The following is a 57,034-nucleotide window of genomic DNA, read 5'->3' on the forward strand; positions in this document are numbered from 1 at the left end:
GCGCTGATCGCGCCGCCTTCCGGTCGGGCCTTCGCCCCTCCCTCTCGGCAACGCGATCAGCGCAAATGAAGTGTCCGGGGTGTGTCAGTTTTGAATCGCTGCCCAACAAAAATCTGTATCAGTTTTGAATCGCCGTTGACAGCCTGCGCCGCACTGGTGGCCTCGCTCAAGAAAAAGGAGTCCAGCCATGCGTAAGCGCGGAAATATACGCACCATCCGCCCAGCCACGCCGCCCATGCTGGTCAGCCGCGGCCTCCAGAACGATTCGCTCGAAACCCGCGAACGCATGTTCGTCGAGGCCTTCGCCGGCGGCTGGGCGACGACCGAGCATTTCGACCAGCTCGCCGACATGCGCGATTGCCTGCTGCTCGCCGCCGCCAGCAAAGGCGATGCGGAAACCATCGGCATGTGCCGCGCCGCCGGCATCGTCCTGATGAACGTGCGCGACCGCTACGCCGCCACCCAGCGCATGGGCGTCACCGGCGAAGAGCTGCAAGCCCTGCGCCTCTTCGCCACGACCTACCGCGACTTCTGGCTGCGCCAGTCCGTCGGCGCCTACGAATCCGCCTGCGACGCCTTGAGCCGGGCACGTGCGATGAATCAGCTGGAAGTTGAGGTGCGGAGATGAGCCCATCACGCACCATCACAGAAGAGATCGTCTGGCATCGCGCCGACATCGCCATGCCGGACTCCGACGAAACCGTGCTCGTCCGAATCGACGACGAAGAGGAGGAGCCGGTCTGGCTGGGCTACCACGACGGCGACCGCTGGCTCAACGTCGACGGCTACCCGATCAACGCAGTCATCTGCTGGGCCAAGATGCCAGAAGGGCCGGTGATGCTATGAACACGCTCGCCATCGCCATCAATCAATGCACGCGGCCATCGTGGTGGGGAAAAATCACGGCACAAAGGCCCGCTGTTGCTGAACCGAAGAGGACGACAAAACAGGTCGCGGAGAAGAAAAAAGCCATCCTCAAGGCCATCCGCAGCGCCTCGCAGCCCTGCAGCGCCCGCTGGATCGCCGAAGAAACGGGCTTCACCCCTCGCAGCGTCGCCCATCTGCTGGAAAAGCTGGAGCTGCGCGGCGAGATCGAGCGCCACAGAGACGCTTCGCCCGTCCCGAATAGGCCTTATGTTTTTTGGAGAATCGCATGAAACTGCAAATCAATCTCAAAGGAAGTTGGCGAGACGTTCTGTCCTTTGATGCGAACCGCCAGGTGGATGTACGAGAAAGTGCCGCTGCCCTTCTCAAATCCTCCGGAGCAAAAGAAAAGATGAGAATTTCAACCGATGACAACGTGCGCATCGCCTACTGCTGCGCCCCTGATTATCAATGGAGGGTTGCATGAAAAAAGCCATCACCATCGCGCTGCTGACAACATTGGCCACGCTGGCCAGTGCCACAGAGCGCAGTTCTTCCCAGCGCGCGGCATTTGTCCGCGAGAACCACTGCCCCGCCACCGGCAAGCCTCGCGGCCCGTGCCCGGGCCATGTGGTTGACCACGTCGTTCCTCTGTGCGCCGGCGGCGACGATGCGCCGAGCAATATGCAGTGGCAGACAGTCGAGGATGCGAAGCAGAAGGATAAGGACGAGTGGCGCACGTGCCGCGTGCTGCGCGCCTCACGGGCGAGCGGAAGTCAGTAGCCACATGAACCCCTACGCCTCGATCAAAGGCCGCGCCACGGCGCCGGCAACAGCTGCCAAGGCCACCACGCCGGCACGGGCGCTTTCTGATGCCGAGATCGAGCGCGTTGCCGAGAACCGCGCCTTTGTCCGCGAAAACATGCCCGAGCTCGTCGATTTCATCCGCGATCTGCACGCAAACGGATTGATCGACGGCTGGCGGGCGGTAACGAATTGCACCATGAACGAAAGGGAATCATGACTACCATCAAACGAACCATCCGGCGCGCCGAGCTCAAAAAGCTCGTGCCGCTGTCGGACACGACCATTTACCGGATGGAGCTGGAGGGGAAATTCCCTTCCCGCTTCGCCCTCACCCCGCGCTGTGTCGTCTGGGACTATGAAGAGGTGCAAACGTGGCTGCGAGGCAGGAAGGCGGAATGCAATCCAGCGGAACAAAAGCCGGACGTGAGGAAGAGGAAGGTGCGGCCGGTATGTTCGGATATGGGGGGGGCGATGAAAAGACGTTTCAGGCTCGAAGCTGGATTAGACACCGGCATCACGCTGGATATCGACACAGACAAGATCACTCAGGACGTTGCTGAGCAGATAAACGGCTTCTGGATGGGGGCGAAACATGTCCTCAATGCATCTGATGGAGACGTCATTCAAGCCGTCGCCAGACGCGCAGCAGGCTGTTTGCTCATGTATCTGATGAATGGATATCACGGCGTCGGATCTGTTCGAGAGCTCAGCGAACAGGAGGGCTGGCCACCATATGATGAAATTGGAATCACGGTCGTTGATTTTGACATCCCATCGATGGAAGCAGACGAATTCGATGTCAGAGAAGAGGTCGTCTGACAAAGCATAGGCACGATGACGGGACCTCCCGCCATCGCCCATTTCAAGCGGCGCGGCCGATCGGCACGACCTTGGCCCCGGCAATCCAGCCATCGACCATGTTGGCCCAGTCCTGCAGCATCTCGCGCCGCTGCTCCGCATATTCGGCCTTGTTGTAAACGGCCCTCACCCCGCGCTGTTCATGCGCGAGGCACTTTTCGATCCAGTCGGTGTTGTAGCCGGCCTCGTGCAGCAGCGTCGAGGCCGTCCGGCGCAGGTCGTGCACGCAGAAGTCATCCAGCGGTAGATCTTCTTTTTTTGCGATTGCCACGGCGGCATCGATCACACGATTTAATGTGGCGTTGCTCATGGGCTTGTCGGCGTCGTAGCGCGACGGGAGGATGTAGTTGGATCCGCCAGCGCACGTTTTCAGTGCCACCAGGATGTCCAGCGCTTGCTGCGGGAGGTAGACGACATGCGGCCGGCGCAGCTTCATCCGATCTTTCGGTATCGTCCAGGTCGCTGCGGTGAAGTCGATTTCGCTCCATGTGGCCAGCAGCAGCTCGCCCTTGCGCACCATGGTCAGCAGAGTGAGCTTGATGGCCAGCCGGATGGTGGGCAGCGTGGCCACGCGATCGAGGAGCCGGAAGAAGAGGCCGATCTCATCAGGCGTCAGGGCGCGATCCTTGGGTTTGAAGGTGGCGATCGAGGACGGTTTGATTCCGCTGGCTGGGTTGGCGTACTTTGCTCCGCGGGCAATCGCCCAGGAGTAGATATTCATGACGATCTCGCGCATATGCACGGCCGTTGCCGGGGCGCCGCGCTGGACGATCTTGTCGCACAGTGCGCGGAGGTCTTCTTCGGTGAATTCGTGCGGCAGACGGCGGCCATAGTCGGGGAGCAGATCGCGCCGGATGATGCTCTCGCGCATGTCTCGCGTGCTGTCGGCCATCTCGTAGATGGCCAGCCAATCCTCGCACAGTTCGGAGATCCGTTTCTCTTCCTGCATCTTGCGCTTGATGCGCTGCTTCTCGCTGGCCGGCGAGACACCCGCCGCCACCTTCTTGCGCGCCTCCATCAGCAATTCGCGCGCCTCGGCCAACGATATCCCATCAGGACCGTACTGGCCAATCACCAGCGTCTCGCGCCGGCCATTCAGACGGTAGTCGTAACGGAACGAAATCGCCCCGCTCTTCAGTACCGTCACGTACATACCGTCACGGTCAGCCACTTTGTACGGCTTTTCAGCCGGTTTCAGGCTTTTCAGCTTCATGTCCGACAGCATTTCTCGCTCCTTTCAGCACTCTTGATACCGTCAGCCGACAATCACGCTGAAACCCGCATGAACACAGGGATTCGCCTCAAAAAATACCGTCAGCCGCCAATATCAGCGACGGAACCGCGATCAAGACACCCACCACCCCCGCAGCGCATGCCGTCACCCGTACCGTCGTTTTGATCCGCATTAAAACAATAGGTTTGCAAAGCTACAAAAGCAAAACCCCCAGCAATGCCGGGGGTTCTGAGGTTATTTCGAATTGGTATGAAATGCAAAAAACCTATGCCAAATCACTCCCACTCGATCGTGGCGGGCGGCTTACCCGAAATGTCGTAGACCACGCGGTTAATTCCACGCACCTCGTTGATGATTCGGTTGGACACTTTCCCCAGCAGGCTGTAAGGAAGCTCAGCCCAGTGGGCGGTCATGAAATCTTGCGTCTGTACGGCACGCAATGCGACAACGTATTCGTACGTGCGACCATCCCCCATCACACCAACGCTTTTCACCGGCAGGAATACGGCGAAAGCCTGACTCGTCTTGTCGTACCAATCTGCCGCACGCAATTCATCGATGAAGATTGCGTCAGCACGACGGAGCAGATCGGCAAACTCGTGCTTGACCTCGCCAAGTATTCTCACGCCCAAGCCAGGCCCGGGGAATGGATGCCGATAAACCATATCGTGCGGCAGCCCCAGCGCGATACCAAGCTCGCGCACTTCATCCTTGAAGAGTTCGCGCAGCGGTTCGAGCAGTTTGAGGTTAAGGGTTTCCGGTAGCCCGCCCACGTTGTGGTGGCTCTTGATCGTATGCGCCTTCTTCGTCTTTGAGCCAGCCGATTCAATCACATCCGGATAGATCGTTCCTTGTGCCAGCCATTTTGCATTCGGCAGCTTGCCCGCCTCGGCCTGAAAGACCTCGACAAACTCGCGTCCGATAATCTTGCGCTTAGCCTCGGGGTCACTGACCCCCTTGAGATGTCCCATGAACTGTTCGGCCGCATCCACATGGATGACTTTGACACCGAGATTGCGCGCGAATGTCTGCATGACCTGCTCAGCTTCATTCAAGCGCAGAAGCCCGTTATCAACGAACACGCAGGTCAGCTGATCTCCGATCGCGCGGTGCAACAATGCGGCGACGACCGACGAATCAACACCACCGGAAAGCCCGAGAATCACCTCTTCCTTGCCGACCTGTGCCCTGACTTTCTCAATGGCCTCATTGACGTAATCAGGCATGTTCCAGTCATGACCGCACCCGCAAATCTCATGCACGAAACGCGCAAAGATTTCCTTGCCCTTGATTGTATGGGTGACTTCCGGATGGAACTGGACAGCATAGAAGCGCCGCGTTTCGTCGGCCATGGCGGCGATCGGACAGGAGTCGTTGTTGGCGATCACCTTGAAACCGGGCGGCAACTCGGTGACCTTGTCACCGTGACTCATCCAGACATCCAGAAAGCTCTTGGCACTGTTGTCCGTCCGATCCTGTATGCCCTTGAACAGTTCGGAATCACCTTGGGCGCAAATTTCCGCATAGCCAAATTCTCGCTTGCCAGAACTTTCGACCTTGCCGCCTAACTGTTGCGCCATGGTTTGCATGCCATAGCAGATACCGAGAACCGGAACACCCAACTCGAAAACAACCTGTGGAGCACGCCATTCAGCCGCTTCATAAACCGAGTTCGGACCACCGGAGAGGATGATGCCTTGCGGTTTGAATTGGCGAATGAATTCTTCGCTCACATCAAAGGGATGCAACTCGCAATACACCTGCTGCTCGCGCACGCGTCGGGCAATGAGCTGAGTGACCTGCGAACCGAAATCAAGGATGAGGATTTTTTGGTGTGCCATTTTGAAGCCTTGAAAGAACAAGGGCGGCTACGCGAGCCGCCCCGAAATAAGCGCGAATACTTACTCTACGTGATAGTTCGGCGCTTCTTTAGTGATCTGAACATCATGCACATGCGACTCACGCATGCCCGCCGCGGTAATCTCGACGAAGGTCGCACGCTCATGCATTTCGTCAATGGTCGCGCAGCCGAGATACCCCATGGAAGAGCGGAGCCCACCCATCAGCTGATGAATCACGGCCAGCACCGAGCCCTTGTAAGGCACACGTCCCTCAATGCCCTCCGGCACCAACTTATCGACATTGGACGAAGAATCCTGGAAATAGCGATCGGCCGCCCCGGCAGCCATGGCTCCGATCGATCCCATTCCGCGATACGACTTGTACGAACGCCCCTGGTAGAGTTCGACATCACCGGGAGCTTCCTCGGTCCCAGCGAACAAACCACCGAGCATGACCGCATTTGCACCGGCCGCGATCGCTTTACAGATGTCTCCCGAAAAGCGGATCCCGCCATCGGCAATCATCGGCACCCCCGTCCCCTTGAGGGCATCGGATACCATCTGGATTGCTGTAATTTGCGGCACACCGACACCGGCAACGATGCGGGTCGTACAAATAGACCCAGGACCAATTCCGACCTTGACCGCATCAGCGCCACAGTCAACCAGCGCCCGGGCCGCGTCAGCCGTCGCGATGTTGCCGCCGATCACCTCAATGTGCGGGAAGTTTTTCTTGACCCACTTGACCCGGTCGAGCACCCCTTGCGAATGCCCATGCGCCGTATCGACCACGATCACGTCGACGCCAGCTTCTGCCAAAAGCTCAGCCCGCTCTTCCGTACCCGCACCAACGCCGATGGCAGCGCCAACGCAAAGACGACCGGATGCATCCTTGCATGCCAGCGGATGCTCGGTGGTCTTGATAATGTCCTTGACGGTAATCAGGCCGCGCAATTCGAAAGCATCGTTAACCACGAGAACGCGCTCGAGACGGTGTTTATGAATAAGGGCCTTACCTTCTTCGACCGTTGCCCCTTCTCTCACCGTAACCAAGCGATCACGCGGCGTCATGATGCTGCGAACCGGCTGATCGAGATTCGTCTCGAACCGAAGATCACGGTTGGTGACGATACCAACGACAGCACGCCCTTCAACGACCGGGAAGCCGGAAATCTTGTGCATCTGCGTCAGTTCAAGAACCTCACGCACCGACATCGTGGGCGGAACGGTAATCGGGTCTTTCAGAATCCCGGATTCAAAACGCTTAACTTTTGCCACCTCGGTCGCCTGCGCCTTGGGCGTGAGGTTTTTATGCACGATACCAATCCCGCCTTCTTGCGCCAGGGCAATGGCAAGACGGCCTTCGGTAACCGTATCCATTGCAGCCGACGCCAATGGCATGTTAAGAACAATATTGCGTGTCAGACGAGTACGAAGACTGACATCGCGCGGCAAAACAGTTGAATGGGCTGGAACGAGGAGAACGTCATCAAACGTGAGCGCTTTTTGAGCTAAACGCATGGCCTATAATCCGAGGTCACAAAAGTCTATTATACAGCACACCTTTAAAGACTGGACTCCCGATGAAACACATTGCGCTGATTATCATGGCCCTCTCAGCATCAATGGCGGCCAGCGCCCAGATTTATCAATGGAAGGACGAGAAGGGAAAAACTGTCATCTCCGACATTCCACCATCCGGGCGCGTAACTAGCCAACAGACGCATCAAAACAACGCCAACCCGTCGCCAGCCTCACCAAGCACGTCGAAAACACTTGCCGAAAAAGAACTCGAATTCCGCAAGCGCCAGCAAGAAGTCAAGGACAAGGCGGTTAAAAATCAGAAGGAAGAAGCAGAGAACTCCGCAAAAAAAGAGAATTGCGAAAACGCCCGTCGGCAATTGCAGGCACTTGAATCCGGCGAACGCATTGTCCTGCGCGACGACAAAGGCGAACGGTATTTCATGGAGGATGCGCAACGGGAACAGGAGATTGCAAAGTTACACCACTACACGCGATCCAATTGCAGATAACCTGCCCTCCCCTCGGCTAACAACCCTTATATTCGCCAGCGCCCTTTTTCATTGCCTTACCTTCAGCGGCTCGCTGCTTGCGCACTACTTTGGGATCGGCAATGAGCGGACGATAAATTTCCACACGATCGCGATCGCGCAAGACAACATCCAGTTTGACGAGCTTTGAAAAAACCCCGACTTTGTTCCCGTCCAAATCGATCTCGGGAAATTTCGTTCGGATGCCAGAATTCTCAATGGCGTCGCGTACCGTCGCTCCCGCTGGCAGTTCAACCCGGAGAAGTTCCTGCCTGTCGGGCAAAGCATAGACCACTTCAACCCTGATCAGGTCAGACATCCGGTTCACCATAAACCTCGTCTGCACGCTTCACAAAGGCATCGACAAACGTATTGGTAATCTGACCAAAGACGGGACCGATGATCTTCTCGAAAAGTTTGCTGGAAAACTCATAGGTCAGCCGGAAGTCGATTTTGCAGGCCGCCTCGCTCAATGGTTTGAAAAGCCAGATACCCTCCAGAGAACGGAACGGCCCATCAACCAGTTTCAAGCCCATGCGGACCGGAAATTCCTTCTCGTTTTCAGTGGTGAAATGTGACTTAACGCTGAGATAACTGATGTGCAGCGTTGCGACTGTCTTGCCGGCATCACGAAAATCGACCTTGGTCTGACTGCACCATGGCAAAAAAGCGGGATAGCTCTCGACATCATCGACGAGATTGAACATTTCCTGCGCAGAATGTCCGATCAGGACTGATTTTTCCACCATGGCCATTTCCAGCCGTGCCTCGTGAATACTGTAGAATTCTGGATTCTAGCACTCTCGCGCACCAATCTTTGAGCACAGCCCATGAGCATCATCACCAACAAAAAAGCGTTTCACGACTACTTCATTGAAGAAAAGTTCGAAGCCGGAATTGCGCTGGAAGGCTGGGAGGTGAAAGCTATCCGAGCCGGCAGGGCCAACATCAAAGAGTCCTACGTCGTCGTCCGCAATGGCGAGGTCTTTCTTTTCGGAATGCACATTACCCCGCTGTCCGAAGCTTCTACACATGTAAAACCGGACCCGGTTCGTACGCGCAAGCTTCTCCTCCATGCCAACCAGATCAGTAAGCTGATCGGACAGGTCGAACGCGCCGGATATACGCTGCTTCCCCTTGACCTCCATTACCAGCGAGGCCGTATCAAAGCCGAAATTGGCTTGGCAAAAGGCAAGAAGCTTCACGACAAAAGAGATGCCGAGAAAGAGCGCGACTGGAACCGGGAAAAAGCCCGATTGATGCGGGTAAAAGTCTGATCAAAAAATCCGTCCGCACAGATCACCGACCACCGTTTCTATTTGATGGAGCGGAGCATCTCCTGCAAATAGATGACCGGAATCGCAAAGCTGATTCCCGACGGCTGGCTCAGTGCGGCTTCCTTCGTCCCCTTGACGAACACCATATTGATGATGCCGACCACCTCGCCATTCTCCTGATCGAGAAGCGGCCCGCCGCTATTTCCTGGATAGGCGGTCCCGTCCAGCTGATAAACATCGAATGATCCGGTTTTAAGCCGGCTCACCACTCGCTCGTTCAGTTGCCGTGCATTCGCGCTGGGCATCACGATCGGCGTAATGGCCGAAATGATGCCGCGATGCGTAACTGGCGATGCTCCCAGTACCGTTCCGATGGGAAAACCGATAAACACGACCGCCTGCCCCTCTCTGACGACAGCTTTTTCTTGAAGCCGGAGGGCTGGCAGCGGAGGTCCCTCGATACGCAGCAGCGCGATATCGTGCTGTTTGTCGATAGCCACCATTCGGGCCTGTCGCAACTGCGTGCCCCTGTTGCTCACCGGCACATGAATGGCCACTACTTCGCCGTCCTGTTCGTCTGTCGCCTCCGGCACAACGTGGGCGTTGGTCGCAATCAACGATCCGTTGCCAACGACAAATCCCGCCCCCCGCAATACGAATGGCGGACTCCGCATCTTCGCCAACGTACCAACCGCCACAATCGACGGCTTGACCTGTTGAATCAGTTCCGGCAACGCCGCAAACGCGGCTCCGGTCGCCAAGCAAAGGCAGAACAAAATAGCCAGAAATTCAAGACGTCGTTGAAACATTTCGCACTCCTGGAATGCCCGGCCGCACCTTCTTCGTGTTGCGGATACTTGGCAATTCGGGCGACGGGGGGGTGACCTCGGGATCAAAGGGATGCTCGTTCCGTTTGAAGAGATCGAGAATCCTGCGAACGTAGCTCTGCGTCTCCGCATACGGCGGGATACCGCGATAACGGTTAACGGCTCCCTCCCCAGCGTTATACGCCGCCGCCACAAGCGCAACATCGCCTTCAAAGTAGGCCAGCAACCACCGCAGATACGACAGCCCGCCGCGAATATTCTGTTCTGGGTCGAAGGGCTTCCTGACGTTGAAGCGTACAGAGGTATCGGGTATGAGCTGCATCAACCCTTGGGCATTCTTGGGCGACACAGCCGTTGGATTGAAATTGGATTCGGCACGGATGACAGCCATGACCAAGCGCGGACTGACGCCATATTCCGGCGATAGATCGCGGACGAGCGACTGAATCTTCTGTTGCAAGGGATTGTCCGGCGGAATCATCACATCACTTTCGCGATCATCGAGAACCGGATTCATGCATTCGGGCACCGGTGCCACCTTTTCGCCGACAAACCGCAGCATTTTCCGGGAAGGTTCATGGCCTTGATCAGCGGCCAGCTTGAAGAAATAAGCCGCCAGTTCGTCGCTACGCGGCAGGCCACGGCCATTGGCGTACATCCAGCCCAGACTGTACTGCGCCTCCGGATCCCCATGACGAGCCCCGTCGCAATAGAGCTTTGCGGCGTGTAACGGGTCCTTGCGAACGCCCTCGCCATGTTCGTAAGCACGCGCTTCGTTTCTCAAGGCGGCCAGATCGCTCGCGCTCGGCGCATTCGCTTCCGCAGCTGACACGAAATTTGTCACGAACATGGAACACAGGAAGAACGCGGCACGGATGCAAGGCTTTCGGCCCTTCGGATGCTTGTTTGCGGAGTTCATCCTACCCTCCTATCCTCGCCGCCCAGACCGGAAAATCGGGCGATGTACCACGGCATGGCGATACGAATCCCCTCCTCGATGCGATGCGTCGGTTCATATCCAAGCAGGCGACGCGCCTTCGATATGTCGGCCTGTGAATGGCGAACGTCCCCGGCCCGGAAGTCACGATAGTCTGGTTGCGACGGCGGTAAATCCGTCCGCAACGCACACAATGCGTCTTGCAGCAATTCGTAGAGCTGGTTCAACGACGTCCGGTCGTTGAACGCCACGTTGTACACCTGATTGACGGCCTCCGGCGGGACAACCGTGGCGGCCAGCAGATTCGCCTGCACGACATTGGCGATAAAGCAGAAATCGCGACTCGTTTCCCCATCGCCATTGATAAAGACGTCTTCCCCCAGCAGCATCGCCCTGACCCAGCGCGGGATCACTGCCGCATACGCCCCCTCCGGGTCCTGGCGCGGGCCGAACACGTTGAAATAGCGCAAGCCGATGGATTGGAGCCCGTAACATCGGCCGAACACATCCGCGTACAGCTCGTTGACCAGTTTGGTCACAGCATAGGGAGACAAAGGGTGACCGATGTGGTCTTCCATTTTCGGCAAGCCGGGATGGTCACCGTAAGTTGAACTGGACGCGGCATAGACGAAGCGCGACACCTTGGCATCGCGTGCCGCCACCAGCATATTCAGGAAGCCGTCGACGTTCGAGGCATTTGTCGATACCGGGTCGGCCAGCGAGCGCGGCACCGACCCGAGCGCCGCCTGGTGCAGCACGTAATCAACCCCTTCGCACGCCTGCCGACAGCTCTCGCCATCCCGGATATCGGCTTCAAAAAAACGGAATCGCTGCCATTGAACCGGCGAGACGAGCGACTGAACCTCGTCAAGGTTGCGGCGATAACCGGTGGAGAAGTTGTCCAGCCCGAGCACCTGCTGATCCAGCCGAAGCAGCGCTTCGATCAAATGGGAGCCGATGAAGCCGGCGCACCCCGTCACCAACCAGCGAGCGGGTTGAGCCGGCAAGCGCTGCGTCAGTTGTTCAAAGGCGGAATTATTCATAGACGCCACACCGTTATCCCATGCGAAGTCAATTCGGCCGCATCGAAGAGGCATTTCACGTCGGCCATCACGCCGTCTGTTTCCAGCTTATCGACGTAGTCCTGCACCGGGCGCTCCTTGAACTGTCGGTGCGCGACGGCCGCGATAATCGCGGCGGATTTCGGCAAATCCTCCCATGCCGTCAGTTCGACGCCGTATTCGTGCCATGCCTCCTGCGCATCGGCCACCGGTTCATGGACGTAGACCTCCACCCCATAGGCGCGCAACTCATGAATCACGTCGATCACCCGCGAATTGCGCAAATCCGGGCAGTTCTCCTTGAACGTCAGACCGAGCACGATGACGCGGGCGCCCTTGACCTTCCAGCCGTTCAGCACGAGTTTTTTGACCGTCTGCTCGACGATGAACTTCCCCATGCCGTCGTTGATGCGGCGACCGGCCAGAATCACGTCGGGGTGATAGCCGAGGATCTCCGCCTTGTACGTCAGATAGTAGGGATCGACGCCGATGCAGTGCCCACCGACGAGTCCGGGCCGGAACGGCAGGAAGTTCCACTTCGTCGCGGCGGCTTTCAGAACCTCAAGCGTATCGATGCCGATGCGGTCGAAGATGATGGCCAACTCGTTCATCAAGGCAATATTGAGGTCGCGCTGGGTGTTCTCGATCACCTTCGCCGCCTCGGCGACCTTGATGCTGGACGCGGCATACACCCCGGCCGTAATTACACTGGCGTACATTTCCCGCACCAAGTCGAGCGTCGCCGGCGTATCGCCCGACACGACCTTGACGATCCGGGTCAACGTGCGCTCCTTGTCGGCCGGATTGATGCGCTCGGGCGAGTAGCCGACAAAAAAGTCATTTTTCCACTTCAGCCCCGAGTGCTTTTCGATGATCGGGATGCAGATTTCTTCGGTCGCGCCCGGATAAACCGTTGATTCATAAACGACCGTCGCCCCGCGCTTGATGTACTTGCCGACCGACTCGGACGAGGTGAGCAACGGCCGGAAATCCGGCTGGTGGGCGCGATCGACCGGCGTCGGGACGGCGACGATGATGAAATCCGCTTCCGCCAACACGACCGGATCGCAACCGACCTGCAGATGCACGGCAGCGCGAAAGTCTTCGCTGCTCACTTCGCCGGTCGGGTCGAAATATCTCTTGAAGTTGGCAACCTTCTCGGCCGAAAGGTCAAAACCCAGCGTCCGGTATTTCTTGCCGAACTCAACGGCCAGCGGCAACCCGACGTACCCCAGTCCAACAACAGCTACAGTCGTCATGTCCCCCTCCTTCAATGCGCCTGAACGCCGGACGGTGCTTACAACCCTTTCAGCAGTTGCCCGACTTCGGCCTGCGCAGCGAACTTGTCGCCGAGCTTGGCCAGTTCGTCAAGTTCCTTTCTTGCTTCTTCCTTCTTGCCGCTCTTGATCAGCGCCTTCGCCAGATTCAGGCGAATCGCCGCGTTATTCGGCGCGAGGCCAGACGCCTTTTTCAGCAGGTCGAGTCCCCGCCCGGTTTCCCCATTGGCGACAAGGTACGCCCCAAGCGTATCGAGAATGTTCGGGTTGTCCGGCATGAGCTTGTACGCCCGCTCCGCGTATTCAATCCCTTTCGGATCCTTGAGCTGCAGCGACACCCAGGCAAGATTGTTGAGGACCGCCGGATTGTTCGGCTGCGCCGCGACCATTGCCTGGAAATGCTTGCTCGCGTTGATGAAATCCTTGCGCGCCATGGCGGACTCCGCTAGATACGCTCTGAACTGGAGGTCGCGCGGATGATCCTTTGTCCAGCCATCAGCAAACTTTTCCGCTTCGGCCGCATTGCCTGCATTCCCGCCCGCCATCAAGGCCGCGTGAAGTTTGATCGCGACCGCCACCTCGGCCCGTTGCCCGAGCCCTTTGCGATACGAGGCGGTCGCATCCGGCCAGGCCTTCTTCAGCGCATGCAGGTCGCCTTCCAGCACATAACCGACAGCTTCCTTCGGGCGCTGCTTCTGCACTTCCCGGGCACGCGCCAACGCTTCATTGGTCCGTCCGGCGTCAAAATCGAGCATGATGATGCCGCGCTGCGCCGGAACGTAATCCGGTTTGACCGTCAGCGCCTTCTTCAGGCTCTGCATGGCGGCATCCTTGTTCTTTTGCAGCAGGTAGACCTCGGCCATCTTGACGTGCGGCTGCGCGGCATTTGGCATCAGAGCGGCCAGCTTTCCGTAATGCACCAGGGCCAGGTCGTAATCGCCGGCCGCTTGCTGGGCGCGGCCTGCCGCATCCAGTATTTCCGGCCGCTCGGGCAGAGTGGCAAGCGCCTGTTGGGCAGCCGCGACAGCTTTTTTGGTGTCCTTGGCGCTCAGGTAGAGTCCGATCAGTGCGACATGAGGCACCGGCTCCGTCGGGTTGGCGGTAATCGCCTTGCTGATCAGGCCGGCCACCTCGTCGGTCTTGCCGCCTTCCCGCATCTTCAGCTCCGCCAAAGCGAGCAAGGCTTGGGCATTTTTCGGATCCTTCGCCAACACGCCTTCAAAGCGCTTTTTCGCTTCTTCGGGCTTCTTGTCGCGCAGATCAAACCGGGCCAGATTTGCCGCGGCCGGATAGTAGGCGGGATTCTTGACCAGCGCCTGTTCGAAGCTCTTGCGGGCGCCGGCCACGTCGTCTTTTCCTAGCAACGCGGTGGCCCGGAGGCTGTGCGGCAACGGACTGTCGGGCTGTTTTTTCTCCAAGTTCGCAATCGACTTGAGCGCCTGATCGAATTTGCGTTGCTTCAGTTGCGAAGCAATCAGCGCCATGTCGGCCGCGATACCGGAATCTCCGGCGGCGATCTGCTCCAGTTCCCGATAAGCCGTCTCGGTTTCGCCTTTGGCGAGATGCGACAGCGCGACCGAGGTCCGTTTCGTCTTGTTTTCCGGGTCGAGCCGGGCCGCCTTCTCAAAATAGCCGCTGGCCTTCTCGGCTTCGCCGTTCTGCATGAACACATCGCCGGCCAGCGCCAGCATGTCCGAATTGTTTTCGATCTTGTCGAGGACGGGCCGAAGAACACCGAGCGCCTTGTCCGGCTGATTGCTCCGCAGGTAAGTCGCAATCAGAATCCGCCGCGCCATGCCGAGTTCCGGCGTCTTGGGCAGAGCCGACAACAGATACGTCTCGGCAGTCACATATGACTTCAGTTCGAATTCGATGGCGCCTGCCAACTGGATGCCAAGCGGGCTGTCGGGAACAATCTTCAGATGCTGTTGAATGTTCTCCTTGGCGACCTCGTAATTCTTTTGTTGATAGGCCAGCGATGCATTCAGGTAAGTCGTCTGCGGGTGTCCCGGAGCGACCCTGTTCATCTCTTCCAACTGTTTGCCGGCCGCCTCAAGATTGCGCGACTCCATGTGGACGGCAACGATCGCCGACAGCGCTGGGAAATAGTCGGGCTTGGCCTCAAGCGCTTTCCGGTAGGCATTGATCGCGTCCGCCTCCTTGCCCTGCGCGTTGAGGATGTCCCCTTTCAACTGCCAGGCTTCGTGAAGCCTGGGCACCTTGGCCAGCACCGCGTCGACCATGGCCAGTGCTTCCGGCAGATCGCGGCTGGCGGCCTTGAGCTTCGCCTGGCCGACGATAGCCGGGCCATAATCCGGCACAGCTTTCAAAGCCGCCTCGAAGGCGGCCTTCGCTGCATCGCCTTTGCCTTGAGCGAGATAGGCTTGGCCGACGACCGTCTGCAATTCGGCATTGCCTTCCGGCGCGGTCAGCACAACGCTGGCGTAACTGTCGGTGACTTTTTGCGCCTGCCCCAGCATCAATTGCGTCCGCGCCACGAGCGGAGTGAGTTGATCAGCCGGATAGTTGAGGTCGGCGGCCTTGCGCAGTTCGACCTCGGCCGCCGTCGGGTTGCCGCTCTCCAACAGGGTTTTGCCGAGCAGGAAGCGGGCCTCCGGCAGATTCGGGTCCGACTGCAGGGCATTTTTCAACTGGATGACCGCCGCCTTGTGATCGCTCTTGGCCATGTAGTCCTTGGCCGAAGCCAGCATCGCTTCTGGCTTTTCGCCACTGCACGCAAACAGAAAAAGGCTGGATAGCAACGCTGACAGAACCATCCGCGGCTTCGATTGTGGGGTCGTCATGTGAATCCCTCGCTGAAAAGTTGGGCTCCGGAATTTCCGTTATCCGCCTATTTGATCCCGAAGCGGTGCATCAGGTCGTAAAGCGTCGGCCGGCTGATGCCAAGAATTTCCGCTGCCTTGAGGATGTTGCCGTCGGCCCGTCCCAACGCGCTGATGACCGCTCTTTTTTCGGCGTCCTCGCGTGATTGCCGCAAATCGATCCGTGATTCCTCTTTCGCATCGGGAAGAGTCAAGCCAATGTCGTCGCGCGTGATTTGATTCCCATCGGCCATGATGACCGCGCGCTTGATGCAGTTTTCCAGCTCCCGCACATTGCCCGGCCACGGGTACGCCTCGACGGCCCGCAACGCATCCTCGCGCAAGGTCATCGCTCCGCGCTTTTGTTCCTCGGCAAAGCGTCTGACGAACGCATGCGCCAGCAGCGCCGCATCGCCGGGTCGCGCCCGCAACGGCGGCAAGGTGACGGTAATCTCGGCCAGGCGGTAGTAAAGATCCTCGCGGAATTGCCCCTGGCGGATAAGCGCCTTCAAATCCTGATGCGTCGCGCAGACGATGCGTACATCGACGTCAATTTCCTGACGGCCGCCAATTCGCTCGATCGTTCGCTCCTGCAGGAAACGCAACAGTTTGGCCTGCAAGGAATGCGGCAAATCGCCGATTTCGTCGAGCATCAGCGTGCCGCGATTGGCCGTTTCGATCTTGCCCGGCGTGGTTTTGACGGCTCCGGTGAACGCACCTTTTTCATAACCGAACAGTTCGCTTTCGAGAAGATTTTCCGGAATCGCCGCGCAATTGATGGCAACGAAACGTTCTTTCCGACGCCCTGATGCCGTGTGAATCCCGCGCGCGATCAGTTCCTTGCCGGTGCCGCTTTCGCCGAGAACGAGGATGGTCGCATCGCTTCCGGCAACCTTCTCGGCCATCCGGCAGGTGCGCAGCATTTCCGGATCGCGGGTCAGCAAACCGGAAAAAACATCCGGCTGCTGCATCAACTGCAGCCGCTTGTTCTCCTGCTGAAGATCGAAGAGCGAATAGGCGCGGGCAATCATCAACGCCAGCATGTCGATTTCAAAGGGCTTGGCGAAAAAGTCATAGGCGCCGAGCGCCACCGCCCGCAGTGCATTGCTGCGATCGTTCTGGCCGGTCAGGACGATGATTTTGGTGTCGGGTTCGATCGCCAGAATTTCCTCGATCAACCGGAAGCCTTCCGAAACCGAATCGGGGTCGGGCGGCAGACCGAGGTCCATGGTGACAACGGGCGGTTGGTAGCGGCGCACCATCGCCAGCGCACTCTCGCGGTCATCGGCCGTCAGCGCTTCGTATTGGTCAAACGCCCAGCGCAGCTGCTTTTGCAGCGCCGGATCGTCTTCCACAATCAACAAAGGTCGCAGTCTTTCCGAACTCATTGCCGCTCTCCCTCGCTCCGCGCGTCTGAATTCATTTCAGTTCCTTTATCGACATAAGGCAACCACAATGTGACACGCGTTCCGGCGTCGACCTCACTTTCGACCGTTACTTTGCCGCCGATTTCCTGAATGTACTGAAAACTCTCGTAGGCGCCGATGCCCATGCCGGAGGCTTTCGTCGTCTGAAACGGCTTGAACAGCCGCTCGCGGATGAATTCGGGGCTCATGCCGTGCCCCGTGTCGCCGACCTCGACCACGGCAAATTCCGGCTGCCGCTGCAGACTGACCCACACACGCCCGCCGTGTTCCGTCGCATCCAGTGCGTTCTGCACAACGTGGCCGATAACGCGCTCCACCCTGTCCTCGTGCCCCTTGGCAACGACCTTGCCGTCACACAGCCGGGTTTCAACGACGCGCCCCTGCCCCGCCCTGGCGCTCTGGATACGCCGGATGGCGTCGCCAAGATCGACGCCGCGCGGACCTTCGATCGGCGTCGCCCCTTCGCGCAGTTGCATCATCAATTGGCGCATGCGATCCACCGAGTGCTCAACGGTCATCAGCATGTCCTTCTGGAACTCCGGGTTGTCACGATGGCGTTCCGCATTCTTCAGCATCAACGAAAGTTGCGCGACGATGTTTTTCAGATCATGGACGACAAACGCGGACATCCGGTTGAAGGCGTCGAACTTCCTCGCTTCGAGCAGCGCCTCGGTCGCCTGCATCTGGCCGAGGAAGGCGCCGGCCTGGCGTCCCGCCGTCTTGAGCAGGTCTATGACCTCCCAATTGATGTCGAGCTGTGTCCTCGCCGTCGCCAGAATGACGAAGCCGATCATCCCGTCGCCCGACGCAAGCGGCACCAGCAACCACGCGTTCGGAATCCGGCTCAGCCATTCCGGAAGGTGAAGGCCAGCATAGCGCCCAGGCTGTGCGCGATATTCCTCAAGGTCAATCACCCAGTTGCGCTCCGACAAGAATGTCGTCAACGAACTTGTCACCTCCTCCGTATCCATCGCTGGCGGCATGTTCCAGGCCGCTGCCTGCGCATGAAAGCGGCCCGACGGATCCTTCAACCAAAGCGCGCCGGCCGGACTTTCGACCATCTCGGCCAGTCCCTTGATCACGTGTTCGCCCATCGTCGAAAACTCGTCTTGCGACGACAGAACGCTCGTAAAGCGCAGCCACTCATCGCGATAGTCATAGCGATAACGGAAAAAGTGCTTGCCAATGAAAACGCGCAACCTCGCCCGCACCGAGGCCGACAACGCCAGGATGCCGAGCAGCAGCAACGAAGCAAACAGCAGGGCCAACTGGAAGGCGCGCCCCCACTCCCCGCCAAAGTAACGGACGTAATAGCCGGCCGCAGCAACGAACAACAGGTAGATACCGACTGCAACCAGGCTCGCCGACTGCAGCGCGGCGCGTTGGGACAACACGACACGGTTCTTCCAGTCGTGGCTCCGCAGCGTCGACAGAACGACCAGCGGCACCACCAGCGCGTGAACGAAGCCGCGAATCGCGAACGCGTCGGCATCGATGCGGTTGAACAACAGCGCGTCGGAATACAGATAAAGATCAAACAGCACCGCGCCGCCCAGCCCGATGCACAGCGGCTTGATGTTCCAGCGGGAATCGGGAACAGCATTGCGAAAAAGTTGCTCGACGAGAAGCAGGGCAAAAACGGTGGTGCCCAGCGAGATAAGCAACACCAGCCGATGCGGCGAGAAAGGCAGCGACGGCGCAAGAGGAATCAGGAACTGCGCGAGCAAGCCAACCGCCAGCAACGCCACCGCGGTCGTCCGGAACAGGCGCAACCGGCGAGCCATCTCGCGGTCGTCCGGTGACTCCGGACCCAGCAGAATAATGAGGAAGAAATACCAGGCGCCGAAGCGCAACAGGTCGCCCAACAGATTTCCGGCCAGAAACACCGACAGCCCCGTCAGCGCATAGGCCATCCCGGCAATCCCCCAGAGGGCGCTCAGCAGCATGGCAACACAGAGGTAACGTCGACGCCGCCCCGCCTGCCAACCGGCCGCGAGGTAAAGCGCGAAAACGCCGTACACACCGCCGGCGAGGCCGTAACTCCAAGCTGTTATCAGTTCTCTACTGGCATCCAATCTCCGCTCTCCCTCTTGTTATGCCGGAGCGGCAAGCGTTTTAATCCTTTATTGCGCTCCCTTGCCGGTGAGCACCACACCAACAGTCTCGAAGAGAATCACGATGTCCAGGAACAGGGTATGGTTTTTGACGTAGTACAGGTCGTACTGAAGTTTCTGGAGCGAATCGTCGACCGACGCGCCGTAGTGGTAGCTCACCTGCGCCCAACCGGTTACGCCCGGCTTCACGCTGTGGCGAACCGCATAGAACGGAATTTCCCGGGTCAGCCGATCGACAAAGTAAGGACGCTCGGGCCGCGGCCCGACCAGACTCATGTCACCCGCCAGCACGGTGAATAGCTGCGGCAACTCGTCGATGCGGAGCCGTCTGATGATCCGTCCGACCCGCGTCACCCGGTTGTCGTTGGCCGCCGCCCATTTCGGCGTGCCGTCACTCTCGGCATCCTTCCGCATGCTGCGGAATTTGATGACATTGAACGTACGCCCGTTGCGCCCGACGCGTTCCTGCCGATAGAAAACGGGGAAGCCGTCTTCGAGAATGATGAGCAGTGTCGTCAGCAACATCACCGGTGTTGCCAGCAACAGCAAGATCGAGGCGGCAACGATATCGAAGACCCGTTTGATCAATGTCCGCCCCCAGCCCTGGCGGAAACCGTCGCCGAAGATCAGCCAGCCGGCTTTTAACGAATCGAGCCGGATCTGCCCCAGCGCACGCTCGAAATAGGACGCCAGATCCAGCACGCGCACGCCGGACATCTTGCAATCCAGCAATTCGCGCAACGGCATCACCCCGCCTCGCCGCTCAAGCACGGCGACGATGATTTCATCGACGTTCAACGCCGCCACGGTATCCGACAGCGGCTTCTCGCGCGGGAGGATACGCTGCCCCGGGATCGTCATTCCGGCGTCGTTCGGTGTTGGATAAAAACCGACGATTTCGATGTCCGGATCGGTGTCGAGAAGCACGTCGCCGACCTGACTGGCCTCCTTGCCTGCGCCAAAGACCAACACCCGCCGCGTAAGCGCCTTGGCGTTATGCCGACGCAACGAATAAGCGCGGTGCAGCAAGGTCAGGAACAGCGCGAACAAGGCGGACAACACCAGAATCCGCTGGTTGTCGTCAGCATTGGATAACAACGAGAAAACGCCGTAGGCAAAGGGAATCGACAAGTACAGCGACAGCACGGCGCGCGACCTGATCTGCTCGGCCGACGAGCCTCGTCGCCGGTTGTACAGTCCGAGCCAGGCGTTGAAAAGGACCATCGCCAGCGCAAAGGCGACCGCGAAAACGACGAGGTTCTCGACCTCAACCTTCTCACTTTGGCCCCACAAAAGGACCGGCGAGATCACGCAAACGACCGTGAAAACCAAGTCGAACACCATTCGGAGTATTGTTTTCCAATAAACCCAATGGCTAAATACCCGGATCACGATGCACCTCCCCTCTTTTCCCTCCCGTTGAAATAAGGCCCGAGAGAGTCTGCGCAACAAAAATGAACGTGACAGCAGCCAATCGTTACGCGTTCAGAAGAACATGCCTCTTATTGATTGAACAAAACCTATGTCAAGAAAGCAAGCTTTCAGTTCCCTATCCGGTACCTTTTCAAGCTTATGTCCGTGCGGAAAATCCGCCGATTACCTGAAATGCTGCGGCCGATTTCATGGCGGCGAGCGGGTTGAGGTCGCGCCCGACGCCGAAACGCTGATGCGCTCCCGCTACACGGCCTACACACTCGGACTGGAGCCTTACCTGCTTGCGACCTGGCATCCGGACACACGACCGGAGTCGCTCCAGTTGTCGGAAGACAAGGCAACACGTTGGCTCGGACTGGAGATCAAGCGTCATGAGATGACCGGAGAAAACAGCGCCATCGTCGAATTCGTGGCGCGCTACAAGATTGCCGGACGCGCTCATCGGCTTCATGAAACCAGCCGGTTTGTCCGGGAAGATGGCCGCTGGTACTACGTCGATGGTGAATTTCCGGCAAAGGACGGTTCAAAGTGACGACAACACCGAAGGAAGAACTGCCGATTCTTTACCGGGACGAATACCTGATTGCCGTTCACAAGCCTTCCGGGCTGCTTGTCCATCGAACCTTCCTTGACCGCCACGAAACGCGTTTCGCCGTCCAGCTACTGCGCGACCAGATCGGGCAGCACGTCCATCCGACGCACCGGCTCGACCGCGGCACCTCCGGCATCCTGCTCTTCGCCCTCGATCGCGATGTCTGCAGCGCCGTCGGCAAACAGTTTGAAGCGCAAAACGTCGACAAAACCTACCTCGCGATCGTGCGCGGCTATCCCGATGAAGCCGGCCGCATCGACCATCCACTGACCCGCCAGTTCGACGACTACGAATTCCGCAAGAGCGCCGGAACAGCAGAAGCCCAGGAGGCCGTCACCACGTTCAGACGGCTCGCCACCGTCGAACTACCGTACCCCGTCGACCGTTACCCGACAAGCCGTTATGCCCTGCTCGAACTCAAGCCGGAAACCGGACGAAAGCACCAACTGCGCCGTCACCTCAAGCACATATCGCATCCGATCATCGGCGACGCGACCTACGGCAAGGGGCGGCACAACCGGCTGTTTCAGGAACTGTTCGGCTGCCATCGCCTGCTCCTCGCCTGCACCGAACTGCGCCTGACGCATCCGGTCAGCGGCGATGCGCTGCGGATCACGTGCCCGTTGGCGGAAGAGTTCCGGAGTGTGCTGGTCAGGCTCGGCTGGGATCGGGTCGTTTAATCCGGGTTCCCGGCTTCCCAGACGGGCAGAATCCCCGGTTCGCCGGCAGGGCAGACAAATGACGCGTCAACGCCGACGCGCCCGACCCAGACCAGTTGTTCGCCGCACCAAAGCAGCGGCAACCGGGCGCGTTCCCAAGGCGGAATGGCTGACTCCTGCAATAGGTTTCGTAACGTGCGCCGCGGACGCCTTGCATCTGCCTGAAGGCGCTCGCCGCCGCAACGGCGCTTGAGCCAAACCTCACCGGCAAGCAGGTGGCTGCGCGCAATGCCTTCGCCGATCACAGACTCGAAGCGCACCTGGCCACCAGCCCAAGGCAACGCGTACTCGCCATTCCAGCGAAGATCGGAGAGATCACTGTCGCTGACGTGGCCAACGACATACAACTCGCCGCGATAGGCATGCAACGCCCCGTCCGCCGTCGACACGCAAATTTCCGAACGGCCGGAAACGGTGGCCAACTGCCGCCGCGCTTCTTCGATCCAGCGCGTATCCGGCGCACGGAATCCGACCGCCAGCCACTCGAAACGCAACAGGTTGCGCGCCCGCGCCGGCGAAAGCGCGTTGAAGCCGGCCAGCCCGATCCTGCCCGACGGCATCGCCACCGCAGCACAATCTTCCGCCGCCAGTTCGTCCAGCAATTCCGCGCCCTCGGCGAAATGGCTCGCTGCCCGCGCCAATGAACGCTTGGCGCCGGGAAACTTCGCCTCCATCAACGGCACCACCTCATGGCGCAAAAAATTGCGCCGGAAGTGCGTCTCACGATTGCTTTCGTCCTCGATCCAGCGCAAGCCGTGTTCCGCAGCATAAGCCTCGATCGCACTTCGCGAAACCTCCAGCAACGGCCGAACCAGATGCGGCCCGCCAGATTGCGGTCGCTCGGCAAGCATTCCGGCCGCCCCGGCGATGCCGGCTCCGCGTAGCAGATTCAGCAAAACCGTTTCGGCCTGATCATCCTGGTGGTGCGCGAGCGCCAGCCAGTCGGCATCAACCGCGGCAAAAACCGCGTGCCGCAACCGTCGGGCGGCTCCTTCCAGACCTTCGCCGCTCGCGCGCGGCACATCAACTCTCTCGATGTGGAGCGGGACGCCGAGCGTGCGGCAAATCGATGAACAAAAATCAGCCCAAGCGTCGGCGTTTGGACTGATGCCGTGATGGACGTGAATCGCGGAGAGAAGAATGTTCGAAGACGAGCTTGCCGGCCGCCGAGAGTTCAACAACCGGTGCAAGGCGTGCAGAAGAACCACCGAGTCGCCGCCTCCTGACAAGGCGACACAAACGCGATCACAGAGCTTCAAGCGATTATTGAAGAATACGGCCAGCGCGGCCTCGACCGGATTTACCACGTTGGCAGACGCAAACAAACGATCAGCGCGACACTCAACGGCTGGCTTGCTCTTTGGTGCGGCCATAGGCCATCAGACGGGTAAAACGCGCTTCCAGAAGCTCTTCAAGCGACAGGCTGCTCAGGTGCTTGAGCGCATCCTGCAGCGCCTTCTTGAGATTGTTGGCCATCGCCGCCGGATCGCGGTGCGCGCCACCGACCGGTTCGTTCACGACCTTGTCGACCAACCCCAGTGTTTTCAGTCGGGAGGCCGTAATGCCCATGATCTCGGCCGCATCGCTCGCCTTGTCGGCGCTTTTCCAGAGGATGGACGCGCAACCTTCGGGCGAAATGACGGAATAGGTCGAATACTGCAGCATCTGCACTACGTCGCCGATGCCAATCGCCAGCGCGCCGCCCGAGCCACCCTCGCCGATGACCGTCACGATGATCGGTGTTTTCAGCCCGGCCATTTCGTACAGGTTACGGCCGATCGCCTCGGACTGCCCGCGCTCCTCGGCGTCGATGCCTGGATAGGCGCCCGGCGTATCGATGAACGTAAAGATCGGAATGGCAAATTTTTCGGCCAGCTTCATCAGGCGCAGCGCCTTGCGATAACCCTCCGGACGCGGCATGCCGAAATTGCGATAGAGCTTTTCCTTGGTGTCGCTGCCCTTTTGATGGCCGATGACCATTACCGGTTGCCCATTAAACCGCGCCAAGCCACCGACGATCGCATGGTCATCGGCAAAGGTACGATCCCCGTGCAACTCTTCGAAATCGGTAAAAATCAGCTTGATGTAATCGAGCGTATACGGCCGCTGCGGATGACGAGCCACCTGCGCAATCTGCCATGGCGACAGTTTGGCGTAGATTTCCTTGGTCAGGTTCTGGCCCTTTTTCTCGAGACGGGCGATTTCCTCGGAAATATCAACCGCCGAATCTTCCTGGGCAAAACGCAGGGTTTCGATCTTGCCTTCAAGATCGGCGATGGGTTGTTCAAAATCGAGAAAGCTGGTTTTCATCAGACGTCGGCCGGATTTGAAACCGGGCCATTCTACTCCAAAGCCACCGGCCGGGATCGAACGCGCCCCCGGCACGATGGATTCCCCTACGCTCTGGCCGGAGCCCTCTGGTGCGTAACCAACCAGATTCCCGAACACACCAACAGCAGCGCCGCCATGTTGCGCCATTCGAGAACCGTTTCGCCGAGAAAAATCGCCGACAAAATGGCGCCGAAAATCGGCACCAGAAAGTTGAAGATGCTCACCATGCCGACCGGGTTGTATTTGAGCAGCACGCTCCACAGTGTGTAGGCGAAGGACGAATTCAGCACGAGATAACCGAGCAGCAAGGCCGATTCGACGGTTACATTACCTAGCCGTCCGCCCATCGCGTAACCCACAACCAGCAGCACGGCGCCTCCGATCGTCAGCTGATGCCCGGTCATCAGGCGCGAATCCATGTTTTGCGAGACTTGCTTGCCATAGACCATTCCCGCCGCCATGAAGAACGCGGACAGAACGACGGCGCCTTCGCCAATCAGCGTGAAGTGGAAATCGAGCAGATTGTGATTGAAATTCACCACCAGAACCCCGGCAAAACCGATCAGGCATCCCAGGCTCTTGCTCCACGACAGGCGATCGTTGCGATAAATGAAGTGGGCCAACAAAACGCCGAAGAACGAGACGGTCCCGTTCAGCACCGAACTTTTCACCCCGGTGGTGTGCGCCAGCCCAAGGTAGAAGAAAACGAACATCACCGATGTCTGGAGCAGGCCGAGTTTCGTTACCTCAAGCCAGTTCCTGGAGGTGAGCCGGAAGATATTCTCGCCCGAAGCAATCGCCACGAACTCCAGCACCAGGCCGGCCAGCATGCTGCGCCAGCCGGCAAAAACCAGCTTGCCGGCCATATCGTCCGGCATGAGCCCGAGCATGGCAAAACCGCTTTTGATGGCGGGGTACGAACTTCCCCACAAGAGGCACGTGAATATGGCCAGCAGAAAAACGACTTTCCGGTTCGAAAAAAACGGATGCGCGTCCAAAGACCTTCTCCCAAAGTTGGTTGTTCTTGTGATGAGGGATTATCCGCTGATCGATGGCCATATCAATTGCATTAAATTGTCGTAATTGATAAGTTTTTCTTATCAACAAGGGGAGCGCATGGATTTTCGCCAATTTCGTTATTTCGTCACGACGGCCGAAGAGCTGCATTTCGCCCGCGCCGCAGAACGGCTGGGCATCGCGCAACCGGCATTGAGTCAGCAAATCAAGGTACTGGAGAACCAGCTCGGAGCGAGGCTTTTTTATCGCGCGAAGCGCCGTATCGAATTGACCGATACCGGGGCGGCGTTTCTGGAGGAAGCGCGGGCCACGCTCGAACGCGCCGAAAAGGCCGTGCGGGTTGCCCGCGATACGGCACGCGGCGAAGCCGGGAGCATCGATATCGGAATTGTCGGGTCGGTCATGTACGAGCCGCGTTTCCCGCATCTGCTGAAGAATTACCGCAAAGCCCATCCCAACGTCCAGCTTTCGCTGCACGAGATGCCGATCCTCGCCCAGATCGAGGCCGTCCAGTCGCAGCATCTCGACATCGGCATCATCCGCGAACCGATTCCGCCCGGCATGCCTGAGGAACTGGAACTCTTCACCTTGTCCACGCAACGCCTTGTCGCCGTCCTGCCGCTCGACCACCGGCTGGCAATTCAAGACAGCGTGGAACTCGCTCAGTTGGCCGATGATCCGTTTCTCGCCTTTCTCGATCCGAGTGGCGTCGGCATGGGGCAGGCTTTACTCGACCTTTGTCGACATGCCGGCTTCGAGCCGAAGATCACACAGAAGGTCGCAGAAATTGCGACGCTCATCAGTCTCGTCGCGGCCGGATTTGGCGTGAGTCTGGTGGCGGATATCGTTCGCCATCTCCAGCTCCCCGGCGTTTGCTATTTGCCGCTCGCGGACATCGAGGCGCGTTCGAATCTGATCGTCGTCCAGCGGCGTTTTGAACGATCCGCTACCGTTCGCGGCTTGCTTGAGGAAATACGCGGCGCATCCCCATCCTCTTCACCCGATTGAGGACAACAAAAAAGCGGCCAAAGCCGCTTTTTTGCCGAAAGACCGTTGGGTCTTACTTGCCGACGATTTCCTTGGTGTCGCGAGCGATCACCAGTTCTTCGTTGGTCGGCACGATCATGACCTTGATCGGCGAATCGGGCGTCGAGATAACGGCTTCCTTGCCGCGCACGTTGTTAGCCGCAGCGTCGAGCTTGATGCCCAGAGCGCTGAGCTTTTCAACGACGGAACCGCGGAAGTCGATACCGTTTTCACCGATACCGCCGGTGAAGATGATCGCATCGACGCGGCCCAGTTCAACGGCATAGGCACCGATGTACTGGAGCGAGCGGTGACGCAGCACGTCGATCGCCAGTTTGGCGCGGGCGTTGCCTTCCTTGGCGGCGGTTTCGACGTCGCGCATGTCGGAGCTAACGCCGGAAATACCGAGCAGGCCCGACTTCTTGTTGAGCGCGTTGTCGATGTCGGCGAAGGACATGCCGTTGTTTTCGGCCATGTACTTGATGATGCCAGCGTCGATGTCGCCCGAACGGGTGCCCATCACGATGCCTTCGAGCGGGGTCATGCCCATGCTGGTGTCGTACGACTTGCCGCCCTTGATGGCGGTGAAGGACGAACCGTTGCCCATGTGGCAGGTGATGCAGTTGAACTGATCCTTGGCGATGCCGAGGATTTCGGCAGCGCGCTCGGACACGAAGCGGTGCGACGTGCCGTGGAAACCATAGCGGCGAACGTGGTTCTGCTCATACCACTCGTACGGCAGCGCGTAGATGTACGACTCGGGCGGCATGGATGCGTGGAACGCAGTATCGAACACGCCCACGTTCGGAACGCCCGGCAGCGCGTGCATCATGGCCTTGATACCGGTGATGTTCGGCGGGTTGTGCAGCGGAGCGAGCGGGATGCATTCTTCGAGCGCGGCGAGCACGGCGTCGTTGATCAGAACCGAACCGGAGAACTTCTCGGCACCGTGAACAACGCGGTGGCCAACAGCCGTAATGTCGGCGAGCGACTTGATAACGCCGACCTTCGCATCGACCAGCTTGTCCAGCACCATCTTGATCGCGACTTCGTGGTTGGCGATCGCGGTCGTTTCCTTGATCTTCTCGCCATTGGCCGGTTCGTAGGCAATGATCGAGTCGTCCATGCCGATGCGCTCGACCAGACCGACGGCGACGCGGTGTTCGTTGGACATGTCAAGCAACTGGTACTTGAACGAAGAGCTGCCGCAGTTCAAAACAAAAACAAACATGATTTATCCCTTAGTGTTATCAACACGAATCAACGTGAAAAGCCCGGTCGATGACTGTCCGAAAAGCCTATGGACAAGGTTCGCACCAGCGAACTCTTGTCCGGGCGACATCCACGCAAATGCCGCCGACACCTTTGTCGCGAACAGAAGCCGGCAAATTACGCCAGACCATGACCAGCCAACCGGCGATTTTAACAGAAGCAGTTCGCAAACGCTGCTTCAGACCGTCGATTTAGTCATTGTCAGAAAGCTCCGGAAAGGTCGAAAAATTCTCGGAGATTCTCGAAAGCGGCTGCAAAACCGTGATTTAACAGCGTTTTCCAACAGCCACGCCGCGCCACGCAAGAAAACTACATTTAGTCAAGCCGTTGCGCATCACCACTACATGTAGTAGCTTTATCACCTACCGAGGGGAAACAGCCAGAAACCTTGGCGTACGTTTTCCCCCTGTCGCCTACGCAGCGAGTCAAAAAACAGCTAACGCCCCACGACACCGCCGAACAACAACTTTTCACGATTACGAAAGAGGCAAACCATGAGTGAGAATGGTCAGAACGCTCAGCAACTATCCTTGGCCGCCATTGCCGAAATGCCGGAATTCGCGCCCCTGCCCGAACAGGAAATCTCCGTCGAGGTTCTTGTCGAGAAATATGCCAAGGGTGCCGAAACCAGCGTTCATGACGTTCGCCGTCGGGTAGCTCATGCGCTTGCCGCTATCGAAGATGAAAAGCATCGCACCAAGTGGGAAGAGCGCTTTTTGTGGGCACAGGAAAACGGTTTCATTCCGGCCGGCCGCATCAATTCCGCCGCCGGGACGACGCTTGCCGCTACCCTGATCAACTGTTTCGTGCAGCCGGTCGGTGATTCGATCGTTGAAATCGTCGATGGCCGGCCGGGCATTTACACCGCGCTGGCCGAAGCGGCCGAAACCATGCGGCGCGGCGGCGGTGTCGGTTACGATTTTTCCTCGATCCGTCCGCACGGCGCGCAAGTCCGCGGCACCCAGTCGCGTGCCTCCGGCCCCGTCTCCTACATGCGCGTTTTCGACCGCTCCTGCGAGACGGTCGAATCGGCCGGCGCCCGCCGCGGTGCGCAAATGGGCGTGCTGCGCTGCGACCACCCGGACATCGAACTGTTCATCCACGCCAAGGATCATGGCGACCTGACCAACTTCAACGTGTCGATCGCCGTCACCGACGACTTCATGAAAGCCGTTGAAAGCGACAGCGACGTCGAACTGGTACACCGCGCCGAACCCAATACCGACATCAAAGCCGAAGGCGCTTATCAGCGTGACGACGGCCTCTGGGTCTACCGCAAGGTGCGCGCACGCGACCTGTGGGACCAGGTGATGAAATCCACCTACGACCACGCCGAGCCGGGCATCCTCTTCCTCGACCGCATGAACAAGGACAACAACCTTTATTATTGCGAAGTCATCGAAGCTACCAACCCGTGCGCCGAACAGCCGCTGCCGCCCTATGGTTGCTGCTGCCTCGGCTCGATCAATCTAACCCTGTTCGTCAGAAATCCATTCACCAACCAGGCTGAATTCGATTTCGACGCTTTCGGCGAAGTGGTCAGGGTTTCCGGCCGCATGCTCGACAACGTGCTCGACGTCACCGCCTGGCCGCTTGAGCGCCAGAAAGAAGAAGCCGCCAACAAGCGTCGTGTCGGCCTTGGCTTTACCGGCCTCGGCGACACGCTGTGCATGCTCGGCCTGCGTTATGACCGTCCGGAGGCTTCGGCGATGGCGGCCCGCATCTCCGAATACATGCGCGATACGGCCTATCTGGCATCGGTCGAACTCGGCAAGGAACGCGGCGCCTTCCCGCTGTTCAACGCCGAGATGTACCTCTCCGGCGGCAACTTCGCCTCGCGCCTGCCGGCCGATATCAAGGCCGAAATCCGCAAGCACGGCCTGCGCAACTCGCACCTGCTCTCGATCGCGCCGACCGGCACCATCTCGCTGGCCTTCGCCGACAACGCATCGAACGGTATCGAACCACCGTTCTCCTGGACGTACAACCGCAAGAAGCGCATGGCCGACGGCACGATCAAGGAATACGCCGTCGAGGATTACGCCTGGCGCCTTTACAAGCACATGGGCGGCGATGTCGAAGACCTACCCGATTACTTCGTGACGGCACTGGAAATTTCCGCCGAAGCGCACAAGAACATGGTTGCAGCCGTCGCGCCGTACATCGACACCTCGATCTCGAAGACGGTCAACGTGCCGGCCGATTACCCCTATGAAGACTTCCAGGGACTCTACATGAGCGCCTGGAAGGCCGGCCTCAAGGGCCTCGCCACCTATCGCCCGAACAGCGTGTTGGGAGCGGTGCTCTCGGTTGAATCGACCAAGCAGGCTGAAGAAAAGAAACAGCCGCAGGACTTCGTCAGCGGTGACGCCAACCGTCGCCTGTCGATCAAATCGCTGCCGGCACCGGTGCTGTCCAGCCTGCGCTGGCCAGGCCGTCCGAGCCTGCCGGAAGGCAACATGGCGTGGACCTACATGATCGACCACGGCCAAGGCAAGTTCGCCCTCTTCGTCGGCCACGTCGAACAGGAAGGCCGCGCCTGGCCGTTCGAAGCCTGGGTCAATGGCCCAGCCCAGCCGCGAGGCCTCGGCGCCGTCGCCAAGACGCTGTCGATGGACATGCGCGCCAACGACCACGGCTGGCTCAAGCTCAAGCTCGAATCGCTGGCCAAGACGCCGGACGGCGACGGCTTCGATATGCCCTTCCCGCCGCATGGCGAACACAAACGCATGCCGTCGCTCGTTTCCGCCATGGCTCGCCTGATTCAGTACCGCGTCGAACAGCTCGGCGCGTTCAAGAACGAAGGCGATGCCACGCCGGTACTCGACGCCCTGTTCAGCCTCAAGGAACCGAAGACCGGCACCGACGGCACGCTGTCCTGGACCGTCGACATCTTCAACCCGGCCACCGACGAAGACTTCGTCCTCGGCCTCAAGGAAATCACCCTGCCCGACGGCGTCACCCGCCCCTACTCGGTGTGGCTCTCCGGCAACTACCCGCGTGCCCTCGATGGCCTCACCAAGCTGCTCTCGCTCGACATGCGCGTCCTCGACCCGGCCTGGATCGGCATGAAGCTGCGGAAACTGCTCGATTACCCGGAACCGCTCGGCGACTTCATGGCTTTCGTCCCTGGCACCCGCAAGCAGCAGACCTACCCGTCGACCGTCGCCTACATTGCGCACCTGATCATCCACCGCTACGCCATGCTCGGCATCCTCGACGAGAACGGTTTCCCGCTGCAGCAAATGGGTATTCTGCAAGCCCCGGCGGCCGGCAGCACCGCGCCGAAACCCACGGCCGGCAAGCTGTGCGGCGAATGCGGCAACTACACGATGATCCGCAAGGACGGTTGCGATTTCTGTACCGCGTGCGGTGCAGTCGGCTCCTGCGGTTAAGCCTCCCGACATACCGTCACACGGCCCGCCACCTCAGACGTGGCGGGCTTTTTCGTTTTGAATCGTTTCAAATCCGCTATTCTTGCCCCCCATTGAACGGAGGATACGCATGAACACGAAAAGAATCGCCGTTTTCGCTGGCGACGGCATTGGCAATGAAGTGATGCCCGAAGGGCTGCGGGTGCTGGAAGCAGCCGCCCGGAAATTCGATCTTGACCTGCAGTTCACCACATTCGACTGGGCGCACTGCGACTACTACCTGCAGCACGGCAAGATGATGCCGGACGACTGGGCGGAGCAGTTGAAGGGTTTCGACGCCCTTTACTACGGTGCCGTTGGCTGGCCGGACAAGGTGCCGGACCACATTTCGCTGTGGGGATCGCTCCTCAAGTTCCGCCGCGACTTCGACCAATACGTCAATTTGCGCCCGGCCCGGCTGATGCCCGGCGTGCCCTGCCCGCTGGCGAACCGGCAGGTCGGCGATATCGATTTCCTGATCGTGCGCGAAAACACCGAAGGCGAGTATTCGTCGGTCGGCGGCCGCATGTTCGAAGGCACCGAGCGCGAAACGGTGCTGCAGGAAGCCATTTTCACCCGCAAGGGCGTGGACCGCATCCTGAAATACGCCTTCGAGCTCGCCCAGAAGCGCCCCAAGAAGCACCTGACCTCGGCGACCAAGTCGAACGGTATCGCCATCAGCATGCCGTACTGGGACGAGCGCGTCGAAGCGATGGCGAAAAACTATCCGGACGTGTTGGTGGATAAGTACCACATCGACATCCTGACCGCCCGCTTCGTGCTGAGCCCGGAGCGCTTCGACGTCGTCGTCGCCTCGAATCTCTTTGGCGACATCCTGTCCGATCTCGGCCCAGCCTGCACCGGCACCATCGGCATCGCCCCGTCGGCCAATCTCAATCCGGACCGCACCTTCCCGTCGTTGTTCGAGCCGGTGCACGGATCGGCGCCCGACATTTTCGGTCGCAACATCGCCAATCCGGTCGGGATGATCTGGTCGGGCGCGATGATGCTCGACTTCATCGGCAACGGCGATGCCACGTTTACCGCCGCGCACGACGCCATCGTCAAGGCCATCGAAACCGTACTCGTCGAAGGCCCGCGCACGCCGGACATGGGGGGCAACGCCAAAACCGGCGACGTCGGGAAGGCCGTGGTCGAGGCCCTTTGATGACTCGTTGTTCCGGCCGCGCGTAACAGTACGGTCATAGCGGTGTCTTATGGTACTGAGCCTCCCGCTGACTTGACCAGAAAGCCACCCAGCAATGAACACTCTGATCATCGCCCTCGCCGCCTTTCTTGCTTCCGGGCTGACCCTGTTTTCTGGCTTCGGCCTCGGAACGCTGTTGATGCCCGTTGTTGCCCTGTTCTTTCCGGTGGACATCGCTATCGGCATCACGGCGCTGGTGCACTTGGCGAACAACGTTTTCAAACTCGGCTTGCTCGGACGCCAGGCCAACATCGGTGTCGTGGTGCGCTTTGGCCTTCCGGCGGTGGCGGCCGCTTTCGCCGGCGCGCTTCTACTCGGCCAACTCGCTGCCCAGCCGCCATTTATCGAGTATGTGGTGGCCGGCAAAGCGCTTCAGGTCGTGCCGCTCAAGGCGAGCGTCGGGCTGCTCATCCTGTTGTTCGTCGGCCTTGAGCTGTCGCCGGCTTTCGCCGCCAAGTCGTTCGACCGCAAATACCTGCCTCTGGGCGGCTTGATCAGCGGTTTCTTCGGTGGTCTGTCCGGTCATCAGGGCGCTTTTCGCAGCATGTTCCTGATCAAGGCCGGCCTGACCAAAGAACAGTTCGTGGCAACCGGCGTCGTGCTGGCGGTGATGGTCGACGTCGCACGGATGAGCATTTATGGATGGGAAGCCGGCGCGGCCGCGCGCGAAGTGGATTGGTGGCTGGTCGGCATTGCGACGATCTCGGCTTTCCTCGGCGCCTTTATCGGCGCACGCCTGATCAGGAAGGTGACGATTCACTCGATTCAGCTCGCGGTATCTGTTTTGCTGGTCATCGTCGCGTTCGGGCTGATCAGCGGCTTGCTCTGAAAACGCGGTAACGGAACCCACCGGAGATCGTGCCATCCAATGAAGTGAATTCTTTGCCCGCGCAACACTTTCCGGGGAGACACTGATGGATGCAACCAAACCCGACACCATAATTCTCGGCATGGGGTGTTTCTGGGGCGCCGAAAAGAGGATGGCTGAACTGGCCGGGGTGATCGACGTCGAAAGCGGCTACGCCAACGGTGAAGTCGCCGGCAACTACGAGGCAGTTCTGGCCCACGAGCGGGCGTTGCGCTTCGGGCTCTCCCGCCAACGCAATCACGCCGAGGTCGTAAAAGTCACCTTTGATCCGGCGCGCGAGGATCTCGAAACGGTGCTTATCCGCTTTTGGGAAAGTCATGACCCGACGCAGGGCGACCGGCAAGGCAACGATATCGGCAGCAACTACCGGAGCGCGATCTACACCACCAGCGAAATGCAGCGGGCCATCGCGCTGAAGACCCGCGACATTTACCAGCGCGCGCTGACCCGCGCCGGGTTCGGGAAAATCACCACGGAAATCCTGCCGCTGACGGCCTACTACCGGGCCGAGGACTACCATCAGGATTACCTCTGGAAAAACCCCGACGGCTACTGCGGCCTGGGCGGCACCGGCGTTCCTTACCCGCGGACTGCCACTGGATCGCCAATCAATGAAACGCCCCGCAAGGCGCTGGATGCAACGACGCTCGACAGCGACCTCCAACTGATCGTGTTCGAAGCGCCGGGATGCCCGTCCTGCAGGCAGTTCGCGACGGAGATCGTCGATCGCTGGGAATCGGACGTACCAGTCGCCCGCACGTTGGGCAAAGAAGCTCCCGCTGGCTGGGGGCTCAAGCACCCGATTCTGGCCACGCCAACCACCGTTCTCTTCAAGCAGCGCAACGAAGTCGGACGCTTTACCGGCTATGAGGGCGACCCTCCGCGTTTCTGGCAATGGCTTGGGTCATTACTGCTCACGCCCGAGCAGTACGAAATCGCCTTCAGCCACGGCACGGAGTGCGCCTTCACCGGGCCGCACCTCAAGGAAAAGCGACCAGGCCGCTTTGTCGACCCGATCACGGGCGCGACGCTCTTTCGCAGCGACGCCAAGTTCGAGAGCGGGACCGGCTGGCCGAGCTTTTTCAGGCCGGAGGAAGGAGCGATCACGCTGCACGAGGACGAGTCCTACGGCATGCGCCGGATCGAAGTCCGCAGCGCGAGTTCGGGCATCCACCTCGGCCATGTGTTCGATGACGGTCCGGCACCGACGTTCAAGCGTTACTGCATCAATGGCAAGGTGCTGAAATTCGTCCCGGATAACGGTTAGTTGGCCGTTGCGCTTGCCGTGTCAAACGACATCGAATCCCGCGTCTTCGATAGCGGCCTTGAACTGGGGCGGCGTCACTTGATCCGGATCGAAGTCGATTTCGGCCTGGGCCGGCTCCAGAGTGACCGTGACGGCAGACACTCCGGGCAGCGCCTGCAGCACGCCGGTCAGATTCTTCACACACCCCTGGCAACTCATGCCGGCGATACCGATAACCCAATGTTGCATATAAATTCTCCTTGAAATTCAGCGCCCCGCGCCCGGCTTCCAGCGCTTGAGCAGCAGCGAATTGGACACCACCGACACCGAACTCATGGCCATGGCCGCACCGGCAAAGACCGGATTCAGCAAGCCCATCGCCGCAAGCGGGATGCCCAACAGGTTGTAAATGAAAGCCCAGAAAAGATTCTGGCGGATTTTGCCGAGCGTCGCCCTTGAGAGCGCGATGGCATCGGCAACGCCGCGCAGGTCGCCGCGCACCAGCGTAATGTCGGCCACCTCGATCGCGGCGTCGGAACCGGCGCCCATGGCAAAACTGACGTCGGCCGCGGCCAGCGCCGGCGCATCGTTGATGCCGTCGCCCACCATGGCGACGAGAGAGTCGCCCGACTTGAGGGCATTGACGGCCTCCGCCTTGCCAGCCGGAGAAATGCCGGCGCGGAATTCCTCGATGCCGGCGCGCCGTGCAATCGCCGCCGCGGTCACGGGGTTGTCGCCGGTCAGCATGACGACACGCACGCCGAGCGCTTTCAGCCGCGCCACGGCGTCCGGGGACGTCTCGCGCAGGGGATCGGCAATGGCCAGCAATCCCAGCGCCGTATTGCCTTCGGCCAGCACGACGACGGTTTTTCCTTCGCCTTGCAGCTCCGTCAGCTGTGCGGAAGGAAGTTCAGCATCGGGAAACCAGGCCGGCGCACCCAGCCGCAAGCGGCGCTCCTCGACAACGGCTTCGACACCGGCGCCCGGTATCGCCTTGAACTCCGTGACATCCGGCAAGATCAAGCCAGCGGCTTGCGCCTGCTTGAGAATGGCTTGGGCCAGCGGGTGCTCGGACCCCTGTTCCAGTGCCGCCGCCAGCCTCGATACATCGTTCGCAGACGCCGCCAGCGGGACGCTGTTGGTCACTTCCGGCTCGCCGCGCGTCAGAGTGCCTGTTTTATCGACCGCCAGAATGCGCGTCTTTTCGGCTCGCTCAAGCGCTTCGGCGTTCTTCACCAGAATTCCGGCACGGGCACCCTGCCCGGTGCCAACCATGATCGCCGTCGGCGTCGCCAGTCCAAGCGCGCACGGGCAGGCGATCACCAGCACGGCCACGGCGTTGATCAACGCCTCGCTGAACACGCCGCCGTAAAACCACCAGCCGGCGAAAGTGAATAAGGCGATGACACACACAATCGGCACGAAAATCGCCGAAATGCGGTCGGCCAGCCGCTGGACCGGTGCTTTCGACCCCTGCGCTTCAGCCACCAGGCGAATGATTCCGGCCAGCAAGGTGTGTTCACCGACGCCCGTCGCACGACAACGCAACATGCCTTGTGCGTTCGCCGTCGCCGCGAAAACGCGGTCGCCGGGATGTTTGGCAACAGGCATGCTCTCCCCGGTCAGCATGGCTTCATTGACGTTCGACGCACCGTCGAGCACCTCGCCATCGACGGGCACGCTTTCCCCCGGGCGAACGATGAAGATATCGCCGGGAATCAGCAACGCGGCGTCGATTTCGACGAGTTGCCCGTCGCGCTCGACGCGCGCCGTTTTCGGCTGCAACCGCACCAGCGCCTCGATGGCCGCCGTTGTCCTCGCCTTGGCCCGCGCCTCGAGCAGTTTGCCGAGCAGCACCAGCGTGATCACAGCGGCCGACGCCTCGAAATACACCGGCAGATGATGCAGGTTGCCAAGCACGACGAAGGCGCTGAAAAAATACGCGGCGCTCGTTCCCAGCGCGACCAGCACGTCCATGTTCGCGCCACCGCCACGGACGGCTTTCCAGCCGCCGTCGTAAAAACGCCAGCCGATCCAGAACTGCACCGGCGTCGCCAGCACGAGTTGCAGCCAGCGCGGCAAAACGTCCTGGTGCTGGCCGGCCAGCGCATCTGCACTGAACATCGTAGCCATTTGCGCGACGAGCGGCAGCGTCAGTAGCGCGGCGATCCAGAAACGTTTGACCTCAGCGCGGTAAGCGGCAAGCTTGCGCTCCTTTTCTTCCCCGCGCGCCCGGTCGTCGGCAACGCGTCCCTTGAAGCCCGCTTTCGCGATAGCCGCGAGTACGTCATCGGCGGCGACGACACCCGGCTGATAACGCACGCGCGCCCGCTCGGACGCCAGATTCACGGCAGCTTCCGCCCCCGGCAGACGATTCAGCACCTTTTCGAGCCGCGTCGAGCACGCGGCGCAGGTCATGCCTTCGATCGTCACTTCCATCGTTTGCAGCGGCACGCCGTAACCGGCTTTTTCAATGCTCGCGACGACCTGCTGCGGCGACGTTGCGGCAGAAGCAATTTCGACCCGCGCATGCTCGGTCGCCAGATTGACGCTGGCCGTCACGCCCGGCAGGCGGTTGAGGACTTTTTCGATGCGCGCCGCACAGGCCGCGCAGGTCATGCCGCTGATGGGGAGATCGAGACCGCGGTACGTTTCATTGGAAGATTGTTTCTCAGTCATGCGGAACGGTGATTTTTCAAATCACTTTCGAGTAACGGTTAAGCGCACGCCCGGCGCGCAGGCGTGCGTCGAAAACCATGGCGACGACGCGCACCAGCATGCGCCCCGGCGGCAGGACGGTAATCCGTCGCTCGCCGATGCTGATCAGGCCAGCTTCGGCCATTTCCGCCAGATCGGCCAGCTCGGCGGCGAAATACGAGCGGAAGTCGATTCCATGCGCCTTTTCAACCGCATCGAACGACAGCACGAAATGGCACATCAGCGACTGGATGATCGAACGGCGCAACACGTCGTCCGCTGTCAGTTCGATGCCGCGAAACACCGGCAGGATGTCGTTGTCGAGCCGCTCGTAGTATTCGTCGAGCGTCTTGACGTTCTGGCTGTAGGTTGGCCCGACCTTGCCGATCGAGGTGATGCCGAACGAGAGCATGTCGCAGTCGGAATGCGTCGAATAGCCCTGGAAATTGCGGTGCAACCGACCTTGGCGTTGGGCGATCGCCAGTTCGTCGTCGGGCTTGGCAAAGTGGTCCATGCCGATGAAAACGTAGCCGGCCGACGTCAGCTTGTCGATGGTCAGCGCCAGGATGTGCAATTTGGCGTCGGGCGTCGGCAGGTCGGCATCGAGAATGCGGCGCTGCGGCTTGAACAGCGTCGGCAGATGCGCATAGTTGTAGATCGACAAACGATCCGGGCTGGCCGCCAGCACGCGGTCGAGTGTGCGCTCGAAACCGGCGACCGTCTGCTTGGGCAGTCCGTAAATCAGGTCGACGCTGATCGACTTGAAACCGTTGGCGCGCGCCGCGTCCATGACGGCGAAGGTTTCTTCCTCGCTCTGCAGGCGGTTGACGGCCCGCTGCACCTGCTCGTCGAAGTCCTGAATGCCGAGGCTCATGCGGTTGAAACCCAACTCGGCCAGCAGATCGACGGTAGCGCGGTCGACCTTGCGCGGATCGACTTCGATCGAATACTCTCCACCATCGAGCAGGCGGAAATACTGGCGCGTCATCGCCATCAGCTGGCGCATCTCATCGTGCGACAGGAAAGTCGGCGTGCCGCCGCCCCAGTGGAGCTGTTCGACGGCGTTATCCTCCGGATCGAGAAAGCGCCGTTGCAGCGCCAGTTCCTTGCCGAGATATTTCAGGTACTTGGCCGACCGCCCGTGATCCTTGGTGATGATCTTGTTGCAGGCACAGTAGTAGCAGATCGTCGTGCAGAACGGCAGGTGGAAATACAGCGAGAACGGACGCCGCTCAGCCTTCGCGCCGTCACGCCGGTTCGTCAGCCAACGTTCATAAGCCTCCGGCCCGAATGCATCGGTGAACCGGTCTGCCGTCGGGTACGACGTATAACGAGGACCGTTAATGTCGAAACGCCGGATGATGCCTGGGTCAAAAACGGGATTGTCTGTGCAAGTGTCCATGGACCAAGGGATCGACGGGGATCCGGAAAGTTCAAAAGGGCGAACCACTTTATATCACATGGTCCGCCTCGGACTATCCGGCCCGAGCCGGCACAGGCATCGACAGGTAGCGCTTAGGTCCCGGTGAATTGTGGCTTCCGCTTCTCGCGGAAGGCATTGATGCCTTCCTGGTAGTCGTTGCTGTCGTACACAACACGACGCAGGCCTTGGGTACGCTCGAACAGTTCCGGCGTAATGGCGTGTGCGCCGACCAGCAGGCGCAACGACTCTTTCATGACCGAAATGCTGAGCGGCGAATTCGCAGCGATCTGCTTGGTCATGTTGAGGACAAACTCTTCGATCTCTTCCACAGGCTTGATGTAGTTGATCATGCCGAGGTTGAGTGCCTGCTGGGCCGGAACCGGCTGGGCTGTAAACAACATTTCCTTGATCACAGGCAACGGCACCATGTTAACCACCGTAACGAGGCCGCCGAGGTTATACGGAACGCCGAGCTTGGCCGGGGTGATGGCGAAGGTTGTATCGGGTGTTGCAACGAGGATATCGCACGCCATGGCGACTTCGCAGCCGCCGCCCCATACACCGCCTTCGATCAGAGCGATCACGGGCGCCGGGAATTCCTGAATGGCGCGGATCAGAATTCGCAGCGGATCATCCCAACCCAACGGATCGCGGCCGCGGTTGGGAAGCTCACTGACATCGTGCCCTGCCGACCAGACTTTGACACCAGGCTGGGCACGCAAGATCACTGCACGGACATTCTGGGACTGAAATTCGCTCAGCGCGTCGGTAATTCCTTCAATCAGCGCCTCGCTCAGGGCATTTCTTTTTTCTACGTGATTCAGCGTAATTACACCGGTCGAGCCTTTAATTTCAGTCAATACAAGGGACATTTAACTTTCCTTTTTTTACATGAACAAACAAAACAAATGAATCAGAGTTGGAACCGATACCCCACGCCAATCTCGGTCAAAATATGGCGAGGCTTTCCCGGTGTAGCTTCAATCTTCTGCCGCAAGTGACCGACATAAACCCGCAAATATTCGTGGTTCGCGGAGGCCTGCCCTCCCCACACCTGCACCAGAAGCTGCCGATGCGTCATGACCCGGCCGGGATTCGCCGCCAAAGCCTGCAACAGACGGTATTCGATCTGCGACAAGTGCAGGAGTTGGCCGCCTTTGAGAACCTCGCGCGTAACGCAATTGATGGTGAAATCACCAAACTGAATTAACGGCGTACTCTCCTGATGTTGCACTGGAGCCCGGCGCAGCTGGGCGCGAACGCGCGCCAGCAACTCGGAAACGCCAAACGGTTTAGTCAGATAGTCGTCAGCCCCGGCATCAAGGGCAGCAACAACTTGTGACTCCTGCGTACGCGCTGAAATAACCAGAATCGGAATCGAAGACCAGCCGCGGAAGTCACGAATGAATTCAAGGCCGTCCCGGTCAGGCAATCCAAGATCCAGCAAAAGCAATTGGGGTTTTTGCTGGACAGCTTCATGCATGCCACGCGCAGCGGTGCCGGCTGTAATCAACTTGTAGCTATCACATTCGAGCGCCGAGACGATGAGCTCTCGAATGTGGGGATCATCTTCAATCAGCAGCACAAGATCGGGAGCCAACATACTCACTCCTCAGGTTGAAACACGGGGGGTGATTGGATAGGCAACAGCAAATGGAAGCTACTGCCGCCACCTTCGCGGTTATTAGCAAACAGTTGGCCACGATGGGCGACCGCAATGTCCCGTGCGATCGCCAAACCTAGCCCCGCGCCGGGAATGCAGGACTCGGGATTTCCTCGCTGGAACAAGCCGAAAATATTCTCCTCCTTGCCGGGGGGCAAGCCAGGACCGCGGTCGCTGACGGTCACGTCGACAAATTCACCTTGGCGACTCGCCGTAATCCGTATCTGAGTTTGTTCGGGCGAATACTTGCAGGCGTTTTCTACGAGATTCCAAAGTGCGCGTTCGATCAGCACGGCGTCGAAACGCAAGGGCGGCAAACCGTCCTCGATCCGGAGGTCGACGTCACGGTCGCAGGTGATGTCCGCTGCCTGCTTCAGCGTTGCTCCAATAACCTCTTCGACGGGTTGCCAAACCATGTTCAGCTCAACCTTGCCCGATTGAAGCTGCGCCATATCGAGCAGATTCGAAACCAATTGCCGAATCGACAAGGCCTGTGACCGCATACTCGACAGCAACGACGCCTGCTTTTCCGCTGCAAGATTGCGCCCCATCATCAGGACATCCGCCATCCCGACCAGGGACGTTAACGGCGTCCGGATGTCGTGCGACAACGAAGACAGGATGGTAAGCCGAAGATTCTGCGCTGTACTCTTCAACTCGTTGGATCGGGCCATCTCCGCGAAATGAGCTCTTTCGAGCACAACGGCAACGAAGGAAGCGACTGTTTCGGCGAGTTCGCAATAGCTACGCGACTCAACCGCTTCAGTGGTCACCGTAAACTGCAGCACGGCCTGTACCCCGGTCGATGCGACCAACGGCAGGATGACAAAACTTTGCCCTTCCTTGAAAGAAGGCTTCGTCACCATATGCTGCTGTTCGAGACATTTACTGATCAGTGCTCCGGTAAGCGGCGAAGACTGTTGGTCGAATTGATCAGGTGTCAAGAACTCCGGTTCGATTGCGTACATGGTATTGATGAAGAACTTAAGCGTCGCCTGCTCGACATCCCCCGTCGTCTCCTGCCCCGCGAGCTCTTGTGCAACGTCGTTGAGCGCAGAAGAGCGGAAGGCCCTCTCCTCGACTGCTTCTGTGTAAGCATGCAGCTCTGCAGTCATATGGCCGACGATCAAGGCCACGATCAGCATGATCAACGCGGTCAGAAAATTCTGCCATTCGGTGATAGCCAGGGAAAAATGCGGTGGCACGAACACGAAGGCGAACGCCAGCGACCCCGCCAAACCGCAAAAAATGGCGGGGCCTCGCCCGAACTTCACGCCGACCGCTACAACGCCAAGGACATACAGCAGGGCGATGTTCGAAAGATCAAGGAGCTCGCGAAACGGACTGATGAGCAGGGAACCGGAGACGACGCCGATCGCGGTCAACACATAACCAAGAAACCGGTTATTGATTACGGCACTGGCAAATGTCATCAAACCATTTCTCGATAGAGATGTTGCAACCAAATTGACTCCTTACCAGCGTAACAACACTTTCATGAACGACTTCAAGCTGGCAAAGAAATCAATTACCTTGACAGTTGCGTACTCTAACTGGGGAAACGCCCGGTTTTGTCCATAAAGCAACAAATGCGCGGACAAAAATGCCTCGCGCCAACACCATTATCGTTATCGACCAGCGAACACACCTGCAACACGAACTGCCGTCGCCAAGTGATTATCCGCTTACGATTTCTTTAACGAAATACCGATTCACAAACCTTGAAACAGCATTTCGTTAAAGGATTCGGCCCCCTCGGGGAGGCCGAATCCTTCGTGCGTACTTTAAAACCCGATGAATCAGAGCTCGATACGCTTTACGTCACCAAGGATGAAAACGTACGAAAACACGCCAAGCAATGCAGCCGCGCCGACATACATCAGAGCGTAGAAAAATGAACCCGTCGCCGAGATGATGAAACCGATGACCAGCGGCGTGAAAATACCCGCCAGGTTAGCCATGAAGTTGAAGAGACCGCCGGTCAGCCCCATCAGTTTCTTAGGCGCAACATCGGAAATCAGCGTCCAGCCGAGACCGACCATCCCTTGTCCGAAGAAAGCAATGGAAAGGATGGCAATCACGACCATATCGCTGTCGACATAGTTGGCAGCGATAATCGTTGAGGCAAGCAGAAGGCCGGCAATGATCGGAAGCTTGCGGGAAACGTTGGCCGACCCCGTTTTTTTGAGCAGCTGATCGGAAACCCAGCCGCCGAACATGATGCCAAGCGAAGCGGCAAGGAACGGCATGACGGCGAAGAAACCGACCTTCAGCCAGCCCATGTGACGCTCGGTTGCCAGATAGGTCGGAAACCAGGTCAGGAAGAAAACAAGCACCGTGTTACCGGCGAACTGGCCGATACTGGCACCGATGATCTGCCGATACTTGAGCAGCATGCCGACCTTTGCCCAGGAAAACTTGTTCGATTCCGAGCTTTGCACTTCCAGGCCGCCACCAGCAGCGATGTAATCGAGTTCTGCCTTACTGACCTTCTTGCAATCCTTCGGCTCACGATAAATCAAACCCCAGGCGATAGCGAAGATGATACCGACGACACCGGCAATGACGAACAGCGCACGCCATCCCATCGTTCCAAGTATCCAGAAGAGCAAGGGCGAGAAGCAGGCCAGACCGAGGTATTCGCCGACCGTGTAAATGGCGGTCGCGCGGGCACGTTCTTGTTGGGGGAACCAGGTGCTGACAACGCGGCTGTTCGTCGGGAAGCACGGAGCTTCGCTCATCCCCAGCCCGAAGCGGTACAAAAGCAGCGACTTCAAACCGACCGCCGCTCCTTGCAACCCGGTAAAAAGGGACCAGAAAAACAGCGCGAAAAAATAGGTGATTTTGCTGCCAAAGCGGTCAAGGAAAATACCGCCAGGAACCTGGGCAAGAGCGTACGTCCAGGAGAATGCGGAAAAAACAAACCCCATGATTGCGGCATTGATACCGAGATCCTGAGTCATCGACGGAGCAGCAATGCCGAGGATTGTCCGATCGAGATAATTGATCATGGTCCCGGTTGCCAGAAGCGCAAGCATGCCAAAGCGCACGCGCGTTGCGCGCTGCTTGCCAGTCCTTTCCTCTACCACAGGCACTTCGTCTTCCGAAGATACCGTTGTTGCTACGCTAGTCATGTTGAAGCCCTTTGTTTCATTGTTTTATTAAAAAACCATTCCGGCATATCCACCGGAACAATCCCGGAATTCCATACATTCGGATTCCGATACCCTACACGGCAAAAATCAGACCACGCCGTCAGTTCGCTAGCCACTGCAAAGCCTTGGAACCGTGCGCGGGATACTAGAGAAACAGGTATAAAATCGCCATAAAAGTGAAACACACACACAAACCACATACAGAAACAATGTGTTATGCGCGACGCACCGTTTCCAGAATCATCGCGAACGCCCGACAAATGAGCGCCACCCGCATCACGTTTGGTGATTCGCAACACAAACGTCTATGCTGAATTTGAAATCCCCGCCACTCGCCACAAAGACAACAAAGAGGAGTCATCATGTTCAAACACCTTCTTGTTCCAACTGACGGTTCCCAGCTTTCTCAGGAGGCTGTTCGCCAAGCTGTTTCATTTGCCAACGAAGCAGGTGCGCGTATCACGTTCTTCTATGCCAAACCGGAATTTCCGGTGATTTACTACGGCGAAGGGGCCATGGTCGATCCGACGACACCGGAAAAATTCGAAGAGATGGCCGAAAGTCAGGCGCAAGAGATCCTCAGCGAGGCCGAACAAGTAGCCAGGGACGCCGGCGTTGAATGTGCCAAGCTCGCAATGACGAGCGATGTTCCTTACGAAGTCATCATCGAAGCGGCCGAGAAAAATGGCTGCGATCTGATTTTCATGGCATCGCACGGGCGGCGTGGCATCAGCGGCTTTCTGCTCGGCAGCGAAACCAACAAGGTGCTGACGCACTCGACGATTCCGGTGCTGGTTTATCGTTAGGCGGAAGATCGACGCAGGAGTGACGGCGACGAAGAGCGCCGTCACACAGGTCGTCAAACGACAGGTCTGCGCTTATCCTTGCTCCGAGGTAGCACCTTGGACACTCCGCTTGAAATAGCGCGGATTTTCAAACAGCGAGCCGATCTCGACACGCCCGATCTCAGGATTGTCAGGCACGACGTACAGAATCGGCGTCACCAATTCCTCGAATATGCCGCGCAGGCTGCGGGCGCCGGTTTTATATTCGAGAGCGATTTCAGCAATCTGCTCGAACACACGCGGGGCAATTTTCAGTTCAACGCCTTCGCCCCTCAGCATCGCAACGTACTGGCGGTAGATCGAGTTTTGCGGAACGCTCAATATCCTGACCAGCATGTCTTTACTCAGTTGGCCGAAGCTGGCGACCACTGGCAAGCGCCCCGTGAATTCGGGAATCAACCCGAATTCGAATAGATCAGTCGGTTTGACCCGGCTGTTGAGCCGCTCCAGGATGCTCTGGTTGTCGCCCTCCGAGGTGGCAATAAAGCCGAAGCTGTGGGTTTTGGACATGATTTTCTCCAACCCGACGAACGCTCCGCCACAGATAAAAAGAATATTCGTCGTGTCGATGTACCGGCCGTTCCTCAGCTTGACGGGAGTACCTTCCATGATCTTCAGCAGCGCGTGCTGCACGCTCTCGCCGGAGGTGGCCGCAAACTCGCCGCTTTTCGCCTTCAACTTGTCGATCTCGTCGATGAACACAATGCCGAGACTGGCCTTCTCGACGCTACTGTCCGCCTTGTCTACGAGACGCTCAAGAATCGCTTCGATCTCGTCATTGACATACTTTGTCTGCGCCAGCGAGGTCGCATCGGCGCTAACGAACGGCACCGACAGTAGACGCGCCAGGGTTTCGCACATCAATGTCTTGCCGGTACCGGACGGACCGATCAAAAGGACGTTGCTTTTGGCAAAAGCATCCCCCTTTTCGGCGGACAGCGATATTTTTCGGTAATGCGCATATACAGCCACCGAGAGAATTTTCTTCGCCTCGTCCTGACCAATCACGTATCGATCGAGGTGTCCGACGATGGCGCTGGGCGTCATTTCCTTGGGCAGCAAATTGTTCTCCCTTTCGGCATGGTATCCGGAGATATTCCGGGAAGATCGGTGCACTATGCACCAATGATGCGCTATGCTTCAAACCAGTTCGAATAACTGGGCCAGGGGAAACAATCATGTACGAATGGTGGCACTGGATTGTCCTCGGGTTATGCCTTTGCATCGCCGAGATGGCTATTCCATCCTTTTTCATCATCTGGTTTGGTATCGGTGCGCTGGGCGTCGGTCTCATCCTTTTGATCGTTCCCGACCTCACGCTCGCCAAGCAACTGCTGCTATGGGCGATTTTTTCCAGCATTCTGGTTGGCATCTGGTTTCGTTACCTCAAACCAAGGACGATCACATCTGTCGGCACCTCGGCCGCCAATGTCATAGGCGAGATTGGCGTGCTCGTCAGTGATCTGAGCCCCAATTCGCGCGGCCAGGTGCGCTTCCAAAAACCGGTGCTCGGTTCCGATGTATGGGAATGCTACGCCGACGAGAGCATAAAAGCCGGCGAGCGCGTTCGTATCGTCAATGTTGAAGGCAGCTTCATCAAAGTGGAGAAAACAAAATGATTGGCACAACGATTACCTCCTTTGTATTCCTGGCTTTTGTCGTCCTCACCATCGCCAAAGGCGTGCGCATCGTGCCGCAGGGCGAAGAATGGATCGTGCAGCGCCTCGGCAAATACCGCGTCACCCTGTTGCCCGGCTTGCGCTTCATCATTCCCTACTTCGATACGGTGTCTTACAAGGTCACGACCAAGGACATCATCCTCGACGTGCAGGAACAGGAAGTCATCACCCGCGACAATGCCGTCATCGTCGTCAATGCCATCGCCTTCATCAAGGTCACCGACCCGGTCAAGGCCGTCTATGGTGTCGAGGATTACGCCGAGGCCATCCGCAACATGATCATGACTACGTTGCGCTCGATCGTCGGCGAGATGGAACTCGACCATGCACTGTCCTCGCGCGACATGATCAAGGCCCGCCTGAAAGCCGGCGTCGCCGACGAAGCTCTGGATTGGGGACTGACCGTCAAATCGGTCGAGATCCAGGACATCAAGCCATCCGAATCGATGCAGCGCGCCATGGAAATGCAGGCATCGGCTGAGCGGGAACGGAAAGCCATGGTCACGCGGGCCGAAGGAGAAAAACAGTCGATGATCCTCTCCGCCGAAGCGCGACTGGAATCCGCCAAACGTGATGCCGAAGCGCAAATCATGCTGGCTGACGCATCCTCACAGGCCATCACCAAAGTCACCTCCTCCTTTGGCGAAAACGAGTTGCCGATGCTCTACCTGCTTGGCGAAAAATACATTGCCAGCATGGGCAAGCTGGCCGAATCGGACAACGCCAAGATCGTTCTGCTACCGGCTGACTTGCAGAACACCTTGCGCGGCTTGTTCCAGAAGATCCCGAAGGCCTGAGATCGGCCGGCAAACAGCAAAATCGAAAGGTAGTTGGAAAGGTAGTCCGATTGGCAGAACATGAACTCGAACGCACAAAACTGATTCAAGGTTATCTGGCTGTATTGGCAACACTGGCGATGTGGGCGTGCTTTTCGCTCGTATCGCGCCTTGGCGGCAAAAGCGCGCTGACGTTCTACGACATCATCGCGCTGCGTCTGGGCACGGCTTCGGCAATCCTTCTGCCTTTCGTTTTGCTCCTTTCCGGCGCTCAGGTCGGCAATGTCATCCGGGATGGCCGATTATGGCTCCTCGCGATCCTCGGCAACCTGATCTACTGCCTGTTCGTTTATCACGGTTTCAAGTTCGCCCCGGCCGCACACGGGGCGATTCTTCTTTCCGGACTGCAGCCCTTCCTGATCAGCTCAATCATCTGGCTGATCGACAAACGCCGCCCCAACCGCATCCGTGGAATTGGCCTGTTTTTCATCGCCGTCGGCATCACCTGCACGGCGATGCCCTACTTCTCCGATGGCTCCGCTGAATCCCTGCTCGGCGACGGTCTGATCCTCATCGCCTCGATCTCATGGGCGATCTATAGCGTATTGGCTGCGCGCTGGGGCTACCCGGCGTGGACACTCACTTGCGCCGTCGCATTATTCTCGGCAGCGCTTTACTTGCCCGTTTATCTGCTCTGGCTACCGAAACAGCTTTCCACAGTGCCGTTCGCGACGATTCTGATTCAATGCTTTTTTCAGGGCGTGGTCGCCACCATTCTGGCGATGCTGGCGTACATAAAAGCGGTGTCCATTCTTGGCCCCGAACGGCCAGCGGCCATTCTGGCGCTGGTTCCGATCGTGACCGGGTTCGTTGCCGTACCGCTTCTCGACGAGGCGCTGACCGTGTGGTTGTTGCTTGGCCTGCTGTTCGTCTCTTTCGGTTCGTTCGTGGCCTCCCGCTACGGTTCGGCACCGGTACGGAGGTAATCGCCGTACTTCAGGCGCACCAGGTTCGCATGAGCAGGAAACCGCCAACGCCCACGATCATCGTCCCAACGATGTGCAGTATGGGCCGCAAGACGCTGACCCTGTAAGGAATTCGGCCGGGGGCGCGGGACATTCTCGTTTCCTCGACCCAGTGAATGACCTCGCCAAGCGTAAAGAGGCAGGCCAGCGCAAATACGAAACCGCCGATAATGATCGTCGCCAGTTGTCCCTCACCCGTCCGGCAGGACATGGCCATCCGCAATTGCCCGCGCGTCAGCGGATCAAAACCGGCGGCAACCCAAAGGCCAGCCAAGGCAATGCATAGCAGCATGAATATCACGGCCACGTAAATCCAGAATTCACGCGTCCGTACGATCTGATTGATCGTAACAATCTGACTCTTTAATTCTTTCAGCAACTTCGAAGACATAATTAACCTTGAATGACAACAATCACGTCTAAGTTGCTATTTGAACATACAAAAAAGGCAAACACCACGTGCAGCCGTGGATCCTTTTTTGAGAGTACTTGACGAGAAAACGCGGGAAGCGTTCCACATTCCGCTTCCCGCGCTCTCAGGCTCTGCTCAGTGCTCCCAAGTTACACGGAGCAGGTTTTCTTCCGGGTTGTAATGGAAATCCAGTGCACCCTGATAAGCCCGATGCACAGCCTCACCGATTGCCCGGGCCAGATGGATGTCCGTCGTCGTCACCAGAACCCCGTCGGACACATCCTCCAGCGCCATGATGCGTTGGAGCGGATGCTTTTCCCGGGCACGTTCCTCTTCATGACGCACCAGGCTGACAATTTCAGCGCGGTGGGTATCGAAAAACTGGCCGCGCAAATTCACGAATCCAGCCGGATAACTATCATGAAGACGGTGGCAGGCCGGACATGTTTCCCGATGCGCACCTTCCGGGACGTCGCCCCAGAGCCATCGTCCATCTTTGAAGATCGCGTTGCATTGCGGACAGACGGTTGGTTCAGGCAATTTTCCCTTGGCCTTGTAAGAATCATGCACTTCCTCTTGCAGCAGACGGTCGTGCCGAATCGGGTGAAAGCCGGGCGGAATTGACGTTTTACTCATGGCTTTTCTCCTCTCAAGATCGGGGCGACGACCAACCCCCAGAAAAAGCGCTAATCAGCCATTTCTCACGAAATGACGTCAAATCATTTCTTCCGCCAACTTGCGATCGGGCGCCTCGCCCTCAACCCACTATAGACCGCCCCCCGGCAGAGAAAAAGACGCAACCGGAGAAATCGGAAAAGCCCGCCCTCCTCCCCGACGACTCCTCCGCTCCATCAGTTTGATGTTGCCACAATCCGGCCAACCTGATATAGAGCAGCCTCTTTAAACCACACCGCTTTGCACAACGGCCAGCGACATGTCAGAACACTTCATTCCGGGCAAAGATGCCTCTCTCGAATCCTCGATCCGTCGGATGCAGGACCAACTGACCAGGATCGGCTTTCACGTCGAAGAGCGTTCCTGGCTTAACCCTGTTGATGGCATCTGGTCCGTGCATGTCCGCGACCGCGACTGCCCCCTGCTGTTTACCAATGGCAAGGGCGCGTCGCGAGAGGCCGCGCTGGCCAGCGCCTTGGGTGAATTCTTCGAACGCCTTTCATGCAACTATTTCTGGAGCCATTACTACCTCGGCGAGGAATTTGCCACACATGACTTCACCCATCATCCAGACGAACGCTGGTTTCCGCTCGACGAAGAAGGCGCAGGCGATCAATGGCCGAACGAACTGCTGACGCCGGATCTGCATGACTTCTACAACCCGGAGGACAGCATCGCGGCTGGTTCGCTGGTCGAACACAACTCCGGCAACGTTGAGCGCGGCATCTGCGCACTCCCCTACACCCGGCTGAGCGATGGCGAAAAGATCTGGTTCCCGGTCAACATCATCGGCAACCTCTACGTCAGCAATGGCATGTCGGCCGGCAACAGCGAAGCCGAAGCGCGCGCGCAGGCGCTCTCCGAAATCATCGAGCGCCACGTCAAATTCCGCGTCATCAGCGAAGCGCTGTGCCTGCCGGATGTGCCTGAAGAGATCATCGCCCGCACGCCACGCATTGCCGCCGGCATCCGCGCCTTGCGCGACGCGGGATACGGCATTCTGGTCAAGGACGCGTCGCTTGGTGGACGCTACCCGGTGATGAACGTGACCCTGCTTAACCCGAAGAATCACGGGTGTTATGCCAGCTTTGGCGCGCACCCGCGCTTCGAAATCGCGCTCGAACGGGCGCTCACCGAGCTCTTGCAGGGCCGCGCCCTCGACGCGCTGGACGGTTTCCCCGAACCCGTTTTCGATCGCGAAGAAGTTGCCAGCGCGCCCAATCTGGAAATCCACTTCGTCGACTCCAGCGGCGTGTTGCACTGGAATTTCCTCGGCACCGCCCCGGATTTCGAGTTCTGCGACTGGAACTTCACCTCGACCACGGCCGAGGACTACCAGTGGCTCGTCGATCTGATCCACGACGAAGGGCACAACATCTATGTGGCCGACTACGCGCATCTCGGCATGTACGCCTGCCGGATCATCGTTCCCGGCATGTCCGAGATTTACCCCGTCGACGACCTTGAATTCGAAAACAACAGTTTCGGCAACGACGTCCGCGAAGCCCTCCTTTACCTGCACGATCTTGACGACGACGAATGCCGCGACCTGCTCGAAACGTTCAACGAATCGGGTATCGACGACCAGCGCCCGGTAGCCGCGCTGATCGGCCTCGCGCCCGATGCCGGCTCATTCTGGGAAGACCTGCGGCTCGGCGAACTCAAGACATTGTTCGCCCTTGCCATCGGCGACGAGGAAGCGACACGCGAGGGCTGTGACTGGATTCGCCACTTCGGACAGATCAACGCCGACCGGCGCCGCGTTTATCGCTGCATCGAAAGCCTGATGGGATTAAGCGAGGTCGGTGGCCACGAAACGTTCACAGACGCGCTCGAAAGCCTCTACGGCAGGACGGCACTCGATCGCGCCAAGGCACTGCTCAGCGGCAAAGAACGCTTTTTCGGCATCACCGCTCCGGGGCGCGACCTCGACGGCTGCGCCACTCACCACCAACTGCTGGCCGCCTACGCCAAAGTACATCGCCAGCATGCACGCGGAGCCTCAAAATGAAGCATATGACCTACGAAGAACATCTCGACGAAGTCGCCACCCTGCTCACCGAGATTTATACGCTGCGCGACGAAGTGGCCATCGATATAGTCATGCGCGCCCAGGAAGACGAGTATTTCAGCGGCCATGACGACGATCCGGGCATTTGCACGCAAGAGCGCGCCGAGCAGGACGCGCGCTTCATTTTCAAGAAATACAAACCGCCAAAGAAGCCGCGCAGCGGGAAAGCGGATTGATCAGAAGCGGAGAGAAAAGGCGGCAGATTCCCAAGCAAATCTGCCGTCCCTGGCATACCTAGTCGTCAGTCAACAGAAAAAGCGAACCACCAAGGCACCAGGCACACCAAGAGAGCACCAAGTTAACACCCTGTTTTCTTGGTGAATCTTTGTGCTCTTGGTGTCTTGGTGGTGAAGCATTTATTCATGGGCTTCAACATGACTGACTACTAGGCGCGGCGAGCCCCGACGACGCCATTGACCTCGTGCAAGGCCGCGAGCGTCCGCTTGAGCTGGGCGAGGTTGGCAATCTCGCCAGTGAAACGCATGTGCGCCTCTCCCTGCTTGGACTGCGTACTGACGGCGATCACGTTGATCTTCTCGCGCGTCAGCACCTCCGAAACATCGCGCAACAGGCCCTGACGGTCGTTCGCCTCGACGATGATATCGACGGCAAAAAGGCCACCGGTTTCGCCGCCCCACGCCGTTTCAATAACGCGCTCGGGCTGCATGGCTTCCATGTTGGCGAAGTTGGGGCAATCGGCGCGGTGGATCGAAACCCCCTTGCCGCGCGTCACGAAACCGACAATCGGATCGGGAGGCGCGGGTTTGCAGCAACCGGCGAGCTGGGTCAGCAGCTTGTCGACACCGACAATCAAAATTCCTTTCCCGGAATCACCACCCGACTTGGATTTTGCAACCGCCGCCTCGGCGATGATCGCCTTGTCGTCCAGCGGATGCTCTTCCGCCCCCCGCACGGCCGTCTGAATCTGCCGAACACCGACCTCGGCACGGGCAACGGCGATGAACAGATCGTCGCTCTTGGTAAACCCAAGCTTGCTGGCGATATCGTCGAGCTTGGCGCCGGTCTCGCCCATGCGCTGCAGTTCGCGGTTCACGATCGCGCGCCCCTCGGCCACGGATTGTTCGAGCGCGAGACTTGAGAACCATTGGCGAACTTTCGCGCGCGCCCGGTGCGTGAACAGGTAACCAAGCGAGGCGTTCAACCAGTCACGCGACGGACCGCCCTGTTTGGCGGCGACGATCTCGACGCGCTGCCCCGTTTCGAGCTGCGTGTTGAGCGTCACCAATGCGCCGTCCACTTTCGCCCCACGGCAACGGTGTCCCAGGTCGGTATGCACCCGGTAGGCAAAATCGACCGGGGTCGCGCCGCGCGGCAGATCGACGACCCGGCCTTGCGGCGTCATGACGTAAATCGTCTCGTCGAGGGCGGCTTCCTTGTAGTGTTTCACCCAGTCGGACGAATCGGAGACTTCGTCTTTCCAGGTCAGCAGCTGCCGCAGCCAGGCGATCTTGTCGTCGTAATTGCCGTCGCCGCCAGCATGGCTTCCTTCCTTGTAGCGCCAGTGGGCGGCGACGCCGAGTTCCGCATGCTTGTGCATTTCCCGCGTACGGATCTGCACCTCGAGCGCGCGGCCATCCGGGCAGCTCACCGCCGTATGCAATGAGCGGTAGTTATTGCCCTTGGGGTTCGAGATGTAATCGTCGAATTCCTTGGGAATCGGCGACCAGATGTTGTGAACAAGGCCTAACGCGGTGTAGCAGTCCTTGACCTCGTCGACGATGATGCGCAGGGCGCGCACGTCGTACACCTCGGAAAACTCCAGCCCTTTCTTACGCATCTTGTTCCAGATGCTGTAGATGTGTTTGGGCCGCCCGTAAATTTCCGCATGCTTGATCCCCGCCGCCTCCAGCTCGCTGCGCAGACGCGCCACGGCATTGGCGATGAATTGTTCGCGTTCGCCCCGTTTTTCGTCGAGTTGTTTCGCGATCTTCTTGTAAATATCGGGATGGATGAAATGGAACGACCGGTCTTCGAGCTCCCATTTCAGTTCCCAAACGCCAAGACGATTGGCCAGCGGCGAATAGAGTTCGAGCGTCTCGCGTGCCACCTGCACGCGCAGTTCGTCCGCGTTGTCGGCATAGTGACGCAGCGTCTGCGTCCGCGACGCCAAGCGCAGTAACACAACGCGAATATCCTCGACCATGGCAAGGAACATCTTGCGCATGATCTCGATCTGCGCCTTCATTTCCGCCGGACTATGCTCGCCCCCCTCTTGCGAATGCGCAACAAATCCGCGGGAAATCGGACGCATCAGGTTCAGGCGCGAAACCCCCTCGACGAGATGGGCGACATCGCGACCAAAACGCTTTTCAACCTGCTCAAGGCCATGTTCGGCCGAGGCCGGCACCGCAAAAAGCAGCGCCGCAAGACGGCAATCGGCATCGAGCCGCAGGCCGGCCACGATAAGCGCCATGCCCAGGCCATGATGCCAGATGCCCTCACCGCTGCCGAGATTACGGTCGCCATAGACCGATTGGGCGAATTCAGCGGCCAGACGAACGCGCGCGGCCTCGTCGGCAGAAAGCCCTTCGACCAGGGTTTGCAAGGAATGCTCTTCGCCACTATGGGCGGCTACGGAATGAACGACGGAGACCATGGGGCGAATTATAAATCAACATGGCAACGAGACTCCCGATGTCACATCGGCATCAGGGTGAACACGTATTGGCACTCAAGCAGGCCATTCGAAGAAAACACTTGGTCGCACCGGACGCCCTACGTGCTACCTTACCGCCTTTTTTTCCCGCCACTCGATTTACCGCCTTTTGCCGCGTCGGCCACGGAGATCACGACAAATGAAAAACATCACGATTGCTCACCGTATTTTGCTCATGATCGGAGCGTCGATCGTTTCACTTCTGGTGGTGGGCGCGTCGGGTCTTTACGTCGCGAACAAGGAATCCGAAAACATTACGCGCATCAAGGAAGACAGCATCGCCAGCATTACAACGCTGACTGACGTTCGCCAGTCTTTCATGGCCTTGCAGGCTGCCGTCTACGTCCACAGCATGATCTCGGACGAAACCGTGCTGATCAATATCGAAGGCACGATCAAGGGGCACACCGATGCGCTCACCAAGCAACTGCAAGCCTACGAGAAGTTGCTGTCCAACGACGAGGACCGCAAGCTCTTTGAAGGCGACCAACGGAATTTCAACGCTTACCTTGAATTCCTCCGGAACGATGCCCTCCCCAAATCAAGAAGCGGGGACAAGCAGGAAGCCTCCAACGTCATCATTACTCAAGGGGCCGCCATCGCTCACGAAGCGCTCAAAGCGATCGACGACCACGTCGAATTCAACAAGCAACTCGCTGACACGTTCGTCGCCGCCGCCCAACAAAGCGCCAGAACCGGGAAAATCGTCTCAATCTCCGTCATTGTCGGCGGCATTGCCGTGATTTCCATCCTCGGCCTGCTGATGTTGCGCAATATCCGCTCGTCGCTCAACCAGATACAGTCGATGGTCGACCGCGTCGAACGCGATCTTGACTTCACTGTTCGCGTCAACGTGACCAAACAAGACGAAATCGGACAAACGACGCGAGCCCTCAACCGCCTGCTCGATAAACTTCAGGACAATCTGAGATCAATCGCCGGCAGCGCCAAATCCGTCGCCACCGCCGCCGGCCAGATGGCGACCACGTCCACTCAGGTCGCAACCGCCTCCCATCAGCAAAGCGAAGCCGCCTCGGGCATGGCCGCCACCGTCGAGGAAATGACCGTCAGCATCAACCACGTCGCCGAACGCGCACACGAGGCAGATCGCCTATCGAACGAATCGGGCCGGCTCGCCACTACCGGCGAGCAGATCATCGGGCAGACCGCCCAAGACATCCAGAACATCTCCACCACCGTCCACGAAGCGGCCAGCCTGATTCAAGGCTTGGAACAGCACAGCCAGGAAATTTCGAACGTGGTGGCGGTGATCAAGGAAGTGGCCGACCAGACCAATCTCTTGGCGCTCAACGCCGCCATCGAGGCCGCCCGTGCCGGTGAACAGGGACGTGGCTTCGCCGTCGTGGCGGACGAAGTCCGCAAGCTGGCCGAACGCACCACCGCCTCGACGCAGCAAATCGCGGAGACGATCAACACCATGCGCACCGGGGCCGAAAACGCGGTCACCAGCATGCAAGGCGTCGTGGAACTCGTTTCGGCGGGGGTTGAACGCGCACTCGAAGCCAACGAATCGATCAAGCTGATTGGCGAAGGCAGCCGCAACGCGGTGGCCATGGTTGGAGAAATTACCGCGGCGATCCGTGAGCAGGGAGCGGCGACAAACAACATCTCTTCTCAAGTCGAACACATCGCCCAGATGTCCGAGGAAAGCAGCGCGGCGGCGGCCAACAGCGCGGAAACCGCCAACGATCTCGACCGCCTCGCCGGCGACATGCAGCGCATCGTCAGCAGCTATCGCCTCTGATTTCACAGTTCAAAAAGCAGCAAATATTTTCACCACCAAGGCACCAAGGACACAAAGACTCACCAAGAAAAACAAGTGTTGGATCTTGGTGCTCCTTGGTGAACTTGGTGTCTTGGTGGTTCGCTTTTTCCGTTACCCCGCATCCTGCCGGAACAGGCTGGCGATCCACTCTTTCTGCGCGGCACGGCGGCGCGAATCGACAAGGTGTGCGCGAATTTTCTCGCGTGCCGCCGCCAGCGGCGTTTCGCTCGCCGATTCGATTGCCGCACAGTGCATGACGTGAAAGCCCATCGGCGATTCGATGACGCGTGAAATCTCGCCCGACTGGAGCATGAACGCGGCTTTTTCGAGTTCCGGGTAAAGCTGGCCGCGTTGAACGGCGCCCAGCAATCCGCCGTTCATCGCCGTCGGGCATTCCGAATAGCGCGTCGCCTGCTCGGCGAAACGCTTCGGCGACTTGAGCAGCCGGGTGCGAACGGTGTCGATCTTGCGGCGTGCCGAAGCACGGTCGCTGCCGTGCAACGTATCGTTGATGGTGATCAGGATATGGCGCAACGTCCTATTCTCAGGGCGGCGGAAGCGATCGCGGTGCATGTGGTAGAAAATCTCGATGTCCGTCTCGCTGACCTCGGCGGCGCGGCTCGCCACGCGGTCGAGCACGGCATCGAATTTCAGGTCGCGCTCGATCGAAGCAATCAGACTTTCCTGATCCAGCCCCGATTTTTCAAGATCGGCGAGAAAGTCATCCTCGGACTCATAGCGCGCCCGAATCTCGGCAAACGCTTGTTCGACCGACGATGCCGGCAGAACGACCTGCGCTGCCTCCGGCGTCGCCAAGATGCGTTGTTCGATTTTCACCTGGCGCGCGACAACGCTGTCGACGCGCTTCCTTTCTTCCGGCTCCAGGCTGGCGGGCGGCTTATGAAAGAGTTCCTGAGCCAGTTTGAGGGTGAGATAGGGTTGAACTTCAGACATAGTGCGCCTCCGAAAGTGAAGCCAGGGCCGACTCGGGAACCGCCAGCGTGCGCCCGGGCAGACAATCGAAATGAATGTGATAGATGACGTCGCTGATCTCAGTGCCGTTGCGCACGACGCGCAGCACTTCGCCGATCGAGCCACGCGGCACCTTGCAGTCGTCGCCTAGGGCGAGCACCTTGGCGGCAGCGACACGTTCGCGTGACTCGAACGTGCTCGGCACCCACGGCTCGTCCGCCCCGATCAATTCTTCCTCGCGGCAGCCGACGATGCGGTCGACATCGAGAAAGTGAACCGTGTAGATGATCTGGTCGATCAGGAAGGTACCGACGTCGATGACCGTACCGACACTCCCACGGCGAACCAGCAGGTCGCCCATGTCGGCCCCGGGATAGGTACCATCGTTCCGGACATTGCGGATGACGCGCACGTCGTCGTCAAGATCGAATTGCGTAATCATGATTGCCCCGCCCGGCCGATTTTAGTCAGGGGAACGGTCTGGATGCCCGCCACCCGCTTGAAGACGCGAAATACTTTTTCGGTCAGCGCATCGGAATTCACAAAGTCGTCATACGCCTTGGTCAGACTGGCCCGATACCCGTCATAGGTTGGCGTAGCGCCCCCATTCGTTTCGGCCAGCCTGGCGAGATAGTCATGGAAACGCTGCAGGATGT

The 57,034-nt window shown here is 58.8% G+C and carries 55 protein-coding genes (1 of these 55 cut by a window edge); 24 read left to right on the forward strand and 31 right to left on the reverse strand.

Going from position 1 to position 57,034, the window contains the following annotated elements; translation table 11 throughout:
• Positions 1–187 precede the first annotated feature (187 nt).
• Genes GH659_RS05855 through GH659_RS15035 form a run of 7 tightly spaced genes read left to right on the forward strand, consistent with a single transcriptional unit; the run spans position 188 to position 2,490 of the window.
• Positions 188–628 carry a hypothetical protein gene (locus GH659_RS05855; RefSeq protein ID WP_153110093.1) on the forward strand — a complete coding sequence of 147 codons (441 nt, stop codon included), beginning with the start codon at positions 188–190 and terminating at the stop codon, positions 626–628.
• On the forward strand, positions 625–846 hold the full coding sequence (locus GH659_RS05860) for a hypothetical protein (RefSeq protein ID WP_153110095.1): 222 nt from the start codon (positions 625–627) through the stop codon (positions 844–846). Before GH659_RS05855 ends, GH659_RS05860 begins: the two co-directional genes overlap by 4 nt.
• Positions 843–1,157: a DprA-like winged helix domain-containing protein gene (locus GH659_RS05865; protein WP_153110097.1), complete on the forward strand. Its 315-nt coding sequence runs from the start codon at positions 843–845 to the stop codon at positions 1,155–1,157. Before GH659_RS05860 ends, GH659_RS05865 begins: the two co-directional genes overlap by 4 nt.
• On the forward strand, positions 1,154–1,351 hold the full coding sequence (locus GH659_RS05870) for a hypothetical protein (RefSeq protein ID WP_153110099.1): 198 nt from the start codon (positions 1,154–1,156) through the stop codon (positions 1,349–1,351). The genes GH659_RS05865 and GH659_RS05870 overlap by 4 nt, the downstream gene beginning before the upstream one ends.
• Positions 1,348–1,647, forward strand: coding sequence for an HNH endonuclease signature motif containing protein (locus GH659_RS05875; protein WP_153110101.1), 300 nt, complete (start codon positions 1,348–1,350; stop codon positions 1,645–1,647). The genes GH659_RS05870 and GH659_RS05875 overlap by 4 nt, the downstream gene beginning before the upstream one ends.
• A gap of 4 nt (positions 1,648–1,651) precedes the next feature.
• A complete protein-coding gene (locus GH659_RS05880; protein ID WP_153110103.1) occupies positions 1,652–1,888 on the forward strand; it encodes a hypothetical protein in 237 nt (78 codons plus the stop codon).
• A complete protein-coding gene (locus tag GH659_RS15035; protein WP_153110105.1) occupies positions 1,885–2,490 on the forward strand; it encodes a DUF2528 family protein in 606 nt (201 codons plus the stop codon). Before GH659_RS05880 ends, GH659_RS15035 begins: the two co-directional genes overlap by 4 nt.
• Before the next feature lie 43 nt (positions 2,491–2,533).
• Here the strand turns inward: GH659_RS15035 and GH659_RS05890 are convergent, their stop codons facing one another.
• The 3 genes from GH659_RS05890 to guaB form a co-directional block, all read right to left on the reverse strand.
• Entirely contained in the window at positions 2,534–3,754 is a 1,221-nt protein-coding gene (locus tag GH659_RS05890; RefSeq protein WP_153110107.1) for a tyrosine-type recombinase/integrase, read from the reverse strand.
• Positions 3,755–4,038: 284 nt separating this feature from the next.
• The gene (gene guaA, locus GH659_RS05895; RefSeq protein ID WP_153110109.1) at positions 4,039–5,604 is read right to left on the reverse strand and encodes a glutamine-hydrolyzing GMP synthase; all 1,566 of its coding nucleotides are present in this window, start codon (positions 5,602–5,604) and stop codon (positions 4,039–4,041) included.
• Positions 5,605–5,664: 60 nt separating this feature from the next.
• The gene (gene guaB, locus GH659_RS05900; protein ID WP_153110111.1) at positions 5,665–7,125 is read right to left on the reverse strand and encodes an IMP dehydrogenase; all 1,461 of its coding nucleotides are present in this window, start codon (positions 7,123–7,125) and stop codon (positions 5,665–5,667) included.
• A gap of 62 nt (positions 7,126–7,187) precedes the next feature.
• On the opposite strand from guaB, the gene GH659_RS05905 reads away from it, so the two are divergent.
• Positions 7,188–7,637: a DUF4124 domain-containing protein gene (locus GH659_RS05905; protein ID WP_153110113.1), complete on the forward strand. Its 450-nt coding sequence runs from the start codon at positions 7,188–7,190 to the stop codon at positions 7,635–7,637.
• A gap of 16 nt (positions 7,638–7,653) precedes the next feature.
• On the opposite strand, the gene GH659_RS05910 is transcribed toward GH659_RS05905, so the two are convergent.
• Positions 7,654–7,974 carry an RnfH family protein gene (locus GH659_RS05910; protein WP_153110115.1) on the reverse strand — a complete coding sequence of 107 codons (321 nt, stop codon included), beginning with the start codon at positions 7,972–7,974 and terminating at the stop codon, positions 7,654–7,656.
• Positions 7,967–8,410 (reverse strand): type II toxin-antitoxin system RatA family toxin, encoded by a 444-nt coding sequence (locus GH659_RS05915; RefSeq protein ID WP_153110117.1) that lies wholly within the window; start codon positions 8,408–8,410, stop codon positions 7,967–7,969. The genes GH659_RS05910 and GH659_RS05915 overlap by 8 nt, the downstream gene beginning before the upstream one ends.
• Positions 8,411–8,485: 75 nt before the next feature.
• Here GH659_RS05915 and smpB point away from each other — a divergent pair, with 75 nt between their 5' ends.
• Positions 8,486–8,932: an SsrA-binding protein SmpB gene (smpB, locus tag GH659_RS05920; RefSeq protein ID WP_153110119.1), complete on the forward strand. Its 447-nt coding sequence runs from the start codon at positions 8,486–8,488 to the stop codon at positions 8,930–8,932.
• Between the two features lie 38 nt (positions 8,933–8,970).
• Here smpB and GH659_RS05925 read toward each other — a convergent pair whose 3' ends face one another.
• The 8 genes from GH659_RS05925 to GH659_RS05960 are packed head-to-tail and all read right to left on the reverse strand — an operon-like array spanning position 8,971 to position 20,789.
• Complete coding sequence (locus GH659_RS05925; RefSeq protein WP_153110121.1) at positions 8,971–9,741, reverse strand: S1C family serine protease; 771 nt, start codon at positions 9,739–9,741, stop codon at positions 8,971–8,973.
• Positions 9,722–10,678: a transglycosylase SLT domain-containing protein gene (locus GH659_RS05930; RefSeq protein ID WP_153110123.1), complete on the reverse strand. Its 957-nt coding sequence runs from the start codon at positions 10,676–10,678 to the stop codon at positions 9,722–9,724. The genes GH659_RS05925 and GH659_RS05930 overlap by 20 nt, the downstream gene beginning before the upstream one ends.
• Positions 10,675–11,739, reverse strand: coding sequence for an SDR family oxidoreductase (locus GH659_RS05935; RefSeq protein ID WP_153110125.1), 1,065 nt, complete (start codon positions 11,737–11,739; stop codon positions 10,675–10,677). The genes GH659_RS05930 and GH659_RS05935 overlap by 4 nt, the downstream gene beginning before the upstream one ends.
• Entirely contained in the window at positions 11,736–13,016 is a 1,281-nt protein-coding gene (locus GH659_RS05940) for a nucleotide sugar dehydrogenase (protein WP_153110127.1), read from the reverse strand. Before GH659_RS05940 ends, GH659_RS05935 begins: the two co-directional genes overlap by 4 nt.
• A 38-nt stretch (positions 13,017–13,054) precedes the next feature.
• Entirely contained in the window at positions 13,055–15,838 is a 2,784-nt protein-coding gene (gene prsT / locus GH659_RS05945) for an XrtA/PEP-CTERM system TPR-repeat protein PrsT (RefSeq protein WP_170285833.1), read from the reverse strand.
• A gap of 47 nt (positions 15,839–15,885) precedes the next feature.
• Positions 15,886–17,244, reverse strand: coding sequence for a PEP-CTERM-box response regulator transcription factor (gene prsR / locus GH659_RS05950; protein ID WP_153110129.1), 1,359 nt, complete (start codon positions 17,242–17,244; stop codon positions 15,886–15,888).
• Positions 17,241–19,358, reverse strand: a complete 2,118-nt coding sequence (gene prsK, locus GH659_RS05955; protein ID WP_153110131.1) for an XrtA/PEP-CTERM system histidine kinase PrsK — start codon at positions 19,356–19,358, stop codon at positions 17,241–17,243. The genes prsR and prsK overlap by 4 nt, the downstream gene beginning before the upstream one ends.
• 48 nt (positions 19,359–19,406) lie before the next feature.
• A complete protein-coding gene (locus GH659_RS05960; RefSeq protein WP_153110133.1) occupies positions 19,407–20,789 on the reverse strand; it encodes a TIGR03013 family XrtA/PEP-CTERM system glycosyltransferase in 1,383 nt (460 codons plus the stop codon).
• A 208-nt stretch (positions 20,790–20,997) separates the two neighbouring features.
• Between GH659_RS05960 and GH659_RS05965 the strand changes: the two genes are divergently transcribed.
• Positions 20,998–21,363: a YchJ family protein gene (locus GH659_RS05965; protein ID WP_343030092.1), complete on the forward strand. Its 366-nt coding sequence runs from the start codon at positions 20,998–21,000 to the stop codon at positions 21,361–21,363.
• Complete coding sequence (locus GH659_RS05970; RefSeq protein WP_246167742.1) at positions 21,360–22,103, forward strand: tRNA pseudouridine(65) synthase TruC; 744 nt, start codon at positions 21,360–21,362, stop codon at positions 22,101–22,103. Before GH659_RS05965 ends, GH659_RS05970 begins: the two co-directional genes overlap by 4 nt.
• Here GH659_RS05970 and tilS read toward each other — a convergent pair.
• The 3 genes from tilS to GH659_RS05985 form a co-directional block, all read right to left on the reverse strand.
• Positions 22,100–23,515, reverse strand: coding sequence for a tRNA lysidine(34) synthetase TilS (gene tilS / locus GH659_RS05975; RefSeq protein ID WP_153110137.1), 1,416 nt, complete (start codon positions 23,513–23,515; stop codon positions 22,100–22,102). The two genes, GH659_RS05970 and tilS, sit on opposite strands and share 4 nt — an antisense overlap.
• A complete protein-coding gene (locus tag GH659_RS05980; RefSeq protein WP_153110139.1) occupies positions 23,484–24,452 on the reverse strand; it encodes an acetyl-CoA carboxylase carboxyltransferase subunit alpha in 969 nt (322 codons plus the stop codon). Before GH659_RS05980 ends, tilS begins: the two co-directional genes overlap by 32 nt.
• Before the next feature lie 86 nt (positions 24,453–24,538).
• On the reverse strand, positions 24,539–25,471 hold the full coding sequence (locus GH659_RS05985) for a DMT family transporter (RefSeq protein ID WP_153110141.1): 933 nt from the start codon (positions 25,469–25,471) through the stop codon (positions 24,539–24,541).
• Positions 25,472–25,589: 118 nt separating this feature from the next.
• On the opposite strand from GH659_RS05985, the gene GH659_RS05990 reads away from it, so the two are divergent.
• Complete coding sequence (locus tag GH659_RS05990) at positions 25,590–26,498, forward strand: LysR substrate-binding domain-containing protein (RefSeq protein ID WP_153110143.1); 909 nt, start codon at positions 25,590–25,592, stop codon at positions 26,496–26,498.
• Between the two features lie 52 nt (positions 26,499–26,550).
• On the opposite strand, the gene GH659_RS05995 is transcribed toward GH659_RS05990, so the two are convergent.
• Positions 26,551–27,690: an acetate kinase gene (locus GH659_RS05995; RefSeq protein ID WP_246167743.1), complete on the reverse strand. Its 1,140-nt coding sequence runs from the start codon at positions 27,688–27,690 to the stop codon at positions 26,551–26,553.
• Between the two features lie 16 nt (positions 27,691–27,706).
• Between GH659_RS05995 and GH659_RS06000 the strand changes: the two genes are divergently transcribed.
• The 5 genes from GH659_RS06000 to msrA all read left to right on the forward strand — a co-directional run bounded on the left by GH659_RS06000 (position 27,707) and on the right by msrA (position 34,543).
• Positions 27,707–28,138, forward strand: coding sequence for a hypothetical protein (locus GH659_RS06000; protein WP_153110148.1), 432 nt, complete (start codon positions 27,707–27,709; stop codon positions 28,136–28,138).
• 144 nt (positions 28,139–28,282) lie between these two features.
• Positions 28,283–31,183, forward strand: coding sequence for an adenosylcobalamin-dependent ribonucleoside-diphosphate reductase (locus GH659_RS06005; RefSeq protein ID WP_153110150.1), 2,901 nt, complete (start codon positions 28,283–28,285; stop codon positions 31,181–31,183).
• 109 nt (positions 31,184–31,292) lie between these two features.
• Positions 31,293–32,369, forward strand: coding sequence for a tartrate dehydrogenase (locus GH659_RS06010; protein WP_153110153.1), 1,077 nt, complete (start codon positions 31,293–31,295; stop codon positions 32,367–32,369).
• A 94-nt stretch (positions 32,370–32,463) separates the two neighbouring features.
• The gene (locus GH659_RS06015; protein ID WP_153110155.1) at positions 32,464–33,237 is read left to right on the forward strand and encodes a sulfite exporter TauE/SafE family protein; all 774 of its coding nucleotides are present in this window, start codon (positions 32,464–32,466) and stop codon (positions 33,235–33,237) included.
• Between the two features lie 85 nt (positions 33,238–33,322).
• Positions 33,323–34,543, forward strand: a complete 1,221-nt coding sequence (gene msrA, locus GH659_RS06020; protein WP_153110157.1) for a peptide-methionine (S)-S-oxide reductase MsrA — start codon at positions 33,323–33,325, stop codon at positions 34,541–34,543.
• 21 nt (positions 34,544–34,564) lie between these two features.
• Here msrA and GH659_RS06025 read toward each other — a convergent pair whose 3' ends face one another.
• The 7 genes from GH659_RS06025 to GH659_RS06055 all read right to left on the reverse strand — a co-directional run bounded on the left by GH659_RS06025 (position 34,565) and on the right by GH659_RS06055 (position 43,439).
• Positions 34,565–34,771, reverse strand: a complete 207-nt coding sequence (locus GH659_RS06025) for a heavy-metal-associated domain-containing protein (protein ID WP_153110159.1) — start codon at positions 34,769–34,771, stop codon at positions 34,565–34,567.
• 18 nt (positions 34,772–34,789) lie between these two features.
• Complete coding sequence (locus tag GH659_RS06030) at positions 34,790–37,201, reverse strand: heavy metal translocating P-type ATPase (RefSeq protein ID WP_246167745.1); 2,412 nt, start codon at positions 37,199–37,201, stop codon at positions 34,790–34,792.
• Positions 37,202–37,217: 16 nt separating this feature from the next.
• On the reverse strand, positions 37,218–38,621 hold the full coding sequence (gene hemN, locus GH659_RS06035; RefSeq protein ID WP_153110161.1) for an oxygen-independent coproporphyrinogen III oxidase: 1,404 nt from the start codon (positions 38,619–38,621) through the stop codon (positions 37,218–37,220).
• A gap of 113 nt (positions 38,622–38,734) precedes the next feature.
• Positions 38,735–39,514 carry a methylmalonyl-CoA decarboxylase gene (gene scpB / locus GH659_RS06040; RefSeq protein WP_153110163.1) on the reverse strand — a complete coding sequence of 260 codons (780 nt, stop codon included), beginning with the start codon at positions 39,512–39,514 and terminating at the stop codon, positions 38,735–38,737.
• Positions 39,515–39,555: 41 nt separating this feature from the next.
• A complete protein-coding gene (locus GH659_RS06045) occupies positions 39,556–40,245 on the reverse strand; it encodes a response regulator (protein ID WP_153110165.1) in 690 nt (229 codons plus the stop codon).
• 2 nt (positions 40,246–40,247) lie between these two features.
• A complete protein-coding gene (locus GH659_RS06050) occupies positions 40,248–41,738 on the reverse strand; it encodes an ATP-binding protein (RefSeq protein WP_153110167.1) in 1,491 nt (496 codons plus the stop codon).
• A 366-nt stretch (positions 41,739–42,104) separates the two neighbouring features.
• Positions 42,105–43,439, reverse strand: coding sequence for an MFS transporter (locus GH659_RS06055; protein WP_153110169.1), 1,335 nt, complete (start codon positions 43,437–43,439; stop codon positions 42,105–42,107).
• Positions 43,440–43,822: 383 nt separating this feature from the next.
• On the opposite strand from GH659_RS06055, the gene GH659_RS06060 reads away from it, so the two are divergent.
• Entirely contained in the window at positions 43,823–44,266 is a 444-nt protein-coding gene (locus tag GH659_RS06060) for a universal stress protein (protein WP_153110171.1), read from the forward strand.
• Between the two features lie 72 nt (positions 44,267–44,338).
• On the opposite strand, the gene clpX is transcribed toward GH659_RS06060, so the two are convergent.
• Complete coding sequence (gene clpX, locus GH659_RS06065; protein WP_153110173.1) at positions 44,339–45,367, reverse strand: ATP-dependent Clp protease ATP-binding subunit ClpX; 1,029 nt, start codon at positions 45,365–45,367, stop codon at positions 44,339–44,341.
• 116 nt (positions 45,368–45,483) lie between these two features.
• Between clpX and GH659_RS06070 the strand changes: the two genes are divergently transcribed.
• The 3 genes from GH659_RS06070 to GH659_RS06080 are packed head-to-tail and all read left to right on the forward strand — an operon-like array spanning position 45,484 to position 47,746.
• The gene (locus tag GH659_RS06070) at positions 45,484–45,924 is read left to right on the forward strand and encodes an NfeD family protein (RefSeq protein ID WP_153110175.1); all 441 of its coding nucleotides are present in this window, start codon (positions 45,484–45,486) and stop codon (positions 45,922–45,924) included.
• Positions 45,921–46,781: an SPFH domain-containing protein gene (locus GH659_RS06075; protein ID WP_153110177.1), complete on the forward strand. Its 861-nt coding sequence runs from the start codon at positions 45,921–45,923 to the stop codon at positions 46,779–46,781. The genes GH659_RS06070 and GH659_RS06075 overlap by 4 nt, the downstream gene beginning before the upstream one ends.
• 50 nt (positions 46,782–46,831) lie before the next feature.
• Positions 46,832–47,746: a DMT family transporter gene (locus tag GH659_RS06080; protein ID WP_246167747.1), complete on the forward strand. Its 915-nt coding sequence runs from the start codon at positions 46,832–46,834 to the stop codon at positions 47,744–47,746.
• 10 nt (positions 47,747–47,756) lie between these two features.
• On the opposite strand, the gene GH659_RS06085 is transcribed toward GH659_RS06080, so the two are convergent.
• The gene (locus GH659_RS06085) at positions 47,757–48,176 is read right to left on the reverse strand and encodes a hypothetical protein (RefSeq protein WP_153110179.1); all 420 of its coding nucleotides are present in this window, start codon (positions 48,174–48,176) and stop codon (positions 47,757–47,759) included.
• Positions 48,177–48,332: 156 nt separating this feature from the next.
• On the reverse strand, positions 48,333–48,833 hold the full coding sequence (locus GH659_RS06090; RefSeq protein WP_153110180.1) for a BCAM0308 family protein: 501 nt from the start codon (positions 48,831–48,833) through the stop codon (positions 48,333–48,335).
• Between the two features lie 298 nt (positions 48,834–49,131).
• Here GH659_RS06090 and ycaO point away from each other — a divergent pair, with 298 nt between their 5' ends.
• A complete protein-coding gene (ycaO, locus tag GH659_RS06095; RefSeq protein ID WP_153110182.1) occupies positions 49,132–50,883 on the forward strand; it encodes a 30S ribosomal protein S12 methylthiotransferase accessory factor YcaO in 1,752 nt (583 codons plus the stop codon).
• On the forward strand, positions 50,880–51,119 hold the full coding sequence (locus tag GH659_RS06100) for a hypothetical protein (protein WP_343030091.1): 240 nt from the start codon (positions 50,880–50,882) through the stop codon (positions 51,117–51,119). The genes ycaO and GH659_RS06100 overlap by 4 nt, the downstream gene beginning before the upstream one ends.
• A gap of 209 nt (positions 51,120–51,328) precedes the next feature.
• Here the strand turns inward: GH659_RS06100 and GH659_RS06105 are convergent, their stop codons facing one another.
• Entirely contained in the window at positions 51,329–53,560 is a 2,232-nt protein-coding gene (locus GH659_RS06105) for a RelA/SpoT family protein (RefSeq protein WP_153110184.1), read from the reverse strand.
• A 199-nt stretch (positions 53,561–53,759) separates the two neighbouring features.
• Between GH659_RS06105 and GH659_RS06110 the strand changes: the two genes are divergently transcribed.
• The gene (locus GH659_RS06110) at positions 53,760–55,385 is read left to right on the forward strand and encodes a methyl-accepting chemotaxis protein (protein ID WP_153110186.1); all 1,626 of its coding nucleotides are present in this window, start codon (positions 53,760–53,762) and stop codon (positions 55,383–55,385) included.
• 132 nt (positions 55,386–55,517) lie between these two features.
• Here GH659_RS06110 and nifM read toward each other — a convergent pair whose 3' ends face one another.
• The 3 genes in view from nifM to nifW are tightly spaced (each overlapping or abutting the next) and all read right to left on the reverse strand, a layout consistent with a single transcriptional unit that may run on beyond the window.
• Complete coding sequence (gene nifM / locus GH659_RS06115) at positions 55,518–56,360, reverse strand: nitrogen fixation protein NifM (RefSeq protein WP_153110188.1); 843 nt, start codon at positions 56,358–56,360, stop codon at positions 55,518–55,520.
• Positions 56,353–56,820 carry a nitrogen fixation protein NifZ gene (locus GH659_RS06120; protein ID WP_153110190.1) on the reverse strand — a complete coding sequence of 156 codons (468 nt, stop codon included), beginning with the start codon at positions 56,818–56,820 and terminating at the stop codon, positions 56,353–56,355. The genes nifM and GH659_RS06120 overlap by 8 nt, the downstream gene beginning before the upstream one ends.
• Positions 56,817–57,034, reverse strand: the 3' portion of a protein-coding gene (gene nifW, locus GH659_RS06125; protein WP_153110191.1) for a nitrogenase-stabilizing/protective protein NifW. It continues 121 nt past the right edge of the window; only the last 218 of its 339 coding nucleotides appear in the window; the start codon falls outside the window, past its right edge; the stop codon is at positions 56,817–56,819. The genes GH659_RS06120 and nifW overlap by 4 nt, the downstream gene beginning before the upstream one ends.

It is taken from the genome of Propionivibrio limicola (assembly GCF_009469695.1).
In the GTDB taxonomy this organism is placed as follows: domain Bacteria; phylum Pseudomonadota; class Gammaproteobacteria; order Burkholderiales; family Rhodocyclaceae; genus Propionivibrio; species Propionivibrio limicola.

Excerpts from the sequence above, each read along its gene's own strand:
- GH659_RS05855 (WP_153110093.1), top strand. The coding sequence starts at position 188 with ATGCGTAAGCGCGGAAATATACGCACCATCCGCCCAGCCACGCCGCCC.
- GH659_RS05860 (WP_153110095.1), top strand. The coding sequence starts at position 625 with ATGAGCCCATCACGCACCATCACAGAAGAGATCGTCTGGCATCGCGCC.
- GH659_RS05865 (WP_153110097.1), top strand. The coding sequence starts at position 843 with ATGAACACGCTCGCCATCGCCATCAATCAATGCACGCGGCCATCGTGG.
- GH659_RS05870 (WP_153110099.1), top strand. The coding sequence starts at position 1,154 with ATGAAACTGCAAATCAATCTCAAAGGAAGTTGGCGAGACGTTCTGTCC.
- GH659_RS05875 (WP_153110101.1), top strand. The coding sequence starts at position 1,348 with ATGAAAAAAGCCATCACCATCGCGCTGCTGACAACATTGGCCACGCTG.
- GH659_RS05880 (WP_153110103.1), top strand. The coding sequence starts at position 1,652 with ATGAACCCCTACGCCTCGATCAAAGGCCGCGCCACGGCGCCGGCAACA.
- GH659_RS15035 (WP_153110105.1), top strand. The coding sequence starts at position 1,885 with ATGACTACCATCAAACGAACCATCCGGCGCGCCGAGCTCAAAAAGCTC.
- GH659_RS05890 (WP_153110107.1), bottom strand. The coding sequence starts at position 3,754 with ATGCTGTCGGACATGAAGCTGAAAAGCCTGAAACCGGCTGAAAAGCCG.
- guaA (WP_153110109.1), bottom strand. The coding sequence starts at position 5,604 with ATGGCACACCAAAAAATCCTCATCCTTGATTTCGGTTCGCAGGTCACT.
- guaB (WP_153110111.1), bottom strand. The coding sequence starts at position 7,125 with ATGCGTTTAGCTCAAAAAGCGCTCACGTTTGATGACGTTCTCCTCGTT.
- GH659_RS05905 (WP_153110113.1), top strand. The coding sequence starts at position 7,188 with ATGAAACACATTGCGCTGATTATCATGGCCCTCTCAGCATCAATGGCG.
- GH659_RS05910 (WP_153110115.1), bottom strand. The coding sequence starts at position 7,974 with ATGTCTGACCTGATCAGGGTTGAAGTGGTCTATGCTTTGCCCGACAGG.
- GH659_RS05915 (WP_153110117.1), bottom strand. The coding sequence starts at position 8,410 with ATGGCCATGGTGGAAAAATCAGTCCTGATCGGACATTCTGCGCAGGAA.
- smpB (WP_153110119.1), top strand. The coding sequence starts at position 8,486 with ATGAGCATCATCACCAACAAAAAAGCGTTTCACGACTACTTCATTGAA.
- GH659_RS05925 (WP_153110121.1), bottom strand. The coding sequence starts at position 9,741 with ATGTTTCAACGACGTCTTGAATTTCTGGCTATTTTGTTCTGCCTTTGC.
- GH659_RS05930 (WP_153110123.1), bottom strand. The coding sequence starts at position 10,678 with ATGAACTCCGCAAACAAGCATCCGAAGGGCCGAAAGCCTTGCATCCGT.
- GH659_RS05935 (WP_153110125.1), bottom strand. The coding sequence starts at position 11,739 with ATGAATAATTCCGCCTTTGAACAACTGACGCAGCGCTTGCCGGCTCAA.
- GH659_RS05940 (WP_153110127.1), bottom strand. The coding sequence starts at position 13,016 with ATGACGACTGTAGCTGTTGTTGGACTGGGGTACGTCGGGTTGCCGCTG.
- prsT (WP_170285833.1), bottom strand. The coding sequence starts at position 15,838 with ATGACGACCCCACAATCGAAGCCGCGGATGGTTCTGTCAGCGTTGCTA.
- prsR (WP_153110129.1), bottom strand. The coding sequence starts at position 17,244 with ATGAGTTCGGAAAGACTGCGACCTTTGTTGATTGTGGAAGACGATCCG.
- tilS (WP_153110137.1), bottom strand. The coding sequence starts at position 23,515 with ATGGCCGCACCAAAGAGCAAGCCAGCCGTTGAGTGTCGCGCTGATCGT.
- GH659_RS05980 (WP_153110139.1), bottom strand. The coding sequence starts at position 24,452 with ATGAAAACCAGCTTTCTCGATTTTGAACAACCCATCGCCGATCTTGAA.
- GH659_RS05990 (WP_153110143.1), top strand. The coding sequence starts at position 25,590 with ATGGATTTTCGCCAATTTCGTTATTTCGTCACGACGGCCGAAGAGCTG.
- GH659_RS05995 (WP_246167743.1), bottom strand. The coding sequence starts at position 27,690 with ATGTCCAACGAACACCGCGTCGCCGTCGGTCTGGTCGAGCGCATCGGC.
- GH659_RS06005 (WP_153110150.1), top strand. The coding sequence starts at position 28,283 with ATGAGTGAGAATGGTCAGAACGCTCAGCAACTATCCTTGGCCGCCATT.
- GH659_RS06010 (WP_153110153.1), top strand. The coding sequence starts at position 31,293 with ATGAACACGAAAAGAATCGCCGTTTTCGCTGGCGACGGCATTGGCAAT.
- GH659_RS06015 (WP_153110155.1), top strand. The coding sequence starts at position 32,464 with ATGAACACTCTGATCATCGCCCTCGCCGCCTTTCTTGCTTCCGGGCTG.
- msrA (WP_153110157.1), top strand. The coding sequence starts at position 33,323 with ATGGATGCAACCAAACCCGACACCATAATTCTCGGCATGGGGTGTTTC.
- GH659_RS06025 (WP_153110159.1), bottom strand. The coding sequence starts at position 34,771 with ATGCAACATTGGGTTATCGGTATCGCCGGCATGAGTTGCCAGGGGTGT.
- GH659_RS06030 (WP_246167745.1), bottom strand. The coding sequence starts at position 37,201 with ATGACTGAGAAACAATCTTCCAATGAAACGTACCGCGGTCTCGATCTC.
- hemN (WP_153110161.1), bottom strand. The coding sequence starts at position 38,621 with ATGGACACTTGCACAGACAATCCCGTTTTTGACCCAGGCATCATCCGG.
- scpB (WP_153110163.1), bottom strand. The coding sequence starts at position 39,514 with ATGTCCCTTGTATTGACTGAAATTAAAGGCTCGACCGGTGTAATTACG.
- GH659_RS06045 (WP_153110165.1), bottom strand. The coding sequence starts at position 40,245 with ATGTTGGCTCCCGATCTTGTGCTGCTGATTGAAGATGATCCCCACATT.
- GH659_RS06050 (WP_153110167.1), bottom strand. The coding sequence starts at position 41,738 with ATGACATTTGCCAGTGCCGTAATCAATAACCGGTTTCTTGGTTATGTG.
- GH659_RS06055 (WP_153110169.1), bottom strand. The coding sequence starts at position 43,439 with ATGACTAGCGTAGCAACAACGGTATCTTCGGAAGACGAAGTGCCTGTG.
- GH659_RS06060 (WP_153110171.1), top strand. The coding sequence starts at position 43,823 with ATGTTCAAACACCTTCTTGTTCCAACTGACGGTTCCCAGCTTTCTCAG.
- GH659_RS06070 (WP_153110175.1), top strand. The coding sequence starts at position 45,484 with ATGTACGAATGGTGGCACTGGATTGTCCTCGGGTTATGCCTTTGCATC.
- GH659_RS06075 (WP_153110177.1), top strand. The coding sequence starts at position 45,921 with ATGATTGGCACAACGATTACCTCCTTTGTATTCCTGGCTTTTGTCGTC.
- GH659_RS06085 (WP_153110179.1), bottom strand. The coding sequence starts at position 48,176 with ATGTCTTCGAAGTTGCTGAAAGAATTAAAGAGTCAGATTGTTACGATC.
- GH659_RS06090 (WP_153110180.1), bottom strand. The coding sequence starts at position 48,833 with ATGAGTAAAACGTCAATTCCGCCCGGCTTTCACCCGATTCGGCACGAC.
- ycaO (WP_153110182.1), top strand. The coding sequence starts at position 49,132 with ATGTCAGAACACTTCATTCCGGGCAAAGATGCCTCTCTCGAATCCTCG.
- GH659_RS06100 (WP_343030091.1), top strand. The coding sequence starts at position 50,880 with ATGAAGCATATGACCTACGAAGAACATCTCGACGAAGTCGCCACCCTG.
- GH659_RS06105 (WP_153110184.1), bottom strand. The coding sequence starts at position 53,560 with ATGGTCTCCGTCGTTCATTCCGTAGCCGCCCATAGTGGCGAAGAGCAT.
- GH659_RS06110 (WP_153110186.1), top strand. The coding sequence starts at position 53,760 with ATGAAAAACATCACGATTGCTCACCGTATTTTGCTCATGATCGGAGCG.
- nifM (WP_153110188.1), bottom strand. The coding sequence starts at position 56,360 with ATGTCTGAAGTTCAACCCTATCTCACCCTCAAACTGGCTCAGGAACTC.
- GH659_RS06120 (WP_153110190.1), bottom strand. The coding sequence starts at position 56,820 with ATGATTACGCAATTCGATCTTGACGACGACGTGCGCGTCATCCGCAAT.